Source organism: Nostoc mirabile CHAB5784 (assembly GCF_020829645.1).
In the GTDB taxonomy this organism is placed as follows: Bacteria; Cyanobacteriota; Cyanobacteriia; order Cyanobacteriales; family Nostocaceae; genus Nostoc; species Nostoc mirabile.
In genome coordinates, this window is record NZ_JAIVFS010000063.1 from 1 (window position 1) to 48,394 (window position 48,394).

At 41.1% G+C, this 48,394-nt stretch carries 37 protein-coding genes and 1 pseudogene; 8 read left to right on the forward strand and 30 right to left on the reverse strand.

Going from position 1 to position 48,394, the window contains the following annotated elements; all coding sequences use genetic code 11:
• Positions 1 to 266 precede the first annotated feature (266 nt).
• Complete coding sequence (locus LC653_RS29315; RefSeq protein ID WP_308189160.1) at positions 267 to 641, forward strand: Tn3 family transposase; 375 nt, start codon at positions 267 to 269, stop codon at positions 639 to 641.
• A 70-nt stretch (positions 642 to 711) separates the two neighbouring features.
• On the opposite strand, the gene LC653_RS29320 is transcribed toward LC653_RS29315, so the two are convergent.
• The 10 genes from LC653_RS29320 to LC653_RS29365 form a co-directional block, all read right to left on the reverse strand.
• Positions 712 to 3,099 (reverse strand): DUF6519 domain-containing protein, encoded by a 2,388-nt coding sequence (locus tag LC653_RS29320; RefSeq protein WP_229498166.1) that lies wholly within the window; start codon positions 3,097 to 3,099, stop codon positions 712 to 714.
• 10 nt (positions 3,100 to 3,109) lie between these two features.
• Positions 3,110 to 5,647 (reverse strand): hypothetical protein, encoded by a 2,538-nt coding sequence (locus LC653_RS29325; protein ID WP_229498167.1) that lies wholly within the window; start codon positions 5,645 to 5,647, stop codon positions 3,110 to 3,112.
• Positions 5,644 to 8,550 (reverse strand): putative baseplate assembly protein, encoded by a 2,907-nt coding sequence (locus tag LC653_RS29330; RefSeq protein WP_229498168.1) that lies wholly within the window; start codon positions 8,548 to 8,550, stop codon positions 5,644 to 5,646. The genes LC653_RS29325 and LC653_RS29330 overlap by 4 nt, the downstream gene beginning before the upstream one ends.
• Positions 8,547 to 11,066 carry a putative baseplate assembly protein gene (locus LC653_RS29335; protein WP_229498169.1) on the reverse strand — a complete coding sequence of 840 codons (2,520 nt, stop codon included), beginning with the start codon at positions 11,064 to 11,066 and terminating at the stop codon, positions 8,547 to 8,549. The genes LC653_RS29330 and LC653_RS29335 overlap by 4 nt, the downstream gene beginning before the upstream one ends.
• On the reverse strand, positions 11,063 to 11,467 hold the full coding sequence (locus LC653_RS29340; RefSeq protein ID WP_229498170.1) for a GPW/gp25 family protein: 405 nt from the start codon (positions 11,465 to 11,467) through the stop codon (positions 11,063 to 11,065). Before LC653_RS29340 ends, LC653_RS29335 begins: the two co-directional genes overlap by 4 nt.
• Positions 11,467 to 12,081 carry a phage baseplate assembly protein V gene (locus tag LC653_RS29345; RefSeq protein WP_229498171.1) on the reverse strand — a complete coding sequence of 205 codons (615 nt, stop codon included), beginning with the start codon at positions 12,079 to 12,081 and terminating at the stop codon, positions 11,467 to 11,469. Before LC653_RS29345 ends, LC653_RS29340 begins: the two co-directional genes overlap by 1 nt.
• Entirely contained in the window at positions 12,078 to 13,232 is a 1,155-nt protein-coding gene (locus LC653_RS29350) for a phage late control D family protein (RefSeq protein WP_229498172.1), read from the reverse strand. The genes LC653_RS29345 and LC653_RS29350 overlap by 4 nt, the downstream gene beginning before the upstream one ends.
• Before the next feature lie 12 nt (positions 13,233 to 13,244).
• Complete coding sequence (locus tag LC653_RS29355; RefSeq protein ID WP_229498173.1) at positions 13,245 to 13,529, reverse strand: LysM domain-containing protein; 285 nt, start codon at positions 13,527 to 13,529, stop codon at positions 13,245 to 13,247.
• Positions 13,530 to 13,621: 92 nt separating this feature from the next.
• The gene (locus LC653_RS29360) at positions 13,622 to 14,278 is read right to left on the reverse strand and encodes a hypothetical protein (RefSeq protein WP_229498174.1); all 657 of its coding nucleotides are present in this window, start codon (positions 14,276 to 14,278) and stop codon (positions 13,622 to 13,624) included.
• Between the two features lie 69 nt (positions 14,279 to 14,347).
• On the reverse strand, positions 14,348 to 14,779 hold the full coding sequence (locus tag LC653_RS29365; RefSeq protein WP_229498175.1) for a contractile injection system spike tip protein: 432 nt from the start codon (positions 14,777 to 14,779) through the stop codon (positions 14,348 to 14,350).
• A gap of 117 nt (positions 14,780 to 14,896) precedes the next feature.
• On the opposite strand from LC653_RS29365, the gene LC653_RS29370 reads away from it, so the two are divergent.
• Together LC653_RS29370 and LC653_RS29375 are read left to right on the forward strand one after the other, a co-directional pair.
• Positions 14,897 to 15,196, forward strand: coding sequence for a type II toxin-antitoxin system HigB family toxin (locus LC653_RS29370; RefSeq protein ID WP_229498176.1), 300 nt, complete (start codon positions 14,897 to 14,899; stop codon positions 15,194 to 15,196).
• Positions 15,180 to 15,593 carry a helix-turn-helix domain-containing protein gene (locus LC653_RS29375; RefSeq protein WP_229498177.1) on the forward strand — a complete coding sequence of 138 codons (414 nt, stop codon included), beginning with the start codon at positions 15,180 to 15,182 and terminating at the stop codon, positions 15,591 to 15,593. The genes LC653_RS29370 and LC653_RS29375 overlap by 17 nt, the downstream gene beginning before the upstream one ends.
• A 65-nt stretch (positions 15,594 to 15,658) precedes the next feature.
• Here the strand turns inward: LC653_RS29375 and LC653_RS29380 are convergent, their stop codons facing one another.
• Together LC653_RS29380 and LC653_RS29385 are read right to left on the reverse strand one after the other, a co-directional pair.
• The gene (locus LC653_RS29380; RefSeq protein WP_229498178.1) at positions 15,659 to 15,994 is read right to left on the reverse strand and encodes a XisI protein; all 336 of its coding nucleotides are present in this window, start codon (positions 15,992 to 15,994) and stop codon (positions 15,659 to 15,661) included.
• Positions 15,995 to 16,198: 204 nt separating this feature from the next.
• Positions 16,199 to 16,474: an element excision factor XisH family protein gene (locus LC653_RS29385; protein WP_267923229.1), complete on the reverse strand. Its 276-nt coding sequence runs from the start codon at positions 16,472 to 16,474 to the stop codon at positions 16,199 to 16,201.
• Positions 16,475 to 16,692: 218 nt separating this feature from the next.
• On the opposite strand from LC653_RS29385, the gene LC653_RS29390 reads away from it, so the two are divergent.
• Genes LC653_RS29390 through LC653_RS29400 form a run of 3 tightly spaced genes read left to right on the forward strand, consistent with a single transcriptional unit; the run spans position 16,693 to position 17,344 of the window.
• On the forward strand, positions 16,693 to 16,932 hold the full coding sequence (locus tag LC653_RS29390; protein WP_229498179.1) for a type II toxin-antitoxin system HicB family antitoxin: 240 nt from the start codon (positions 16,693 to 16,695) through the stop codon (positions 16,930 to 16,932).
• Positions 16,929 to 17,159: a type II toxin-antitoxin system HicA family toxin gene (locus LC653_RS29395; protein WP_229498180.1), complete on the forward strand. Its 231-nt coding sequence runs from the start codon at positions 16,929 to 16,931 to the stop codon at positions 17,157 to 17,159. The genes LC653_RS29390 and LC653_RS29395 overlap by 4 nt, the downstream gene beginning before the upstream one ends.
• Before the next feature lie 20 nt (positions 17,160 to 17,179).
• Positions 17,180 to 17,344, forward strand: a complete 165-nt coding sequence (locus LC653_RS29400; RefSeq protein ID WP_229498181.1) for a hypothetical protein — start codon at positions 17,180 to 17,182, stop codon at positions 17,342 to 17,344.
• 283 nt (positions 17,345 to 17,627) lie between these two features.
• Here the strand turns inward: LC653_RS29400 and LC653_RS29405 are convergent, their stop codons facing one another.
• From LC653_RS29405 to LC653_RS29440, 8 genes are read right to left on the reverse strand one after another with little or no spacing between them, the layout of a single operon-like run.
• Positions 17,628 to 18,989, reverse strand: coding sequence for an eCIS core domain-containing protein (locus tag LC653_RS29405; protein ID WP_229498182.1), 1,362 nt, complete (start codon positions 18,987 to 18,989; stop codon positions 17,628 to 17,630).
• On the reverse strand, positions 18,986 to 19,234 hold the full coding sequence (locus LC653_RS29410) for a hypothetical protein (protein ID WP_229498183.1): 249 nt from the start codon (positions 19,232 to 19,234) through the stop codon (positions 18,986 to 18,988). The genes LC653_RS29405 and LC653_RS29410 overlap by 4 nt, the downstream gene beginning before the upstream one ends.
• The gene (locus tag LC653_RS29415; protein ID WP_229498184.1) at positions 19,231 to 21,354 is read right to left on the reverse strand and encodes an ATP-binding protein; all 2,124 of its coding nucleotides are present in this window, start codon (positions 21,352 to 21,354) and stop codon (positions 19,231 to 19,233) included. Before LC653_RS29415 ends, LC653_RS29410 begins: the two co-directional genes overlap by 4 nt.
• A complete protein-coding gene (locus tag LC653_RS29420) occupies positions 21,351 to 22,598 on the reverse strand; it encodes a Pvc16 family protein (protein WP_229498185.1) in 1,248 nt (415 codons plus the stop codon). The genes LC653_RS29415 and LC653_RS29420 overlap by 4 nt, the downstream gene beginning before the upstream one ends.
• Before the next feature lie 3 nt (positions 22,599 to 22,601).
• Positions 22,602 to 26,252 carry a hypothetical protein gene (locus tag LC653_RS29425; protein ID WP_229498186.1) on the reverse strand — a complete coding sequence of 1,217 codons (3,651 nt, stop codon included), beginning with the start codon at positions 26,250 to 26,252 and terminating at the stop codon, positions 22,602 to 22,604.
• The gene (locus tag LC653_RS29430) at positions 26,252 to 26,989 is read right to left on the reverse strand and encodes a T4 family baseplate hub assembly chaperone (protein WP_229498187.1); all 738 of its coding nucleotides are present in this window, start codon (positions 26,987 to 26,989) and stop codon (positions 26,252 to 26,254) included. Before LC653_RS29430 ends, LC653_RS29425 begins: the two co-directional genes overlap by 1 nt.
• Before the next feature lie 54 nt (positions 26,990 to 27,043).
• The gene (locus tag LC653_RS29435) at positions 27,044 to 27,517 is read right to left on the reverse strand and encodes a phage tail protein (protein WP_229498188.1); all 474 of its coding nucleotides are present in this window, start codon (positions 27,515 to 27,517) and stop codon (positions 27,044 to 27,046) included.
• Positions 27,518 to 27,527: 10 nt separating this feature from the next.
• A complete protein-coding gene (locus LC653_RS29440) occupies positions 27,528 to 29,243 on the reverse strand; it encodes a phage tail sheath family protein (protein ID WP_229498189.1) in 1,716 nt (571 codons plus the stop codon).
• Positions 29,244 to 30,393: 1,150 nt separating this feature from the next.
• Between LC653_RS29440 and LC653_RS29445 the strand changes: the two genes are divergently transcribed.
• Entirely contained in the window at positions 30,394 to 31,230 is an 837-nt protein-coding gene (locus LC653_RS29445; RefSeq protein ID WP_229498190.1) for a DUF928 domain-containing protein, read from the forward strand.
• Between the two features lie 36 nt (positions 31,231 to 31,266).
• Here the strand turns inward: LC653_RS29445 and LC653_RS29450 are convergent, their stop codons facing one another.
• The 7 genes and pseudogenes from LC653_RS29450 to LC653_RS29480 all read right to left on the reverse strand — a co-directional run bounded on the left by LC653_RS29450 (position 31,267) and on the right by LC653_RS29480 (position 43,731).
• A complete protein-coding gene (locus tag LC653_RS29450) occupies positions 31,267 to 33,891 on the reverse strand; it encodes a CHAT domain-containing protein (RefSeq protein ID WP_229498191.1) in 2,625 nt (874 codons plus the stop codon).
• A 10-nt stretch (positions 33,892 to 33,901) separates the two neighbouring features.
• Entirely contained in the window at positions 33,902 to 38,011 is a 4,110-nt protein-coding gene (locus LC653_RS29455; RefSeq protein ID WP_229498192.1) for a two-partner secretion domain-containing protein, read from the reverse strand.
• Positions 38,012 to 38,156: 145 nt separating this feature from the next.
• Positions 38,157 to 38,249 (reverse strand): annotated as a pseudogene (locus LC653_RS29460) (IS1 family transposase); the annotation flags it as partial.
• A 42-nt stretch (positions 38,250 to 38,291) separates the two neighbouring features.
• Entirely contained in the window at positions 38,292 to 40,709 is a 2,418-nt protein-coding gene (locus LC653_RS29465; protein ID WP_372478241.1) for a CHASE2 domain-containing protein, read from the reverse strand.
• A gap of 128 nt (positions 40,710 to 40,837) precedes the next feature.
• Entirely contained in the window at positions 40,838 to 42,022 is a 1,185-nt protein-coding gene (locus tag LC653_RS29470) for a DUF1822 family protein (RefSeq protein WP_229498194.1), read from the reverse strand.
• A 19-nt stretch (positions 42,023 to 42,041) separates the two neighbouring features.
• On the reverse strand, positions 42,042 to 43,214 hold the full coding sequence (locus tag LC653_RS29475; RefSeq protein WP_308189159.1) for a sigma-70 family RNA polymerase sigma factor: 1,173 nt from the start codon (positions 43,212 to 43,214) through the stop codon (positions 42,042 to 42,044).
• Between the two features lie 292 nt (positions 43,215 to 43,506).
• Entirely contained in the window at positions 43,507 to 43,731 is a 225-nt protein-coding gene (locus tag LC653_RS29480; RefSeq protein WP_229498196.1) for a YbaK/EbsC family protein, read from the reverse strand.
• A 212-nt stretch (positions 43,732 to 43,943) separates the two neighbouring features.
• On the opposite strand from LC653_RS29480, the gene LC653_RS29485 reads away from it, so the two are divergent.
• Positions 43,944 to 44,579 carry a type I restriction enzyme HsdR N-terminal domain-containing protein gene (locus LC653_RS29485; protein ID WP_229498197.1) on the forward strand — a complete coding sequence of 212 codons (636 nt, stop codon included), beginning with the start codon at positions 43,944 to 43,946 and terminating at the stop codon, positions 44,577 to 44,579.
• A 37-nt stretch (positions 44,580 to 44,616) separates the two neighbouring features.
• Here LC653_RS29485 and LC653_RS29490 read toward each other — a convergent pair whose 3' ends face one another.
• From LC653_RS29490 to LC653_RS29500, 3 genes are all read right to left on the reverse strand, one after another.
• Complete coding sequence (locus LC653_RS29490) at positions 44,617 to 44,898, reverse strand: hypothetical protein (protein WP_229498198.1); 282 nt, start codon at positions 44,896 to 44,898, stop codon at positions 44,617 to 44,619.
• 650 nt (positions 44,899 to 45,548) lie between these two features.
• Positions 45,549 to 46,601: a tannase/feruloyl esterase family alpha/beta hydrolase gene (locus LC653_RS29495; protein WP_229498199.1), complete on the reverse strand. Its 1,053-nt coding sequence runs from the start codon at positions 46,599 to 46,601 to the stop codon at positions 45,549 to 45,551.
• Positions 46,602 to 46,797: 196 nt separating this feature from the next.
• Entirely contained in the window at positions 46,798 to 48,075 is a 1,278-nt protein-coding gene (locus LC653_RS29500; protein ID WP_229498200.1) for a calcium-binding protein, read from the reverse strand.
• Between the last annotated feature and the right edge of the window lie 319 nt (positions 48,076 to 48,394).

Genomic DNA, 48,394 nt, shown 5'->3' on the forward strand with positions numbered 1-48,394 from the left:
AACTGGAGTAGTAGTTGCAGTCATAGTCAAACCAGATATTCCTCTAGCTCAATTTTCACGCAACTCTTTGACAAAATTCTCTGCAATAACAGCATAACCATATTCTGGTGCGAGATTTGCTCTTACTCTTGGCTGATTTATTAGCTTTACTTATATTACGAGGTCAACTAAGTCATTCAATACTAGTATTTAAAACTACAGTTTTTAGGCAAAAATCCACTTATATAGGTATTCATCACAGAGCGATCGCAAGTTTTTAGGCAAAAATCCACTTATATAGGTATTCATCACAGAGCGATCGCAAAACTTTTCGGTCTACTGACAATGCCTTTCTCGACTGGGTGTTCTTCGGTAAACTTGGAGCGATTACTGAAAATGATCCTATTGAGCAGGAAAAGCGGCTGAAGTATCTTGATTTGGTAGCAAGCGCAGTTATTTGGCAGAATACGGTTGATATGTCGTTGGCTATCCAAACGTTAATGTCACAGGGAGAAATGATTCCCATGCGACACCTTGCTGCTTTGAGTCTATACATAACAAGACATATCAAAAGATACGGTGATTATGTGGTGAATTTACATAATATTTCCCAACCATTGTCAGCTGCTATTAATCTTCCACCAGAAATCTTTGAAACATAGATATATCAACGGTTTCCAGACCATCTTGCAGGTTTTTACACGTATCTCGGCTCAATACCTATCTGGCTTGTCAAGTTTTAATATGAATAATACTTACCCAATCTCCTCCTTCAGAGCCATTCCCGCTAAATCGCTCAGGAACACCGGGCCAGATATTATTACCATCCAATGCTTGAATCTTGCTAACTGTTAATTTATTGTTTTCTATTTTAAGAATGTAAATTTTACCTCCATCGACTAAGCGCCATTTAAAGTTTTCTTTCTCCGTAACCAAAATAATATTTTGGGAAAGTGTAATTCCTTTGTCTTGAAACTGCTGGTGTAATTCATCAGGAATAATACCTTTATTTAAATCTCCTAATAAATTAAAATTTGCATTATCAAATAATGGTTCTTCATTAATAATCCAGTCGCCATGCAGCAAAACAGTAAATTGATAAATATTATTTTGGTTGAAGACAGCTTTTTGCGACCAATCATCAGGTGTAATCAATCTAACAGCTTCAGTATAGCTACTATTTCCATTAGTTAAAGGTTCCACTTCTGTAATCAGATTTACATTAGTATCTAATATCTCATTACCAATTGCCCAACGGATAGATTTTATTTCAGTTTTTTTTACTTGAACTGGTTCAACTTTCATTGGTAATATATAAAAAACTTCACCTTTTAATACATTATCAGTGTGAGCTAATACAGAAACGCTAGTCTTATGTAAACTATCAATTCGTACTGGTTTTTCAAACTGAATTACTAGACCTAACTTAGTAAATAAATTCCTTAAAACCTGAGATTTTAAATTAAATAATTCATCCTCTGGAATATTGAAATTTTCCTGTGCTTCTGTAAGAGTAGCTTCCAAAACTTGATCGTGATGCCAACTAGCATTAATTATGCGATTGAATTCTGTTATTGTTTGTGTAGCATTTTTTTTCTGATTAATAGGTGGTACAGAATTTACCTGAGTATTAGCTGGTAGGGTATTATTATTTTTGTTACTTACAGATGTTATATTGCTATCTTGACTAACAATCTTTCTTCGGCAATCATGAACTGTTACATTATCAGGATTACCTAAAAATACTGCTAGAGGTGCATAATAATGAGCTATACCATGTGGTGATTGAGGTTGAGGCTCTAATTTCCCTTCTTTATTTTTTTGTTGGGGCCATTCTACATTGCCTGTAGCTATCCGCACAGGAATTAACCAATAATCACCGACTTGATAGAAGTTATTCTGAGTATCTGCTTGAAATTGAATCTCAATTCCATCCTCAAGGGGAAACCATTTATTATTCACCTCAGATAAATTTACCTTGATTTCTTTAGAGTCCCAACGGCGTAATAGAGGATGCTTTTCTGGAAGCAATGTTTTGTTTTTAGCATCGCCTGAGAGAATTACTTGATTCTCAATACGATCTACTTGTTCAACCTTTATTAGTTGCCGATCGCTATTTCCAAGTACATAATCATCATCGATAATTTCAACCCAATCACCTGCTGATAAGCTGGAATCTTTGTCCTTGCCTAAGTGTTCTAGCGTGAATGCGATCGCGGAAGAATTACTCTCAGCAGATGTCACAATTGGAAAAACAATTGAGCTATTTTCGCGTGACCAGACAAATGATAGTTGATTGTTGTTATTAACAGTGGGAACTGTAAAAATTTCCGCGCGATAAAGATGGTTTTCTGTACCACGAAATTTGGAATAAAAGGGAATAACGCATGGATCATTCATTGGTGTAGAACTAGGCTTTGTAACTCTGGCAATAATTTTGCCTTCTCCAGGCTTCATTGATTCTCGACCTAGCAGACTGTAAAAATAGTTACAATCCTTGGTAATTTGCTTGGCAACCGTTTCAATATCTTTATCGTCTTTTAACTGTTTGAGCTTGACTTGCCAAACTAACTTAGAGCGAGTTGCTGTATCGGCTCCTCCTAAAGCAACTTCACGAATATTAATTTTGCGATTGTCATAATCTTCAATCGGAGTTATATGTCGTTCCCAAACATCAAGATAAGCTAGATATGTTGCTCCTTTTAGTTGGACTTGACAAGGATCTAGAAGTTCTGGCTGAAAATCTGGTTGCTGAAAATAAGATATAAATTCTTCATTTTCACAAAGTATGCCATCTACATAATAATTGCCTTTGCTAATTAAATAGCTTTGGGATTTGAGCAGTTGTTTTAATTTCTGTTTTTCTTCATCATTAAGGTTATTAATATTATTAATCTGTTCCTCAGTGGCAATAAATTCAAAACCACAATTCTGCTCTGGCCCGCCTTGTAGTCCAAATACATCTTTGGCTAAAGTTTGCAACCGATTTAGTAAAATCGATGTTTGTTCGTTGAAATCTGCATCTAATTGCACTCGACCTTGTTGCATCAGTACTCGAAGGAAGTGCTTGCTTTTGTCGTAGGTATCACGAGTAAAATCACCTCTAAATTCTCCTTGCATAACAACCTCGTTAACTAGCGTAAATAATGCCAATTTCAGTATTAGCGGGTGTATATTCATCTAGACGGATGCGTAGGTTAGCCTCTTTTTGAGGCTGATATAAATTGTGAAAAGCACCCATTTCTGATTCATCATCAGCGCCACGTTTGATTTCCTCAGCACAGGTTGACGCTAACTGACAGTAGGTAGGTGTGCCATAGCGTGTACTGTTGAATTGAGGTTGTACGCGGTCTCTAATGATAAGTTGCTCCGCCTCTATCTGTTCTGGCTGTAGTTCAGTTTCTTGCCTAACTATCTGCTCGACTAAATCCGGTTGACAATTATATCGACGTGGTGTGCGTGAGTTAGGCATCACGTAGCAGAAACGGATACAACCTTGTTGGCGACGAGCAACAAATATTATGCCTTTAAAAATGCTGTTTTCTGCTAAATCAATTGCATGTACTTGAATTTTTCCAAAAACTGTGCAACATGCAATAGTTAACCGCGCATGGGCTATAGAGTAACCCACTGCACCGATCGCTTCACTTTCTATACTGGTAGCATCTATAATACTATCGCTAATATCTATAGGCAAAGGATCAGCCTCTACCTCATCTTGGTTAACTTGAATTGAGCCAACGATACTGTGTGCGATCGCTACGCACCCATTGATATTAAATAACTCCAAACTTGGTTCGCTAGAACGTCGAGGTTCGCAGTCACAATGTAATGACCAGCCCGGTACTAATGTAGAATGACGAATAATAACCGTAGTTGGTTTTTGCACGCCAGAGGTAGGATAATCTGCAAATTGAGTGGGATTACCTTCTATATGTACTCCTCGCCCTGTAATCAATAAACCATCGAGAACAAAACAACTTCCTGACTCTACTGTGACATTTAAAGCATCACCTAAAGAAGTTCTCCAATCTAGAATGCGAATTACCGGACGTTTGCGGTTAGCTGCACGTAATTGCAGACTTTGGTTTTTCTCTAGTTCAATACTAATTCGTTCTACATAAACACCACTATCAATAATTTCAATCACAGCATTATGGGGTTTATCTCGTTGCCACTGTGAGATTGCTTCAGTAATAGTTTGAAAATCCGCTTGGGAGGTTTGGCTAACGGTGTAATGAGCATAATGCTTTCTGATTTGAGATGGAAAAGCTTCTTCTAATAGCAAACGATTGCAGCCTATCAGTTGTTTACCGTAGAGATTTTGCTGAACCAATCTTTGAGCTTCTGCACTCAAGGTGATAGCTGCAAAACGTTGTTCGTTATAGAGGTTTTGACCCATAAGTAGTTGATTTAAATCTTTGAGTAAAGCTGTAATTAAAGCTGGTTCAGCAGGAGGGGTGGTGTAAGCATCCAAAAGCCTTTGGGTATCGCTGGAAAGTTGCGATCGCAAAAACTCCGATAATGCAGAAGCATCTTGTTGCGAGATAAAAGTGGCTGGTTCTTCAATATCACCAACATCAAGTAAAAAATTTGCCGCAGAATCTAACAAAGTTCGGTCATATTCGCCACCACCAATATCAGCACTAAAACTGTAATGATAAGAAACCCAAACACCGTTTTTGGGTAATTGGCGTATAGGAAAAATCATCCGTCCTAATTCTGGATCAACTGCTATGTGGTCTTGCTCTGGTTGATAATTCCAATCGCTAAGATCGGCAATAATAATTTGCTCTGGAGAGATTAGATGCGGTTTTGAATCAACACCTTTCCAGATTTGCAAACTTTTAGTAAATTGTTCTGGATTTGGGTTTGAATCAAAATAATCGCTTTTGCGAGATTGCAAAACTTGTCGTTGAATGGGAAGAGGTAAGTTTAATTCACGCTCAATTTGGGTTGCATCTGCTGTAAGTTGAGGACGAGTATAAAGCGGAGTATCGTTACCTGTAATACTAAAGGTGTAGCAGTTAGAGCTAATTTCTTCCAAACAAAAAGCTGGTGTCAGAGTCATGGAATAAGGTTTTAATCGCCAAACAAAAATACCAACATTCGGAGTGTTGTGCTTTCCAGGTTGATACTGTGAACCAATCTGACGGATATCTACTGTATGAGCTAATTCATCGAATGGGTTATTTAACTTGGTAATTGCATCGACCTGATGCAGATTTACTGTTGTTGAGGTTGATGAATGCAGGTGATTAATATGTTGTGTTTTACCAACTAGCTGATAAAATTCTACAACTCGTGCCGGCCAGCCAGCCACTTTATCAGCCAGCGATTCCAATAAAGCTAGCGTCCCCTTGCGCCGTCGGTAGCGAATAGTATTTGCTACTTCACGACGAGGATTTAGAATTTTATTGCCTATTATATTTGTAGCAGAACTGTGAACGCTTTGATAACCAATTAAATCGCCAATGTATGGTACTACCCAATCCTGGCAAGTTTCAATAAACCAATTTTCATAGAGTTGAGTAATATCTGCTTCAACAACATCAATTTGTTCGGCAATGACACGTAATAAATCTCGTAGGGGATAACCTTGTTCGGCATCACGGATGCGGTAAACGGCTGGCAACAGTTCATAAAGGCGGTCTGGAGAATTGCTCATGATTTCAACTCCTTCAGAATTAGTGTATCTGGCACTTGAGGGTTGAGAATAGCTAATTGAGCCGGAAAAAGTTGGTTTGTTGTGGAATCAAAAACAGCTAAGTTTACAGGAATTTGTTGTTTTGGTTGTACTGGTAATTGTTCATCTCTATGAGTAATGCCTAGTTTTGCCAGTTCTTGAAGTTTTTTATTTAAAATGTCTGGATTTTGGGCTTCAGTTTCGGAAACGCTATCTAAAATATCTACGTCCACGTAGTCTACCCCTGGTATTTGTTGAATCGTGCCAATAACTTCACTGAGGACAACATCTTCTCCTATTTCCTGACGTTCAAAGCTAAATTTATCGAACAAAGCAGCCCGAATTTTTAATGCTACAGATGTCCATTGATAATTTGCTAAAATCCGCACATTGGCACTGATAATTAATAGCATGAGTTCCCGCATATCTACTTTTAATGCCTGATAGGGGTCGCCAAACTGGTATAATGCTTGCACAAAGCTGCGGTATAAATCTGAATTTCTATCAATATAGATATCATCAGCCCCAGCGATCGTAATGTGGATAATTTGACGCGAACCATTTGAAAGACGTTGAGCATTTGCTTTGCCAATTCCGGTAAAGGTACGGGCAAAATTGGCATAGTCCTGTACGGAAACTGCGCGGTTAAGAGATGTTACCCCAACAGACGCATTGCGACGAATTTCATAATCGCTTTCTGGGTCTGCGCCTCCTGTTGCTGCTATTGGGTTGAGTACGCCACTCAAACCTAGAGGTTGCATTGCCAGTTGCGTAATTTTTTCTGCTGCAACATTACCACTTTTGCCAATGCCACTGCGGTAAACTGCTTTGACATTTTCAATACCACTAGGTAATCTAGCTCCATGTTCGCCATTGCCAAAGATAATAGTTGTGTTGCCATCACTATCAGTTTGGGTGATATATGCACGGTCTGTTGGACTTAAATCAATCAAACTTTCTACTTCTTGCCAACGGACATCATTAACATATACTTCCAAACTGCTAGCAACGCCACTAGGAATAGATGCTGGTAGATAGGTGAGGGACGGTAGTGATAGGGTAAATTGTTGATTTGCTTTAGTAGCGTCACCACTGCCCAGTATTTCAGTATGAGTCTCGCCATGAGTCGCTTTAACTACGTTGCCATATATAGTAACAGTCTCTCGCTTGTAAGAATAAGTTAAAGGTCTGGCAAATCTTAGGAATGTATGCGGTTTGTCATTGGGCAAATCCTGATTGATATCTTGTCTCACCCCGGCCAACATGACAACTTCGCTAGCCAACACACCGTTAACATCAGATATATCACTGCGTTCGCCGGAGATAATCAACCAACGTCCAGGTTGTAGACCTTCATAGAGATTGTCTAGTTCAATTTCCATCTGATTGGATATATGATGTTCGCTACTTGGTGCATCTTTCAAGTCAACTGGTTTTTCCACCAAATTCAAATCCCCACTCTTGAGATGCACTGTAGTTTTACGCATCACATCTAAAGATGTATCTTGTTCTTTTAACCAAGGTTTATCTAAAGTAAGTTGTGTAATTCTTCCTACTGTGTCATAGGCAATTTTAGTAAGATTTTCCACTTTTATTACTTGATAAATACCGATTTCATTAACATCTACACGCTCAATTGCTAGCCGAGTGCCAGGTGTAATTCCATCATATTGGGCATCTAATGTTAGGATATTTCGTAATTCCTCTGGTAGCGTGCTAGAGGAATTTGATGTTGCCTCATCTACGTCTGCAATTTGCCATTCTTCGTATTTTTCAATTCGCCCTTGCTGGTCAAAAATTGGTTTTAACTGTACGTCATGTCCGAAAGGTGCAGCTTTGATTCCTAGAACCTCAAGTCGGTTTAACTGATTAGCAAAATTAGCGCGATCGCTGGTTAAAATTTGATATATTGCTGTGTTGGAAGTAGGATTTAAAGTATTATTAATTAAGCGGTAATTAATATCAATATTTTGGGGAGCAAAAATTTGTTCTTTTGTCCGCTCAAGTTCTAGAGCATTTGCAGGTTGTATTGATAGCTGTTTGATTAATTGTTTGATTTTTTGTTCTTTTGTACTTGCTGACCCAACTTCACCAGTTGGTTTTTGTGTTGCTTCTGGTGGTAGTTGTAATGTAATTTTTGTGTAGTTTTGCTCTGGTTGAGGCTCAATAATTTGAACTCTGCGAATGACTTGCTCAGTTTCAGCATCACCAAAGGTCAGTAAAAGGGGGTCGTTAGGTTTGACATTTGCACCCATACCATCTAAATAAAGCTTGTCAATTTGTGTAGCGGCTGTTGAATTAACTTGTTGCTGTTGGGTCATCCGAGGCTTAAGCTGATTCAACTGAGCATAAGCTCGCAGTTTTTCTGATGTTTCAAAAAATTCCGGCGATTCATCAGAATCAGGTATACTTTGGCTGCTTAGTCCAGCAGGAATTTCCAAATTGTAACCATCTTCTACGGTAAAAGCTAAATAAACGCTGGCACTGACACCGGGACTATGTGCATAGTCTGTTAATCGAGCTAATTCTACTAAGGAACCTCGCTCAATGGCAGTGCGTAAGTAACTTTCATTGGCTATGCGTTCCTGATAAAATGTCAGAACGTCTGCTATAGTAGCCCAAGCGTCTAACAGAGCAATAGATAAGTCCTGAGAGTCGCGTGTTTTGAGATTTATTAGCTGGGAAAACTTGCTATCACCCAAACGCGCTTTCATTGTCTCATAAAAGCTAGCATGGGTTCCAACTCGGTAAGCTAGGGTATACAAACCAGGTTGATTAGCGACCGATTTGGGAGTGAGAATTTCTACACCTTCACAACAACCACAGCTGGAGCGATCGCTTAATTTATAATTAGAGTGACAGTTACAGCTACAACTTAATTTCATCTCCCACCTCGCAAATCAAGTGTGAATTTCCCGTTTTCAGGAAAGTTGGGGTTGTTGTCGAGTCTGGCAATTTCCCAAGCACCAATAGGTAAAAAACCTGCTTCAATCTCGCGGTTGGAACCTTCAAAAAGACGTTCTAACTTAGTCACAGAGACACTTTCAACGCCTGGAACAGCAGCAGCTTTAGCTACAAGCTGACTTAGAGCAATTCCTTGGCCAAAAGTCAAGTTATCAAGGTGGAAAAAACCATACCGACCATCAGATAAAATGCGATTACTGAAAATATCCAACAAAGCAGCTTTGACATGACCGCGCAAATAATCAAATTTGACATCAACCTTGATGGCGATATCTAAATAAACGTAGACTGCTCCTTGAACGATGACATCATGACCAATGCGGCGATATTTTTTTAGGTCTGTGGCAATATTTTGGAGTAATTTGTCGTCTGCTGCATCTTTGTCGAAGGGATCTACTGTCACCCAGACTTCATACCGACTGCCTGTCCAACGTAAAGCGGCGGCGGCTCGTTGCACTTTTGTCGGGAAATGTTGCATTACCAATTGTGCGTAGTCATCGGCAGTAATGGCACGTTCTAATTTTTTGTCAGATAGGTGCGGTGCATATAATTTCACTTGAGCTATAGGTTCTGGTGCTGTTCCACCTTGAGCGGGGAACGGCTGGTGTGGCTGCAATGTCGAACCATTAATTAGTTCATTGTGAAAAACAATATAAGAAATTACTTCGGCACTAATATTGCCTGCAAGTCCATTACCTACTCGATAGTTTGCCTGGAAGTGAGTATTGGCTGCTGGTTTAATTCCTAATTCACCGTCTCCAAAGCGCAAGTGTGCTTGTCCATCGTTGTCCATTTCCACAACAAAATGTTGGTCTTCGCTGTTGCTGTCTATAAGGTCGTATCGGGGAGTCCAGATAGAGTTATTTCCAGTACTCGTAAGCTGGATTTGGGGTAATGCTTGATGGGGATCTTGAATTAGCAAACTTTTAGCATTTTGAGTCAGATTATTTTTGGGCAGAGGTTGGCTGAAAGTTAAAGGTGTTTTTTGCAAGGTAGGACGGAAGCGATCGCCTACTACTAAAATTTCTATAGGTTCGCCTTCTTCTTGGCACTCCTGGATTATCTCTTTTCCCGGTACAGTTCCCAAATCTTCCGGTTCAATAATAGTGCGTCCATGATCGACTAGAATCACATTGCCTCTGGCAACACTAATATCAGCGAGCTGACAGTCTGGTGGTACTATTGCTGAAATACAAAGGGGAAAAGGTAATGCATCTTCTGTTACCCACTCGATTTCTACAATTGGCTGATTGTAAAGTTCGTCTACACTTGCCTTGACATTTGTCAGGCGGACTGCATGGCGATGCTTCATGTCTGCATCTTCTGGGATGCCTGTTTTCGGATTTCTAATTTCTTCAAAAATTAGGATGTCACCAATTTTCAGGTGCAATTTTCGCTGAGAGGAATTAGCCTCCTCTGGTTGTGTGGGTATAAATTCATCCACTAATGTAGCGGTTGTGGAACCAGGAGGAAGACAACAAGAGCGATCGCCCCAAGTATAGAATAATATCTGGTTGTGAGCTTTGTAGAGATGAATCGGTAATGGTGTTAGCGATTCAAAGACTTCATAACTGTTAGGAGGAACATGATTTAGGTGAAGACTATCTTCCAAAATAGTGCCAAGAGAAGGCGCACTTTTATAACTAGTAATAAAGTGGAAATTTTTTGTTTCCAGGGGAGTATCAATACTTGTCTCTAGCCACAACCAAGTACGTGCATTACAGCCCTCATGCATGGGATAATCGATTAGACGGGCATGACGGCGAACAGAAATCCGTTGGCGGGCAGTTTCTAAATAAGCTTCGGTGGCTACAGCGTCCTGATAATAACTCAGATAATCGCCAACATAAGCGAGAACTTCCACTAGAGTAATACCTAAATCCGGGACATGACGTTCTTCCCAATCCGGCATCACTAGTGACAAACGGTCTAAAATCAACTGGCGAAAACTAGCATAATCTTTAGCTAAATAGTTAATATTTGGTTCGACTAGTTGTGGTGGCAAAGATGTTTGCTGTTGCAAGCAATCCATGTCAGTGTTACAGATACCATCCCGGAATTTGAATTGTACTTGAGAGTAGCGCAAGTCAAAATTGGTATATGGTTGGTTTGTGGGTTTGCCCTCTTCATCTAATGACACCAAGCGCAAAGTATACGTAGAGAAATCGCCTGGTTGGTCAAGATTAACTGCTAAGTAACTCTCACAATTTTGGGAATTTTCTACTTGTAAATCAGTCACATGAAGATTGCGGATGCGCTGGCCGCCTTCAATCAGGAGATTTTCTTTTTTCAAATCTTCTGGTACTGAACCTAAAAAGTAAACGTATAGCGATCGCAAATCATCGCTAACTTCTACATAATCTAGCCCGTTTTTTCTTTGCCTGCGGATTTCTTGGCGGCGCTGTTCGTTTTGGAAAGTAAGGGTATGGCTGTTCATGGTACGGTTGTCCTAAAAGTAGCTGTTTGTGCCTCACCAGAACTTTGCACCACATACTCCACCACTATGTAAAGGTCGGCATCAACGCTTGTTACTTCCAAAGTTTGCAGATCGATTAAATCGCCCAACCATTGCTCAATAGATGCTTGAATAGTAATTTCCATAGCTGTTGCTAGTTCCGCACTATTGGGTGCAAAAATTAAAGACAACACACCACTACCGAAATCTGGGCGGTTGACTCGTTCGCCGGGAGTAGTAAACAGTAGTTGCTCAATTAAGTCGCGGATGTGGCTATCTTCATCGCTGGTGCTGGCGGTGCGATGGTATCTGTCAAAGTTGAAGGGAAAATCGATGTTGATGACATTCCTCTGCCTGGGCAGATTTAGGAGATATTCTGGCATCAAATCACCTCCAAATCAAAGTTGTTAATCGATACTTTATTAAGCTTCAGTTCTACAGTCGCACTTTTTCCATTATTGATTTCAATCTCTGAGTCATTCAGTTTCACAAACGCACCCTTTGCATTTCCACACTTGATTTCAATTCCCGAACTATTCATCACTAGATTCATAGTTTGTCTACCGATTTTGGCTTCAATGGTGATGCTTGGCTTACGTGAACTATCGTTAATTTCAATCTTGCCAATATCGGTTTTAAGTATCTTGATATCTGGGTTATAAGGCTTGGCTGGTACTATATTTGAAGCCTTTTCATCTGCCCAAAAGCAGCCACTCCAAATAGGGTAATCTGGATCTCCGTTTTCAAATTCAATCCAAACTAAAGCATCTTTGGGTGGAATGAGGAATAACCCAACTCCTTTACCTGCATAAGGAACGCAAGGTAATGCCCAACCGCTAGGATCTTTGCCAAAAATTTCTTCCACTTTTGCCTGGATGCGTCCAAGCTGCCACGGGTCATTATTATCAAAAACTACGCCTCGGAATTTGCCGTAAAAATAACGTTTTTCTTTTTGTGGCTCGACACTTCCACAAGGATCGAGTTTTGGTAGGTTCATACTTTTAACCTCGGAATTATTGCACCTTGTCCCTCACGTTTCAACGTGAAACTTTGTTTATATTCACCACGCTTGATGCGATGCGTTACTTGTTTGACATAGTAATAACCGCCGTAAGTGTTTCCCACACCTCGTACTCCCACTAATTGACGCACTCGCAAGATATGACCATAGCGAACAGTATCTACTTCTCCAGTAGCAGTAACAGCATTTTCCAGCGAACGACTAGCAAATGATTCGGTTTCGTTTTGGGCTTGGATTTTTTCGAGTTTGTTGGTGCAGCGTAGGATTTGTTTCCGTAAGAATTTAGCAGTCTTCTTGACTAAACGTTTTCCCGGTGATTTTGGAACCTTAATCGAAATTGATTTCCCAGTTTTTTCATTGCTAATTGATGCTTGAGGTTCAATAGCTGCTAGAGCATTAAAGTTGAAACTTATAGACGAATCTACATTGGTAAATGCCCCCATATTCATTGACAATGCTGGTTGAATAGGAGTAATTTTCTTTTTTTCCTCACCCCAATAAGCAATATTTTTTCCAGGGATTTTACCAGGTCTAATTTCAAAAATATAACTATTACGTAGAGCCAGTTCTTGAATAAACTGTAAGTCTGTACCTTGCTGAGTGGGAATCATTTCTTCTTTTTTTGGTACATAATTAGACTTATGTACATCAAATGTCAGCCCATATTTGATTTGATAAGACCTTAATATTTGTTTGACAATTTTAGTATCAGATAAGTTTGGGTAAGTTTCATTTTTATCTTTAAGATCGAGCATTACACTAATATCTTCACCAGTAACTATTAGCTTTGATTCTCCTGGTTGATTGCTGGGTGCAATTTGATGATCGGTAATAATGCCATCAATTAATACAGGGGTTTGAAGTCTGCGCTTGACACCAACTTTTACATTAACTATGACCTGAATGATTATCCGATTGGGAGGATCTAAAATGCCTTTTCGGAGTAACCAATAATCTGAAAATTTTTTTAATTCTTTACTCAGGCTAAAGGTCATTTGAAAGCCACTGCGATCGCGGTCTTGCTGAGTCACTTCTAAATCTATCAGCGCGTCTATTACTTCATAAGGTGCAGGTTTCGGTATGTTCTTACCAATCATGAGTCTTACAAGAATATCTGAGTTAAGCATAAGTTAACTTTTCTAGATGAGAGAAATACGTAGTTGCCGACCAATTTGGGCAGTCAATTCATCAGGGTGCATAGCGTTGTTAATATCGCATAAATGCCAGAAAAGTTCCGGGTCATTAAGATAATTTGCAGTGATATTATCTAGGCGATCGCCCTCGCTAACTTGATGTTCTTCAAAAATTTCCAATCTTTGTGATGATGGTAAAAATCTGCGCCGGAGGTAAACGATAGTTTGATTTGATGTTGTTTGCCACTTGGCAGTTTCTATATCGTAGTAACGACTGCTTTCAGTAAACATTGACTCTTTCTTATCTGATAAAAAAACTATTTGACTAAGAGATGAGTGAGTAAGTTGCAGTTTAAACAATTAACGTTCGTCAATAGCCAAATTCATAATAAAGGAGCAACTTTCTTGATAACACTTGCAGCCATGTTCAGCTTACCCAAAATCTCTTTTTGCTTGTGATAAACTTGGAATAATTTGCTACCTTTATGGTTATATCTCAAATCATTTGTACTTAAGACTTGCATACCTAAACTGACTTTAGCACGAATTGGATTTAGTCTGGGATCGAATGCTTCTTCGGTAATACTGAACTCAGAGAGGCGAACTGGCATTACACGATTTAAGCTCCATATAAATACACTGAGATCGGCCTCAATTGGTAGAATTTCTAAAACACCTGTGCGGGCGAGTCGATTGTTTGTTTTGATTTGCCTGCTTTTAGGATAGATGAGGTTTTCTAAGGCTGCTAATTGGGGGTATATGCCAAACATCACTGTATCAGGATTTTTTTTGGGAAACTCCAGTTGGTCTGTAGCATCAATTTCTGCCTCTAGTTGAATTGTCTCTTGCGGTGGTGCAACCAGACGCAAGGCTTCTAGACGATCGCTTCCTTCAGAACCCGCACCTCGTACCTGTAAAGTGCGTCTGAGTGTTTCAGGATTGTATTGCAGTATAATCAATCCTTTGGGCAACAAGGTAACAGCATTAAGGATAGCGATCGTTCCTTTTAATGTCTTTGGCGCACCGGGAAATTTGGACATAAATTTATTCCTGAATCATTTATGATAATTTTTTTGCGTTCTTACCCAATCCCTAATCCCCAGTCTCCTTTACCTACCTTTTACTTTCATATTTGTAGTAGTAAAATATCCCGTGCCAAAATATTGCAGAATGAGGTCTGGTTTAGGTGGTATTGTTGGTGTCTGAGCTGGCTTCGTAACTTGGAATTTCGCTATGAAGGTAGTACCTTTGAGCAATACTGCTGTTCGTTTAGATTGAACTTTTATGGCTTTTTGATTGATAGCTAAAGATTCAATAAAAAGTGTTCCTATACCGGGGGTGATATTTGGCGCACTCGTGTAAGGACAACGAGGGACAATAACTCGTTTCTCGTCGCCAACAAGGCAAATCTGCTTGTTATTAATTTTTGGTATACCAGTACCAGTTAAGACCACACCAGCAGCAGGGACTATAACTGTTGCTTTGCCAAAGATGGGGTTGAACATGGCGCGATCGCCAGAAGTGAGAATAGAGTTTAACATCAGCTTTTTGGTGAGAGATAAAAGATTAATTAGATTAGTTCAAGTTTGCTATGGGAGCGATCGCACGCTCTTACCCTCAATCAATGCTATGATTATCACAAATTTCTAACTTTAGGGATGCACGTAATCAGCAAAGTGAAATTGCGGGAATTCTGGGTTCAACACGCTGATTCTGAAGATGCTCTTAATGATTGGTACAAGTTTACGTCTAAAGCAAACTGGTCTAATTTAATGGATGTTCAGAAAAGATATCCAAAGGCAGAAGCGGTTGGTAACTTTACAGTGTTTAACATCAAAGGTAATAACTATCGTTTGATTGTAGACATTAGATATTCCAGCCAGACAGTTTTTATTAAATACGTTCTTACCCATCCTGAATACGATAAAGAAAGGTGGAAAGATGACCCCTACTTCTAGTCAACAAACCTATACTGACTTACTGATTCAGTATCAGCCTAAACTAATTAAAACAGAACAGGAGTATAACAGAGTCTTAAAAGTAGTAGAAGGGATGATGTCTGGTGAATTGACAGAGGCTGAAACTGCGCTTTTTGAGTTGTTGGTTCTTCTGATTGAGAATTACGAATCATGTCATTATCCTATGGGTGAATCAAAACCTGTGGCTACTTTGGAATCCCTGATGCATGAATTTGATGTGGAGCCAACTTCTTTAGTCCGGGTTTTTGGCTCTGTTGAGATTGTTAGGGAAGTAGTTAATGGTGAACGGAAAATTAGTCAATCTGAAGCTGAGTCTCTGGCCAAGTTTTTTAATGAGCATTATTCTGGACTTTCCCTCACATCTGTTGACTTTTAAACTTTTAAGAATGTCGCTACTAGATCGGGCGATCGCACTCTCAAGTTAAGAAGAAACCCGGTTTTTCACTCAACAGCGTAAGAAGTAAATTGACGTTTAAACGGGGAATAAAAACCGATAACTACATCTGAGGGAGGTACACCTAACTCAACTAGCGTCTCACCAACAAGTTCTTCTGTACCGTTATATTGAATCCATATCTTTTCATTTTGGATATCAAAATGCATTATGGGGCCAAATACCCGTTTATCATCTTGCCAACCTACATAAGCTAGTTGATAGTGGTCGTTTTCATTGTCAAAGATTAGTTCTGACTTAATAGTATCGGTATTAGAACTGATTTGTGCATGTTCGGTTAAGATTTGTTTGATGATTTGTCGATAGCGTTCTATTTTATCCATTGCCGAATCTCCTCTTTTTTGGGGTCGTAAGTTACTATTTTAACTAGTTCCGTGGGTTTAAGTCCCCCGGTTCTATAATCGGCAAGTTTTGTGTTGGGGTTAAATCCCCATTACAAAACTTAATTACGAATTACGAATTACGAATTATTTAACTTGATGACGTTGAAGCGTGCGTTGGACAAAAGCAAGTTGAAAAAAATCTAACTAGGTTTCATGTGGAACTGCTAAATAAACAATTCGTTCTGGTTGATTTTCCTCCAATGCTAGGCAGTAATTAAGGTATTGGCCAAGGGCTGTGTGAAATTCATTGATATCAGAACCTGCAATAAAACTTTTAATTTCAACCGCTATTTTTTCGGTATCGCGTTCTGCTGCGATCGCATTTTCTGCGGCTAAATCTATCTCATACTCATTGAGTTTGTTACCATCGTCGAAATCAAGGAATTGCTTAAAGGTTAGTGGTAATGGGGTTGAGATCATGGCGATCACTCCTGATTGATTAGCATCTGGCTTCTCATAACCTTTTGATCTTCAAGTCTATATCTATTTGCCTTTAAGTTTTAGCTTGTTGGGTCTCATGCTTCGACCTAACCTACAAGATCCGCGATCGCACTGCTTTCACCAACATAACCTAAAAGCCTTTATTATGGAATCAGTCTAAGTTAAAAGTAGGTAGATCACAAACAGGTTGAAAACATATGGACAACAACAATAAACAAATTTACAATTACACAGTTCTTCTGGAAAAAGAATCAGATGGAGGTTATCACGCTTTTTGTCCTATCCTAAAAGGTTGTCATTCTCAAGGAGATTCTTTTGAAGAAGCCATTGAGAATATTACAGAAGCTATTGAATTATATCTTGAAAGTTTAAGGGCTGATAATCAGTCAATTCCTAGAGAAGATTTAATTGTTAAGTCATTAAGTATCTTGGCATGAGTAATTTTCCCTGTGTCAAAGCTAAAGAATTTATCAAAGTCATCGAAAATTTAGGTTTTTATCTTGACCGTCAAAAGGGGAGTCATGCTATTTACAAGGATAGTCATGGACAAAGGGTTGTTGTTCCTATTCATTCGGGAAAAGACCTTAAACAAGGGACTCTAATGGGCATGATTCAGGATATTGGTATTGACAAGGAAACTTTCTTTGAGTTATTGGGAAAATAAATTAGGTGTAATTTTATTGTTTGGTGTCGGTACTCAACCCAACCTACAAGATCGGCAATCGCACTGTTAATTGTGATAGTGGCGGTGCTTTAAGCTATCACTTGCGTTCCCTACAAGATATGCGATCGCACGCTCATCAACCTTCATACATGGGCGATCGCTTTGAGGTCAGGTTGAATCAGTAAATAATGGTGCGATCGCCGAAGGCGGGGCGAAGCCCATCGCACGTTCATCAACTTTCATATATGGGCGATCGCTTTGAGGTCAGGTTGAATCAGTAAATAATGGCGCGATCGCACGTTTATCAACTTTCATATATGAGCAATCGCTCTTTATTTAAAGGTGTTCTATCAATGTTAATTTCTTGTTTTATAGAGTGACTGCGATCGCACTCTCCTTCTTTTTTTCCGACTTATCAAAACTTTGCGGCCCTTTTTCCTTACCTTTTTTTTCTCTCTCTACCTTTCTTCATACTTGTCTCTTCTGCCGAGCTGCCGGCCACACATCTCCGCTTACATCTATCCCTGCATTCTTCATCTCGTCTATCGCTTCCCGACCTGCTTGTTCTACTTGTGCTTGTGACTTCCCTGGAATGGCTGGCGCGTACATTCCTTTGCATATCACTATTAAGTGGAAGCTTTTCGTCTCTTTATTATGCGTGATGCCCCGTGTTTCCACTCCTATCAAAACTTCCGCACATCCTGCTCTCTGTGTCTTTGAAGACGTAGCCGGTAAGCCATTCCTCTGTACCGACGTACACGGTGACTTTGTAAGTGTCAGTGCTACTCGATTCACCCCACGCTTACTGAACCTATTCCAATTTTCTATTATCTTTCTTATCGCCACGTCTTCCGCATGTTCCTCTCCATGAGTCTGTGTCGTGCTAGGCTTTGTCTTTCCTAAGTATTGCCATTCCTGGTTCGGCTTCGCATTGTAGGGATCTAAGAAGTGGATAGCTGCGTATGTCTGAAACCGATCTGCGTACTCCTCTGATTCCAATTCTCCTTCTGAAAAACCCATTGTCCAAGGCATCCTTTGGACTATTGGGGTTTCAGTGGCGAGGTGTTGCGGTAACTTCGACGTTGGCAAAACTGTTTTTGCCATTTTTTGCTGCACCACTTCCAACATTTTCACTCTCGTTGAGGGATTATAATTTTCTATTTCTCTCCTCTGCATAAACTTCAATGCCATTGCATCCGCTTCCTTCTCTAACCCCAGATCGTCATTAATCGCCATTCCCTTTGCTTGTATGGTCGGCTTCACTCGTCCCTGCTTTTGCTGGATCACATGCCCTACTTCATGTCTAAGATCTCTTTCCCGACCAGGTGCTACATAGATATTCGTACCTTGTGCATAAGCATACGCCTGCAACTGGGCGGGCTTGGGGGAATTATAGTGGACTTTCACATCATCCAATGAATAACCGGAGTAGTTTTCAGCCGCCGTTTTCAGGTGATTGGGCAAACCTGTTTTGTTTTCCTTATGTTTCTCAGATGCACCAATGCTCTCGTTGGATACCCCTGACATCTTGTGTCGTTGAATCGGCTCACCTTCTCCTGATTGCACAGATGCTAGCGTGTTCTTCTGCTGCACTAGTGGACTTACCATCTGCTTCACCATAATCTGCTGTGGTTTAGTTGTGCTGATAGGCACTCGGCTAAAGTCTTTAGAAAAAGCTGAATTACTTAATGGTTGTGCTTCTTTATCATCTGTTGATTGCGCCTCTGCCTTTGAAACAGAACGAACGGCGGCACGCTGTAAAATTCCGCTTTCTTGTGATTTTTCACCATTTTGGTGCTGATTAGTTTGGGCAATTCTTTTACTAGTCATGGTTTCATTCCTCGATATATTTCTTGTGCTATTTGTCGCCCTATTTGGGTGGTATTAGTTCCAGGCTTTACTTGAATCGCACCACCAGGCACTACCCCACCTGAGAGCAAGTTGTCTGGTAAACCTTCATTAGCTAGCAATCTCGCCAATTCACTCTCTACCTCTGCTTGCAACAACCGCGCCTGACTACGAGAAATCGGCATTCCCTCTAAAATCAGTTTCTCTATATCAATATTGATATTCATACTCTTACCCCCGTAGGTGCTAAAACCCGAAAATCTGCCTCATTGACTGGTCTATCCAACTTGCGAAACTCAGCCCGCGCTGCCGCTAACACCAACTGCATCGTCACAGGCGTACCAGCCCCAGCAGCCAGAAACGCCGCATTTAAAGCAATATTGTGGATACTGCCCCCCGTCATATTCAGACGTGCCAAACGATTAAAATCTAATTCCTGTACTGGTGTCTCTGGTGGAAACACCTTTTGCCACATCACCTGACGTTCAGCCACACCCGGAAAGGGAAAATTCACAATAAACCGCAAGCGACGCATAAAGGCATAATCTAACGAACTCTTGAGATTCGTTGCTAGAATAGCCAAACCGTGATAAGCCTCCAATCGCTGCAACAGATAATTCACCTCAATATTGGCGTACCGATCATGGCTATCCTTCACCTCAGAACGTTTCCCAAACAAAGCATCCGCTTCATCAAAAAACAGAATTGCCCCGCCATCTTCCGCCGCATCAAACAAACGCCGCAGATTTTTCTCCGTTTCTCCAATGTATTTGTTGACCACAGATGAAAGGTCAATCCGGTAAAGATTTAGCTGCAAATCATTGGCTATCACCTCCGCCGCCATTGTCTTCCCTGTGCCGCTTTCTCCGGCAAACAAGGCGCTGATGCCCATGCCCCGATTCATGCGGTTGTGAAAACCCCACTGTTGATAAACTAGGCTGCGCTGCCGGATTTGGTCAGCAATTTGATGCAGCAAGTTTGTCTCCTCTGCTGGTAGGACAATATTATCCCAAGTCGCTTTGGGGTCAAGGCGTTGAGCTAAAGTATCCAACTGCGGACGAGTACTAACAAGACAAGCTGACCAAAGCTTACCACGCAAGGTTTTTCTCCAAGCCGATTCGTTGAACCTCTCCCCCAATCCCTCTCCTTGTAGGAGAGGGGAGTCCTCCTCTTCCTCCCCCCTTCCCGCACTTCGTGCCGCTTCGCTAACGCAGGGAAGGGAGGCTGGGGGGGTTAAGTCTTCTTCCTGCGACGGCATTTCCCCCAACACTTGCTGGGCAATCTGCTCAATCTTGACTAAATTGAGGTTAAACTGAGTCGCCAGAACCTGCGGACTACTATCTGCCACTGCTGCTAATGCCTCAGTCCAAGTTGTTTTTTGTTCCCTGGCTGTTGGCTTTTCAACATCTACGACAATTGTGGGCAGACCCAATTGCCTAACCTCACGAGTGCTAAGGAAAAGTAGACCACCACTGCGGGTAATAAATCGCTGCAAGGGAAGTGCTTGTCCTTCTGTAGTCGGTTTAGCGTCAACCTCTTGGGCATCTAGATATAGAGCAAGCGGCAATAGCAAGCTTTCCCGATGCCATAAACGAGCAATTGTCTCTAACTCTCCTGCCTGGGTGGGCAATAATTCTACTGCCAAACGATAGACATATTTATCTAGTTGGGCTGCTACATGTTGGGCTATTAGTTGCTTGCTGAGGGCATCTGCCCCCACTAGCTGAATAATTGGTAAGCGTTGTCCTTTATGGGTTTGGTGCAGTTGCAGAATAATTGTTTCGACAACAGCATTTTGAGATGGGGGTAATTTTACAGCCCATTCTTCTGTTTGCAGTGGCATCAATAATGATACCAAGCGATCGTCTAAAGAATTTAATCCTTTGATATAACTTAATATACGTTCATCTACCCGTAAACCACTCGTAGTCAGAGGTTGAACTCCTGACTGATGAATTTCAATTAATCGCCAGTAACGCAAAGGTCGTTCCCAAGAAAGGGCGTCCCAAGTGGGTTGCTCGAATAGTGATAAAGCCAACGCAAAGGTAGGATAAGGCTGATGAGAATTATCTAAAGCTCTGGCGCAAAGACGCGCTATACCTGGATCTAATTCCATTGCCACGCATAACAGTAAAACCTGTTGTTCAAAGTCAGATAAATCTAATTTTTGACTTAAGAGAAGCAGCGCTGGGGGTGGATTCATCCCTTCCGCCATTGCCATTTCTGTTACTTTAGGCTTCTCAATATCAGGTAACTGTGCAAGCTCACATAAACGCCAGCGTAACCAAGCCATTGCATTTGCTAGGTATTCTTCATTGTTTGCTATCCAACAATCGAGGTTATTCATAAAATCACCACCTTCTGATTCTGGTCGAAAACAGGCGGTGTCACTGTGCGATCTACCAGTAAACTATCTACTCCATCAATCCGCACCCGCACAAAATACTCACCCGGTGTAACACCTGCAATCCGAAACTCCAGCCTGTCTGTTTGATTTGGATGTGGTTGAGCCAATACTTCGCGATCGCCTAACAATAATGCCACCCTCTGTCTTGGTCGCACTTGGGGGCTTAAAATCAGGGTGAGCGTTACTTCGCCATTAGCGTCTGCTGTTGCCTGTCGTGGTATGATATCCAAAATTTTTGGTGCTAAGGCAAAAGATAATTCATTGGTAGTGCGACTTGGTTCGCCAGTCGGCGTTACTTTGACTACCACAGAATAAAAACCCACTGCCCAGTTTTCAGGCTCATCAGGTAATTGGACTTTTATATATGTTGCCGTTCTCTCTGCTAAAGATGGCACTTCTAGAGAAATTTCTAAACGGATATTTGTAAAAGATATAACTATATTTTCACTATCTAAGTGGAAACCATTAAGAATGAGAATATCACCCAATCTCGCACTAGCTTGTTGGTTAGGCAATTGCAGAGAAACTAGTGTGGGCAAGGGAGACAATAGGTTTGATTGCAGAATTGGGCCGCGATCATCAGATTGAAGTCTAATAATTGGTAGCGGAGTTTTTGCAGGCAAGCTACTCTCAATCAGCACTACTGACACTTCATAAGCAGCTGAAACTCGATAAGGTACTTGAAAAGTTGACCACAGGTTAAACGCCTCTTCCACAGATAGCGGTTGATAAACAATTCGCAACTGCTCTTCTTGTAAGTCAAGGTCGTACTCTGAAGAATCGGTTGTAGGCAAGGCTGCCCTAATATCCGCAGAAGTAATCTTCGGATGGTCATTAAAAACACTCATCGCCACACCTAACAGACGATGACTCGTAGGTTCTGGAAAGTCATCATTTTGAGCGTAAGCAGTCAGCAAGTAGTAGAGGTTCAACGGCAAAAGCTGCCCTCCTGTTTCACCAGGCTTTACTTGAGAAGGAATATCCATATTCCGCCAAGTTGGGTTGATTTGAGTGTCGTAGAGAAATAGATTAACTTGGTCACCACTACTAACAGTACTATCTCGCACCTTATCCAATGGTCGTGTCGTCACAGTGATTCCCCCCGAACTCTCAACGTCAAACCTTTCCTGGAGCAAGTGACGCAATGTAATTGTGACAGCCGCAATAGCTAAAGCGTTGCTCATCGCTTACCCCCTTCTAGCACGTCGTTGCAAGTACTCATTCAAACTCATCACAGATGGTGCTGGACGGGGCTTTGGTCGAGGCGGAGGTGGTGCTGGGGCTGCACTACGAATTTCTAACCGACCAATTGTGACTTGAATCGCAGGTGGTGTTTCATATTCTGTTAGCGATCGCTTTTGGAGTTTTTTGCTACTACGTGCAATAACTGACAAATTTTTCACAGTGAGGTCATTGATAGGATCAGAGAGAGGTCTTAAATCAGATTCTTCTAATTGCCTAAAGTAAGAAGACTCTACCCTATCTCTGCCTCTATCCGCAGACATAGATAGGTTAGGGGATACGTTCTGAGGCAATATTACGTTTTCAACTGGGTTGGTCAATATACCTTCATTAGGATTAATTTGCTGCCGTTGCATATTTGCAGGATGATGGGCATAATTAATGTTCATCTCTTCCCCAGCTTGCCCCAATTCATCCCACTGTTCGACAACGCCAACTTTCTGGGTAGCAATATGTTTGCGATTTTTGAATCTATCCGCAGACATAAAAAGGTTAGGAGATGCGTTCTCAGGTAATATTAAGTTTTGGCGTTGCATAAATGCGGAATGATTTAATGGATTTTCCTTTGCGTCTTTGCGCCTTTGCGTGAGATATTCATCCCTATATTCAGCAACGCCTAAGTTTTCAACTGGGCTGGTCAATATACCTTCATGAGGATCAATTTGCTGGTGTTGCATATTTACGGGATGATGGGCGTAATTAACGTTCATCTCTTCCCCAACTTGCCCCAATTCATCCCACTGTTCGACAACGCCAACTTTCTGGATAGCAATATGTTTGCGATCGCTCCTATTATAGTTTTGTGAGCAGACTTCCTGAGCAGAAGCTTTTTCCCTATGGAAATCAGACAAGTGAGAGTCAGAAAAGTTTATTTGCGATTGTATGTCAGTTCGTGAAGTTAAAGGATATAAAGCAGGAGTTGGTATTATATCTGAATTAATTGCAGTTAGCTGAGTTGTCGGTTGTGAAGTAACAGACGATGATAGATTATCTACGAATTGTGTAGTAGAACTGTTTGTCTGAAGTGAAGATAGTTTAGCAGAGCCATTTGACAGAAGTGGCTGCATTGATGAAACATTTTTGTGAACAAATATCTGCTGAATTCCTGGCACATTAGACGTAAGTTTTTCCTGTGGTTCAGCAATTGTTTCTGTAGCAATTGTAGGTGTTAAGCTCTGTTTGTGTGAATTCGATAACGTCCTATCAATAATAGATGCTATTGCCACTGGTGCAATCTCTGGTTGAATTACAGGACTTAAGGCAGGAGTGCTAGTGTCCACCGTCAGCACAGGTGTTAAAGGCAAAACTTGATTAATAGCAGGTGCGTTAGCGGAGCTTACCAAAGGTATCGCTGTTGGTTGTTCTACAATCTGGCTGGATAATATTTCTGAAGTTAAGATATTCTCTGTTTTTAGCGAACGCTTTTGTGGTAATTCACTTGCAAGTTGTTGCTGTGGTTGAATTAAAGTAAAACTGGGAGTATTAGTTTCTATCGTGATTGTAGGTATTAAAGGCGACTCTTGAGTAATAGCAGATGCGTTAGCAAAGCTTGGCGTTCCTCGTTCGCGTAGCGTCTCGTAGAGAAGAGGTTCCCGCAGGGTAGGTATCGCTGTTGGTTGTTCTATAATTTGACTTGATAATACTTCTGAAGTTGAGATATTCTCTGTTTTTAGCGAACGCTTTTGTGGTAATTCACTTGCAAGTTGTTGCTGTGGTTGAATTAAAGTAAAACTGGGAGTATTAGTTTCTATCGTGATTGTAGGTATTAAAGGCGACTCTTGAGTAATAGCAGATGCGTTAGTAAAGCTTGGCGTTCCTCGTTCGCGTAGCGTCTCGTAGAGAAGAGGTTCCCGCAGGGTAGGTATCGCTGTTGGTTGTTCTATAATTTGACTTGATAATACTTCTGAAGTTGAGATATTCTCTGTTTTTAGCGAACGCTTTTGTGGTAATTCACTTGCAAGTTGTTGCTGTGGTTGAATTAAAGTAGAAGCATGAGTGTTAGTTTCAACTGCAATCACAGGTGTTAAAGGTGACAATTGAGTAATAGCAGATGCGTTAGCAAAGCTTACCAAAGGTATCGCTGTTAGTTCTAATTGAAGTTGAGCGAGAAATGCCTCAGAACTTTCGGACTGTGGTAACTGAGAACGGATAAAGACTGGATTAATTTCTGTAGGTTGCTTATATAAGTTTTCAGTTGCAGATTTTCCCGGTTGTAGAACGCTAGGGATTGATAAGATAGTGCTAGTTTCTGGTTGTATTTGCGAAAGAGATTGTTTGAGATCCAATACCTTTGCTAAGGGATAAAGAGAAGCTGAGCGATTAATTTCAATCGATTGGTTATTTAATAATTGAGTTGTCAGTTCTTCTGATTTTTCTCCAACTAACTTTGAGACAGGAGCATTATTTTCCTTTGTGATCGCAGTCTTTAAAATTGTAGTATTTAGACTTGGCTGCGAAAATGTTTTCTCTTGGTGAGCAAATGTAAATATTACTGACTTTGTTGGGTTTTTGTTGAAAGGTATTTGTAAATCTGACTTTCTAGGTAATTGTAAAGATAAACTTAGACGATTAATGCCAATTGGTTGCTGGGGTAAAAATTTAGGTGTAAGCTGGCTCTCTTTAAAGATTAGGTTAGAGAGAGAAGTATTTGATTCTGGAGTCTGTACAGGAATGAGACGATTCGATAGAAAAGTCTTTGTTTGTGATACAAGTGCAGACTTCAATACGTCTGTCTTGGGATAAGGTATTATTTGATTTACAGTCGTTGAAAGTATTTCTGATTCTAGAAAAGGGTGAGTGAGAAATGATTCCCAATTGGCTACATTTGAAGGTTTGACAGAAAAAACAATAGGATTAATTTTAGTTAATTGCTTCTGTGATAATTGAGCAGGAGAAAAATTGAGTGGAGTAGTGCTTTTTTTTCCCTCTGTGCTTGAAGTTACTTGCTGATTATCAATATCTGAAGTTTCAACAGAATAAACAATAGGATTAATTGAATTTACTTGCTTTTGTGATAATTGAGCAAGAGGAAAATTGAGTAGAGTAGTGCTTATTTTTTGCTCTGTGTTTGAAGCTAATTGCTGATGATTATCAATATTTGAAGATAGGACAAAATCAACAGCATAATTAATTGGATTTGCTTGTTTATGTGATATAACAGGAGCAAAAGTTGGTGGAGTAGTGCTGGTTTTTTGCTCTGTATTTAAAGTCAATTGCTGATTATTAGTACTGATTTGAGTCAGTACCGACTCTGAAAAAGGCCAATTAGAGGATAATTCTAAATCAGGCTTGTATGCTATATGTTGGGAAGCTTGAACAGGTGTTGAAGAAAAATTAGTTAAAAACGGGTTAGTTATCTCTTCAGATATTTGCAAATTTGTTGCAGGCGATCGCTCCTCCAACGATTGCAAAATCTCAAAATTAGAAAATCTATCCGTTTGTGATATTGTTTCTAACTCAGTTGATTCTGTGGTAATCGATGGCTCCCAGTCAAGGTTAGCCTCCGGTAACGGTTCAAAGACTGATAATACAAGAGGTTGAACTGTATCGATTAAGTTAAAGCTTTTAGCTATCAAATCAAAGAGATAATTGCTCATCAGTTCGTCACCATCTCTAAATACAATTGTCGCCGTCTGGGACTCATAGCCAAAATATCAGCTTCACGCCAACCGTAAGCAGCAGCCAAAGTATGTACTTCTCGCAAAACTCGAAACGCCCAAGGGTTAATCTCAGCCCAGAAGAACGACACAATGTCAAATAACGATCGCCATTGGTGGTTGCAAGCGCAACAGGAAATATCAATTGGTACATTTGCTTGAGGATCTGCTTGAGCCATTTGGGCAATAATTGCATCTCTCACATGAGATGGTAATTGCTGAAACGGTAGATATTCACCATTACACACTGCTTGCAAAATACAGCGTTCTAATAAAATCTCTTGGGCAATCTCTGGCTGTTTGTGTTCAGCGATCGCTATCATATCTAAACTGTTTGGGAGACGAAAACTCACCTGATAATCAGCAAGCTCAAGACAATATTTCTTAACTGGTTCAAGTGACAGTGATGCTACACGCATATCTGCAACATCAAAATTAAGTTCCAAGACTTCACCACAGCTTGGACAGGTCACTTGACTAACCAGTTGCGAACCAAATGTCCACTCTCGCAATGTCAGCAGCATAGCATCACGCTGACCGAGACTGAGTTGAGTAAGCGTATCTATGGAGGTATCAGGACAAGCACTAGCTAGTAGCTTGATTGCTTTAGACCAAGATGGCTGATTACGTCCCCATTCCCAGATATTTAACAGTTCTGAGGTTGATAGCGATCGCATAGTCTATTTCCCTGCTGGTTGAACAATTAAATCTGATTAACTAAGCCTAGTTAATCATGAAGCTTTTTCCCAACCTTCGTTTTCTATCTTTATGTACTCGATAGCGACAGCATTAGCACTAGCATCAAGGTCTGGTAAAGCTTGATATTCCGAAACCCAGCAACTAAAAACTGTATATGAAGCCGCTTTCTCACCAGCTTCGTCACGAACCTCAATAGTGATATTTTTACGGAAATCTGCCAGAGACATTTCTGGTTTACTACCAAGCTTCCAGACCTTATTTGCCCATTCTTCAAAATCAGAATTTTTGCTACTAACACCTCGTTCTAAGGTGATGGGATCGTACTTGCTTTGTCCTGGAGACTTATAAACGGTACTAAAGTCGCCACCTGAGCGGTGTTCTATAACCTCAGTAGTTCGCTTCAGACCACTGACTTTACTTACCCCAGCTACTTCTGTACTACCGAATTTCACAACAAATTTAAAGTTTTTGTAGTAGTCAATACGTTTACTGTCAATAGAAGGCATATATTTCTCCTTAAACTGCTATTTGTCCGGCTATTTGCTGAATCTTGAGAATGACAAATTCAGCTGGTTTGAGGGGAGCAAAACCAACAATGATATTGACAATTCCTAAGTTAATATCATTTTGGATTGTTGTTTCTTTATCGCACTTTATAAAGTAAGCATCTTCCGGCTTACCACCTTGAAAAGCTCCTTGAAGGAAGAGACCATGCATAAAAGCCCCAAGATTCAAGCGAATTTGCGCCCACAACGGCTCGTCATTTGGCTCAAAGACAACCCATTGCGTACCACGATAAAGACTTTCTTCCAAGAAAAGCGCCAAACGGCGAACTGGAATATATTTCCATTCATCGGTAAGACGGTCATCTCCCTTGCGCGTCCGCGATCCCCAAATCACCCGACCAAAAGCTGGTAGAGTTCGCAAACAATTAATTCCCAGAGGATTCAATTCCCCATTTTCTGCGTCTGTTAAAGGTACGCTCAATTGGGGTACACCCGTCAGTGTTGCTTCTGTACCTGCTGGAGCTTTCCACACACCGCGTTCAACATCAGTACGAGCAAATACACCCGCGATCGCACCACAGGGAACAAATTCTTCTATTTGATTTTCCCGTAAAGGATTTGGCTGCTTGATTCGAGGAAAGAAAACAGCAGCATAACTAGTCGGTTCGCCAAAGTTCTGAATACCATTCTTGGCCTTATCCTTATCAGTCCAACTAGTAGGCGGATCGATGATGAAAAATGCGCGACGGTCTTTACAAAATTCTGCTGCTGGATCGACTAAAGAGTCATAATCTATATTGCCATCATTTTTATAAGGCGGAATACAAAGCATATTAAACAGGTCAGCTTTATATAAAGCGTAAAGACCCTGTTTATTTGCTTCTTTGTTTAACCCTGTGAAATCATTCACATCTAGATCGTCACCATCCGCACCACTGTTTTCTTCTGCTTTGGTGTTGGTATCGTTATCATCCCACAATCTTTTATCCGGTGTTGGATCGGCATGAGCAGCTGGTCTATCTGTTGGCACAGATTCATCTCTAAATCGAACTAAATAAGACTCATTCAACAAAACTTTATCTACTCGTCTGGGATGATTTGGCAGCACCGATACGTTGCGAAATAATTCTAGTTGATTTGTATTTTTATCAAAAACTTTAATGTTGAATAGTTTTTGTGACTCTGCATCTCGTACTACATTAACATCTAGATATTCAATCCGCACTCTTAAGAGATTTCCCCAGCTGCCTTCATTTGCTGCTTCTAAGTTGAGACCATTAACATTTAGTTGTGCTTTCTTAGCTGTGGGTTCGGTTTGTCCTGGAGTTTGACCTTCTGGTGGAGCCTGACCTTCTGGTGGAGCCTGACCTTCTGGTGGAGCTTGACCTTCTGGTGGAGCCTGACCTTCTGGTGGAGCCTGACCTTCTGGTGGAGCTTGGCCTTCTGCCTGTTTCAGCTTAGAGTGAGTGAGTCGGACAATAATTGCTTGGCTACCACCGTTGAGGTAAAAGTCTCGTAGAGCATAGCCAAGGGTACTATTCAGCCACAATCCTCCAAAAATGCGTTCAAAGTCGCCATAATTGTTGATAGTAATTGGCTCGTCTATAGGGCCTCGTAAGGTACGACCAATAAAGGCAGTAATAGAGGTAGATACGCCTGTAATCGTGCGTACTCCACTCTTGATTTCTTCTACGTAAACGCCTGGATAGGTTGGTTGTATAGGCATTGTTCAATCTCTAGTTAAGTATTTAGAAGTTACAAATTGACAAATTTAGTTTGAGACTTCAAACGATCGCGTCTAAGACGAATAGCGATCGCACTCAATAAACCCCTTGCAAAAATATTTTTGCACTCTTGGGGAAGGGAAAAAGGTTAAAAGGAAATAGTTGTTTCTTCACCCTTTTGCCGACTTCTGCAAGAAGTCTAATCAATTACCTTTGACCAGACTTGTCGCTCAATTGCAACACCATATTGTTTACTGACTTGAGGAGTTTTTTTACTAATCTCAGAAGGTTGGGCAATTTTGAACATAAAATCTTTTACCTTAACGAGAATTTTGTCAATCAGCAAGCTTAGAAAATGTGTTTCTACCCTTTACTTCATGCTCACAGGAGGTTGACATTGTTTATCAAACATAATTTTTCCTCCAAAATCGTTTGTACATAATTAGTCGGGTGTCCAACTGCCAGTCATGACGGTGTGACAAGAAGGTTTGGTAAAAAATAGGTACTCTTTCCTCTAAGTAGGTCGATGTGAATATTTATCGTTGGGATAAGGCAGGAGGCAAGAGGAAAGAGGGTTTGAGTTTCTTTAATTTTTGTTAACATAGCTTTGTTTTTCCACACCGTTTTACTTAATTTTTAACTTGGTAGCAGTGAGATGAGTTTATTCACTGTGGGTCTTTTAATTCTTAATTGGTAGCAGTGAGACAAGTTTATTCCCTGTGGAAAATCAGAGGCTTTTAGCTGAACCTTCTAATTCTTAATTGGTAGCAGTGAGATGAGTTTATTCACTATCTGGAGCCGCCATGAGGACTCCAAATAGTCGCAAAGCAATGCTGAGTCTTGATTAGCGGTGAAAATTACGTATAAGTCTTGAGCTTTCAATAACAGTTAGCTTAATATTTTTTAACCTAATTTCAATCACACACAGTATACTTGACAACAATACGTGCTATAGCTGAAGAATATCATTTTTTTTGCAAGTCATACCAGTAGCTAGAAATTTTTTGATATCTTTGCTTGTGCATAAGTTGATCGTACTGATACGTATAGTTAATAGAGGATTCCAAGCTAAATTTCTTTTATTAATAGGAGAGTGAAATGTCTAGGGGTATCTATGCGTTTGTACGGGTAGCATCTAGGAATATGAAATGGATGCTAACAATTGCTCTGATCTTGAGCAGCGTCACCTATTATCCAACAAAGGTAACAGGCCAAACTAAACAACCAGCAACGACCAAGCAGCCTGTGCAACCAGCCAAAGGTAGGACTTCACCTCAACAACCTACCTCTCGACCAGTTTTTATTTTGCCAAAAGCACCTGCTTCATTAAGTCCTGTATCTGGGCGTAGAGCAGGAATGGGTAGTCGAGATAATTGCCCTGCGGTTCCAACCCCCCTCACTGCCTTAGTACCATTTCGAGAGGAACAAAAGGTTGGGGAACAGAAAAACAAGTCAATTATCGGGATTGTAGAGGGACTAACCACTTCAGAACGGCCTACGTTTTGGTTTTATATCCCTTATATTAAGGATTTGTCTAACTCAAGCGCTGAATTTAGCTTACAGGATAGCGCCGAAAATGATGTTTATAGAAATGCGATCGCCCTACCTTCAAAGCCAAGTGTCATTGGTATTTCTCTCCCTAGTACTGCTGCTTCGTTAGAAGTAGATAAGACATATCGCTGGTATTTAAAAGTACATTGTAACAAAGAGGCAGCAAGTATTCCTGTATATGTAGAAGGGGACATTAAAAGAATTAATTTAGATTCTCGTGTTATCCAACAAATAGAAGCCGCAAATGAGCCTCGACAAAAGATTATAATCTATGCTGAAAAAGGGATTTGGTTTGACGCTTTAAATATGCTAGCACAAATACGCATTTCTAATTATAGAAATACATTTGTTGAGGAAGATTGGCAAAGTTTATTGCAATCCATCAATCTGGATGATATTGCTACGATGCCTCTAATGAAATTACCAAACCGCGAATAATTTCATATACAGTAAAATATCTATAAGCCTAGATTTCTACAACCAATTACCAACTATAATGTAGGGTGCCCAGTACATCGGACGGTTATATTCAGGAGCTTCAAGTAATTTTAATTGAGCAAAGCGTAAGGCCTCTGCTGTAGTTTTACCAGTCACTAACTGGTGGTAAAATTCCTCAATAAATAAAGCTGTGGAGTTATCGCCAATTTGCCATAGGGAGGCTAAAGTACTCCGCGCACCTGCACGCAGGGCAACTCCTGCTAATCCCAAGGCAGCTCGGTTATCTCCTGCTGCTGTTTCGCAAGCACTTAAAACAAGTAATTCAACTGGCTCTGTTCGTTTTTGCTCTCTACTTTTGAGCAAGCTATCTAATTCACTCACATTGATGCGTCCATCAGCTGCTAATATAAAAGTGTCTTTTGCTTTAGAGCTAAATTGCCCGTGAGTTGCAAAATGAACAACTCTAAAAGGTTGAGCGTTGATAGTTTTTGCTAAATTTGTACTGGTAAAATTTTTATCCAATAATGTAGTTGTCGATACGCCTGATTCCTGAATTAATTTCAGTTCCACCAAAACGTTGGGAAGTGGTGCAAACTTTTCATTTTTGGGTGGTTGTGATAGTCCTCCAACCAGGGCATTTAATTTTTTGTGTGCTAAAGGTTTGGGAGTAAATAGTTGCAGTCCGGGGCTAATAGCTACAGAGTATTTTTGGACTAAATACTCTTTGCCATCATACAATGCAGACATTGGTATATTTCGCAGCAACCCATCTGGAATAAAGACTAGAGTATTAACTTTACTATTTTTAAGGTCTGTTTCAACTGGTTTGATTAACCAATTATAAAGCTGTTGAGAAGCTGCTTTAAATTTCTGATTAGCATCGGGTTCGACTATTGTCTTTCGTATTTTTGTAATAACTTGCTCTACCTGCTGACGATTGACTTTAGAAGTTTTATGCATCAATGTTTGATTGGGAAGTTTGATAATAATTTCTAAATGGTTATCTAGAATAATCGGGTAGAAAATAGCAGTATACGGGTTGTCGCGGTCTACTAATTTGTCTAATACCACAAATTGATTGCTCAAGCAAGCTTCTCGGAAAAAGTTGTCGAGTTCTGCAACTTGCAAGGCTTCAATTCGCTGTCGTGCCTTATCTAAATCTGGTTTTCCTTGTCCAATCTCTTGTAAAATCAGCTCTACAGACTGCCGATAAAGAGGTTCTATGCGATCGCGAAAATTGAACTGCACGTCTCGATTAACTGCAACTAAATCTCTGCGAAGAGACTGAATATCTGTTATAGCAGCATCATAAGCAGATATGGCGGCTGGGATATTTCCCTGTGCTTTGAGTAAGCGTCCTAACTGCCACTCAAGGCGATAAGCTATATCTGAGGCATCGATTTTTTCAGCCAGAAATAAGGCTTGCTGCGTCAAATCCTGTGCTTCTTGCAATTGTTGGTTATGCTCGTAAACTTCTCCCAAGCTGCCCAGTGCATAGGATTCGGCACGTTCATCGCCGATTATTTTAGCTTCGTGAGCGCTACTTGCCAGAATCTCTACAATGTCTTTTTTATTACCAATTGTGGTCAAAGTCTGAGCAAAATTGATCCGTGCATAAATACCAGCTTGATTGGTAGGCAGATTGGGGACTTGAGATTGGATTGTGGGTATTAATGACTTTGCTTCAGTGATGCGTTCGTTTTCGACAAGCAAACTCAGCTGATTAATCAGGGATTGAACTTTGGTTAGAGGGTTTGGTGCAATTTTGGCAGCATTTTCATAATGAGCGATCGCCTCTTTAATATTACTTAACGACCTAGCAGTGTTACCGAGGCTAAATTCCGTCAAACTAATTTCTAGAGGCAGTTGTAGACGTTGAGCGATTTCTAAGCTTTGTTGTAAGTTTTTCTGGGATGACTCAAGTTCGCCTAATTGTTGTAACACATTGCCAAGCGATCGCAAAGCTGTTACTTTTACAATTGAGTCAGGTTGGGAAATTAATTGTTGGGATACTTCATTCAATATATTTAAGCTACGGCGGTAAAAACCAGCAACTCGTAAGGCTTGTGCTTGGTTAATACGGCTGCGCGTTACTCCAGCATTGTCACCTAATTTCTTCCAGATTTGCTCTGCTTGTTGTGATGTTTTTATAGATGCATCAGTTTGTCCCTGTTCTAGTTGCAATTCGCCCTGAATATTTAGAGTTTGTGCAAGAATTTCTAACAATTCAGATTTTGGATTGTTGACATTTAACTTTTGATTTATCTCATCCCAGCCAAGTAATTTTAAACTATTGTCAATAGTTGCATAAGCTTCTTTCCAGGAACCGAGTTGCTGGTATACAAGACAGAGGTTAGTGTGCGCTGCGGCTTGTGCAAGGTTATTGCTTTGTTGTTGATAGATACGGACAGCTTGTTGTAGAATAGTTACCGCTTCAGCAAAGCGTCCAGCTTGATAAAGTACTTCTCCTTGAGAGACAAGTTGCTGTGGGATTATGGCTGAGGGTTTGGTATTTTGGGTGTAGAATCCGGCGGGTGAATTTGTCTGGGGTTGTTTGGCGAATGTGCTGGGGATAATAGTTAGGGAAAAAGCAAGGGTAAATAGGACTACATTTGTTAGCGCAAATCTAAGGAGTCGCTTGGTTAGTGCAAATGGATGCATATTTCACACCTTAGCGAGATGCAGGACAAGAAGCAGGAGTTTGCCAAGAACTGTGAGGGGTGACACCAGGTACTTGTGCCACGAGTTCTACATTTCCATTGCGATTAACTACCCAACCAGTAGCTTCCACAATTGTCGTCACAGTAACTTTAGTAGTATTTGAGACTGCTATTGGTTGTGGGGAAATTGTTGTTTTAGCATTTGCTGGTTTTGGTCTTAATCTCACCCACGCAGATAGAGTACTTGTATCTTGTAATGGTTCAGTGGGACTCATGGGGAGTCCGCCGCGTCCAGCAATCACAAATCGGTTTTGGGCATAATCTGGACTATAGCAGCCTTGAGCTACTTGGGTGTCAACTGGTATTGTTGGCAATTGCACTAACCCATTGTTAGGGCCAATATATGGGGTGTTAAGTTCTACAGTGCCTTGTCTACCAAATTCTGAACTAGCAGTGATGTCACTCAAAGGAGTTGGACTTTCACGGAACTCAATACCATAAATGCCATTGGCTTGAATCTCTACTATACCACCTTTGCCTTTATAAGCATTAGCAGTGATGTCACTATTTTCACTGGGGACGGCGAGGATGAAACCATTGAGGGCATTGATGGTAATGTTGCCACCATCACCACCAAACTGCTCAACGCCTGCATTGGTAGTGATTTGACTGCGATCGCGTAATGATAATAACTCTTGCACGTTAAGAGTGATATTACCACCAGTGTTACTGCGAGTTGCAGCGGAGATTGTGCCTCGCTCTAGTTTAAGGAAGCCTGCGGCCAGTTGGATATTACCGCCAGTACCTTCTCCTTGACTATCAACGGCAATTACAGCACCATCTCGAATTGTCATGATTCTGGGGTCGATGATGATATTACCACCATTACCAATAGAACCTTCACTGGTACTGGCAAATAGACCAGTTTTTAAACCAGAGAGGGTAATATTGTCTTTGACCTGGAATGTAATATTACCAGCGTTGGATTTACCAGAAGTGATGGTGGATACTTGACCACCATTGCTAGCTTCAAAAGTGTTAGCAAAAATGCTGACACTGCCTGCATCCCCTTTTCCTTCAGTACTGGCATCAAGTCGGGCACCATTGGTAACTTCTAGCGAGCCAGTGGTAATCGATACACCTCCGGCTTTGCCCTCTGCTCCAGGGTAGACTCGGCTGTATGCCCCACTGTCAGATCCATCCTTGCCTTCACCATCAAACTTGATAGCATCTGTAGCAGTAATGGTAACACTGCCTGCATCCCCTTTTCCAAGCGTACTGGCATCAAGTCGGGCACCATTGGTAATTTCTAGTGAGCCAGTGGTAATCGATACACCTCCGGCTTTGCCCTCTGCTCCAGGCTTGACTTCGCTGAATGCCCCACTGTCAAATTCATACTTACTACCTTCACCATCAAACTTGATAGCATCTGTGGCAGTAATGGTGACACTGCCTGCATCCCCTTTTCCAAACGTATTGGCATCAAGTTGGGCACCATTGGTAACTTCTAGTGAGCCTGTTCTAATCGATACACCTCCGGCATTGCCCTCTGCTCCATAGAAGACTCGGCTGTATGCACCACTGTTAAATCTATCCTTACTACCTTCACCATCAAACTTGATAGTATCTCTAGCAGTAATGCTGACACTGCCTGCATCCCCTTTTCCAAAGGTACTGGCACTCAGTAGAGCACCATTGGTAACTTCTAGTGAGCCAGTGGTAATCGATACACCTCCGGCGTTGCCCTCTGCTCCAGAGTAGACTCGGCTGTATGCTCCACTGTCAAATCCATCTTTGTTCTTGCCTTCACCATCAAACTTGATAGCATCTGTGGCAGTAATGATGACACTGCCTGCATCCCCTTTTCCAACCGTACTGGCACTCAGTACCGCACCATTGGTTACTTCTAGTGAGCCAGTGGTAATCAATACACCTCCGGCTTTGCCCTCTGCTCCAGGCTTGACTTCGCTGAATGCCCCACTGTCTAATCCATGCTTATCTTCACCATCAAACTTGATAGTATCTGTGGCAGAAATGGTGACACTGCCTGCATCCCCTTTTCCAAACGTATCAGCACTCAGTAGAGCACCATTGGTAACTTCTAGTGAGCCTGTTCTAATCGATACACCTCCGGCGTTGCCCTCTGCTCCAAAGATGACTCGGCTGTATGCACCACTGTTAAGGGACCTGCCTTCACCATCAAACTTGATAGTATCAGCAGTAATGTTGACACTGCCTGCATTGCCTTTTCCAAAAGTACTGGCACTCAGTAGGGCACCATTGGTTACTTCTAGTGAGCTAGTGTTAATCAATACACCTCCGGCTTTCCCCTCTGCTCCAGAGTAGACTCGGCTGTATGCCCCACTGTCAAATCCATCGTTAGCTTCACCGTCAAACTTGATCGCATCTCTAGCAAAAATGCTAACACTGCCTGCATCCCCTTTTCCCAACGTACTGGCACTCAGTTGGGCACCATTGGTTACTTCTAGTGAGCTTGTGGTAATCGATACACCTCCGGCTTTGCCCTCTGCTCCAAAGATGACTTCGCTGTACGCCGCACTGTAAGATCCATCGTTAGCTTCACCATCAAACTTGATCGCATCTCTAGCAAAAATGCTAACACTGCCTGCATCCCCTTTTCCCAACGTACTGGCACTCAGTTGGGCACCATTGGTTACTTCTAGTGAGCCAGTGGTAATCGATACACCTCCGGCATTGCCCTCTGCTCCAGGTCTGACTTGGCTGTATGCCCCACTGTAATATCCATCCTGACCTTTACCTTTACCATCAAATTTGATAGTATCACTAGCAGAAATGGTGACACTGCCTGCATTCCCTTTTCCACCAAAGTTACTGGCACTCAGTAGGGCACCGTTGGTTACTTCTAGTGAGCCTGTTGTAATCGATACACCTCCGGCATTGCCCTCTGCTCCAGAGTAGACTCGGCTGTATGCCCCAGTTTCAGATCTATTTTTTTTAGCTTCACCATCAAACTTGATAGTATCTCTAGCAGAAATGGTGACACTGCCTGCATCCCCTTTTCCAAAGGTACTGGCACTCAGTAAGGCACCATTGGTCACTTCTAGTGAACCTGTGGTAATCGATACACCTCCAGCTTTGCCCTCCCCGTTTTTTTCTACTGTGCTATTAACTAAACTGTTATCCAAAAAGACAGTATCGGTAGCATTAATTTTAATATCTCCTGCCGTAGCCGTTGCTGTACCCAAACCTGACTTAATGCCAGCAACAAGTTGACTTTGTTGTTTTAAATCTAAATTCCGGGCATTGACTGTAATTGAGCCTTCCCCACCGGCACGCACATCCACTACTGCGCCATTACTCAAAGAGATATCGGCTCTTGGTACATCATCAGGGACGCTCAAACTCAGGTCTTGACTATCAACATTTAATCCCACAGTCCCATTACCAGAAACTCCTGCCAATTCTACTAGCCCACCTAAAGCATTCAAGGAGCCACCATCAAGGACGATATCTCCACCTACTAACAACAAACTTCGCCCATCTGGGACTCTCAACCCTTTGAGATTATTTCCCGCATTGGTGGTTGACCTATTCTCAATTTTGGCAGCTTGCAGTTGATTAAAAAACAGTGCAGAAGGATTAATTGCTAGTAATTTAGAGGGAGGTTGGGGATTGGTAGCGCTGAAGGTGCTACCATCGCTCCATTTGAAACTGCTGGCTGTGGTTGCTAAAAATGAACCACCAATATCTAATCGTGCATTCGCTCCAAAGATAATGCCATTGGGATTAAGCAGAAATAGATTAGCGGTGCCGTTAGCGCGAATTAATCCATCAATATTAGAAATGGAACCACCTGTGACTCTAGTAATGATATTTTGAATATCTCCTGCATTATTAAAAGAAGCAGTGCCACCATTAGGAACAGAAAACTCTCTAAAGCTGTGAAACAAATTACTTCCTGCTTGCGTTCCTCCAGTGATATTAAAGGTGTTTCCATCCCTGGCGACGCTAGAGTTCTTGGGTAAGGTGTTATCTGGGGTAATTTGAGCAAAAACCCTATCCTGTAAAGAAGCAATTAACACACTTGCTACCATCAAACTACTATACCAATACCACCAATCTTGAGTTATCCCTGACATAGCATCCCTCAAAAATCAGTAACTGCATCGTGTGACTAATGTTATTAAAACAGAATTCAGGAGTTAGGACTCCCGATTCGCTCATTTTTTCAGGAGTTAAAAGAAAGGCTACTTAGGAGTCGGCGTTACATAAATGCGGGATGAATCAGCTAAGTACAGGTATTTCTCTATATTTTAAATAGTGAAGTAATAATCGAATTGAGTATTTAAGCATATCTACAGATTTGGAATAAGATAATCTCAGTAGACTCACAGTATGGACAATACACAGTAGAACACCTTAATTCATCCTTTTATTATGCAACGCCAATATAACTACAACACCACTTGCAACCACAGCAAAGGCTGAGGGAATAAATGGCAACCATACCCCTTGTTTTAAAACAGCGATGCTTCCAAAAGGAGCCGCGCACAGCGCGATCGCACAAGCTCCATATAAAATGATAATTATCACAAATATAGCGCATCTTTTACTGAGTAGTGAACGACATACGCACCCAACAATCAGACCAGACACACTCGACCATGCCCATATCCAAACAATATCGCACCAGAAAGGCAAAACCCCAAGAATTGGACGTCTGTCTAAAACTGCACTCACAATTTGGCTGACCATTTGCGCTTGTATAAATATGCCTGGTATTTCCTGGTAAGGTTGCTGTGCAGCAGAGTCGGGAGTTGACCAAGTATCGCTGATAGTGTTAGCTGTCACTCCAATGAGAACTACCCTATCTTTGAGCAAATCAAAGTTAACTCGATCGCTCAGTACATCTGCTAAAGAAACTCTTGCGTAATCTGCATTACGGTAATTAACAAGTATTTGAATTCCGCCTAAATCAACTCTTTGTTGATAGCCACCACTGCGGCCTGGTTTTAAGCGTTTAAATACTTTAGAACCAAATTGTACATAATCCTCATTTAGATCGGGTTGAATATTTTCGTAAGATAAATAACGAGCAGCTAATTGCAACGAAAGTGAGTAAGGCGTTGTACAAGCAGACGAAGGCTCTTGTGCCATCATCATAATTTGGCGACGCACGATACCATCTATATCTTGAATTGCATCAGTAAAACCCTGACGTTCTACAGGGACTTTAAGAGGTGGTTTAACACCTTCGGGGTCGTGTTTACGATCTCTGCCTTTACAGACAACTACTATATTTTCTTTGCTCAGTTCAGTAGCAAGTTGTATCGGCTTTGATTCATTTCGGGGGTCAGCAAAATCTCTATAAATATCCAGTCCAATGACTCGTGGTTGATACTTTTGTAATTTGTTGAGTAATTGAGCTAACGTACTATCCGAAATAGATTTCACTCCTGTGGTCGTCTCTTGTCGGGATTGAATATCTTTTTCGGTAACTTCAACAACGAGCAATCTTGGATCTAAATCTTCCTTTGGTCGCAGGACGAAGATTTGGTTAAAAGTTTGCAGTTCAGCCTTTTCAAAAAACCCCAAGTATCTCAGACCTATCGTTGAAAGAGTCACAATAGCAGTACTCAGCAGTACAGTCCAAAGTTTGCACTTTCGAGTTGCAATTGTGCTTTTCGTCTTTGGGGTCGAAATTATGCTCTGAGTCGAAACTTCGCCGCGAGTCTCGGTGTCACCCCAACCACCGCGCAGTTCTTGCCAAGTTATCGGAACAGTTGTAGGATTCTGACAAATCACTGGCAACCAACTAGCACAAGGGAAGTCATTTTCCAATCCCTGAAGTCTTTCCCGCGCTTCTCGCACAGCCAGATAAAATGGCTTTCCACCCGCAAAAGCGACAAGAAAGTTTTTCAAAAACTCCTGTGCTACTAAATCTGGTACCCCTTCCCGCATCACAATCATTTGGGGAATGTTCAAATCAGCTAAATTTCGTGCCAAACCAATGCCATCACAGGAGTTGAAAATTGCCAATTTTAAACCGCGTGTAATTGCTGTCTTAAGTGCATTCTTAAATTGGTAAATTATTAAACTCTCTGTCTGATTGATGTAAATTTCCCCTATTTCTCCATCTGCAATACTAGCGCTATGCCCGGCAAAAAACAGAATATCCCAATTCTGATTCCACAATTGCTCATCAAGCTCTTTTCGTGTAGGTTCGACAAGGAATGTAGTTTGAGTATCTGTTAAACCTTGCAACCAAGAACGGTCTTTATCAATATCAATACCAAAACTGTTACCGAGAATTGCTAAAATGTTGACTTTAACTGTGGTAGATTTTTGCACTACCTGAGGAGATGCATACTCATGATTGCTCAAACCTAATTCAGCTTTAGGGTAATGCTCAAAAAAATCCCATAGATGCCAAGGTAGCCGATGCAGTAAAGTTATATTTGTTTCAACAATAACTCTAATTTCATCATCTCGGCTGAGTAGAGTTCTTAACTGTCGTTCAATATTTTGGAAGGGTTCAGATTTCAACCAAGTATTTATATGTATTTGTAACTGATGACACACTTCATCGAAATCATTCACAGAAATATTGGTAATATCTTGTGAATGCACTTTTATACGTTGATTGCTGCCCAAACGTTGATGGACAGCTTCGTAGAGTAACTTCCATCTTCTGTATATCTCGGAAAGTTCTGGTACTGCTGGCAGACTCCCTGTTATTTTAAATAATTGGTTATTGTGCCAAAGTTGAGCCGTGACAACAGGAAATCCTTGATTTAAGTCTCCTCCCAACAAGCTGAAGATAACTAGCTTACTCATTTGTCCTTTGTTGTTTGTCATTTGTCCTTTGTCCTTTGTCAGTTGTCCTTTGTCAGTTGTCCTTTGTCATTTATTTAAATTGATGACCAATGACTAATGACTAATGACCAATGACTAATGACTAATAACTAAATAACAAAATTTTCTGTAATCTGGTAACTATCAAAAGCAACTTGGATGCTAAAACATTCTCCTACTTCTCCATCAAAGCGTTTCAATTGTATGTAGTTATCTTGTTCTCTTGCTTGCACTTCCTGAATGATTTCCTCCGATTCTAAAAGTAAAGCTAACTTGATATTAACAGGTAGATAGAATTCTCCATTGGCAGGATGTAGTTGCACGCGAATACTAACTTGTTGGTTATCCTCTGGTATTAAGGCAACTAATAGCACCACTTTTTGAGACTCCATTTCCATTCCCAAATCAATCAGCTTGGCTCGTTTGATACTACCAACACCGAACCCGGAGCTACTCCTGAAATTAAAAGCTAGACTGTTGGAATTGAAAAGCAAAAATGTTTCTATTGCTTCCCAAGCATTATCGTATATACCTTCTAGCCAAAAACTGAGATTCACTCGCACTTGGGAAGATTGTGGCTGCTGCCGTTGTTGGTACAAGCGTTGCCGCCATTGCTCATTCTCTAGTAGCGCTCCCCAAGTTTTAAATGGTACTGCTAATCTAGAGAAACGAAAAGAGGCATTGCCTAACCGTTGCACAAGATTTTCTGCTTGCTCGGTGGATAATTGTGGTAATGGAGCTACAGCAGCTTTCATCTCTTCTCCTCTGCAAAATTGGTAACTCAAAGAGAAAGCATTGAGGTCTTTTGTCAAATGCCGTGCATCTATACAATAAGTCCTATCCACTGAATCATAGTGAGCCAGAGATTTTAGTTCTTCATGGGTTGTGTAACCCCAAATTCTTACCCACTCGCTATCCGGTTTGACTTGCACTGCTAAATAGTAGTCTGCTGCCCAACTAAGAATATCTACCCATTCCTGAGGGACTTCTAACTCGCTATCATCAATTGCTTCACTGGGGATTAGCACGACTCGCTTCCCCTCTAACAAAATTGCTGTGCCATTGACAAATTCCCAGAAAGCTGGCGTACCAGGGAAACTGTACCAAACACTTGCTTTAGGAAAATCTTCAGTTGAGATCCAATCCAAGAAGGTATGGAGACAAATTAGATTTATGTAAGCGCACCAGCGACTACTAGGAGTGGCATAAACTTGGCTTTGCTGCCAGGATTGCGCCTGAATTGCTGGTGATATTTCTGACAACCATTCTCTTGGATCTGCAGACGCGCAAGTCATTTTTACTACTTTGTGAAAACTACGGATTTATGTTGTACTCACCATACTGGTTTCTCAACCATTCTTCTAAAGCAAAACTCATATCTTTAATTTGGTTGGAACTAACAGAAATATTCAAATCCTGGCTCCACTTAATTAGGACTGCAAGTATTGATTCCCTACCTTTAACCAGCCTGCGAGACACTGTAGGCTGACTCATCTGCAACTGTTGCATAATCTGCTGCTGAGTAAGTCCCTGTTGGTAGTAAAGCTTAAGTACTTCTTGGGTTTTTACATCCACGTTCTGTAAAGCTTTTAACAATACAGCAGACATCTGAGATATTTGGTTTTGTCGATTTTGGACATCCTCTTCGGCTATCATATCAGCCATTGGTGAGTCAGAGGATGGGTCCGGCAGCTCAAACATTACTGTCGTGTCATCATTTTGCTTGAAAGCATTTAGAGATTTCACAGGTGGAAACAAATAAGCTCGCACGTAGACAGCTGTCTGAGTTAACCACTGTTCAATTGTCTGTGCGTTGCGTTGCCCAGTAGGTTGAGTGATTTGGTTTTGGCATTGATGGTTGTATAAGTTGGCAATGGCTTCCCAAAGTTGACGATTCGGTTCTGGTAACTGACTGGTATTTCCTGGTTGATTTTGGATGTACAGTTCGTTGAAACAAGTCCAAGCCAAGCGATATTGAGCAATTGTACTTTGTGATAATCCAGCTTCAGTAAGAGCTTCACTAAGCAGCTTTTTGCTCACTTTGCGTAACAATGCCCAATTGGTACAAATATCAGCTTCCTTACGTTGACGTAAAATATCTTTCAACCGACTAGGCATTGCCATGATGGCATAAGCTTTTAAGCTAGAAGATTTTTCTGGGTTGAAGTCTTTAAGAATTGTTTCAACTTCTGCGATCGCCATTTGGAAGTAATCAGCGAGCAGGTATTGGTTGAGAGTAAAAAATTTAGCAACTGTTTTTGAAGCCGCCCAATAACAAGGTTCTTGTAAATAAGCTAACAAATGCATTCTAGCAAGATTATTGCAGCCAAAACGCCACTGCTTCTGCCAGTAAAGCGCCCAAAAGTTTTCTGATTTAAGTGCTAATGACGAATGCTCTAAGTGATTTAGAATATTTCTATACAGTTTCGGATCGGTCAACCATTTGCTGAATCTGCCTTTTTCCATCTGTACGAATGTTGAAAACATATCCGTAATTTCTTGGCGGGGAAGCATGAGCAATTAAAAATATAAATTGACAGAACTGAAGCAACTAAGTAGGTGAGTACAAATAAAAATAACTATGTAAATAAAACTAAAACGCCTAAAAGTCTCTTACCTTTGGCATAGCTGCCTTGTCTCAAGGATAAATATCCACGCATACCTACTTATCACCTAACGATAAGATGATATCCTACATAGGGTAGCGACTGATAACCCCACTCAATTTCTGGACATTCCACCAGAAACAGTAATCTGCTCAAAAAGGGTTGCCGTTTCATCAAACACCGCCACGGATATATCCTGTTAGTGGCTGAACTTCCTTGAGAGCAACTGTCTCAACTTTGCGGTTTCCTGAAATCCGCGCCAAGGCTTTTAAATCTAACTGAGCATTTCCTGGCACAACAGCAAAACAGATACCTGTTGTGTCACCTCTGACTACTAACCCAAGTTGCGTGTTACCCGGCTCTGGGTGCGAAGCACCCAGAGAGTCATGCGATCGCACAAAAACTCTTCGGTTACGTCACCCCATAATCGAGAAATAGATTTTTAATTTATAGTATAAAATCTTACTGACTATAACAATGCTTTTTTGAAAGTAAAAGCAAAGATAAATGCTTTGATTCTTTTTTGGCATCTTGGTAAGCCCTCTTTTGTAGTAACTGTTATAGGTTCAATTCAATTATCCTAATATTAGGCAAGTAGGTAAATTTAATCATGACCATAAGCATAGCCATCGCAGAAAAAATTACCACCCTTCGCCAAGTCGAGGAAAAACTGGGGTTAAGACTAAGTGGTGATAGTCAATTTTTTACCGAATGGATGGCAGATTTACCAGCTTTAAGTGAAGCAGAGCAGACAAGATTAGAGCAAGTTAGACAAAACTATCTGTACCAAATCTCAGATGGAAGTCTTTTAGAAGAAACTGTCAAAATGGTCGTGCTGTCTCCATTACTTGAACTTGCAGGTTTCTATCAAGCACCCTACAGATTTAAAACCGAGGTATCCGTTGATATTGTTGCACAAGGAGATAATGATGAGATTTTACGGGGCAGAATTGATGTTTTAGTTTTGCAAGGTAAATTATGGATTGTGCTAATTGAGTCAAAAAAGACGACTTTTGATTTAGAATTAGCGATTCCCCAGACATTAGCTTACATGGCGATTCATCCCAACCCAGAACAACCTCTGTATGGCATGATCGCCAATGGTAGCAGCTATTTGTTTGTCAAAACCTTGGGTAAACAGTATGGTATTTCCGATCTCTTTGCAACCCGATCGCAATATCTTAACAATTTATCTGGAGTTTTAAGAATCATAATGCATTTGGGTAGAATTATTACAGAATCTTAAGTTACTGACAGCACTGTTGCATTGTTTCTTTGTTGTATTATTCTCTGATTTGCAACTCCAAAACCGTCAGTAGTTTCTCTTCCAAATCCGTCAAGTAAGATCGGTTCAGCTTCCCCAGCATCTCCAAAAACTTTTGCACCGACTCCTCCAACGCACTGGAATATACCCGACTGATGCGTAGGCGTAGCCCGCCGCAGGCATCGCTGATTAACTGCATCTGCTCACACTCTTGCGACAAGTAGTTAAAGGACTTCAGGTGCTGTAACCCAACGGCGTACTCGCCATCCCACATTCTCACGGTGCAACTGAACTCATTCACTGCGCTGACAATCGCCCAGCACCCACCCTTGCCCCTGATACCAATTCACGAAAATCCTGATAGATATAAATTTATCGTAAGGGCATGGCATTGCCCATTGGTGTCTACTTTTGCCTTGGCTCAGGGAATTCGCGGCACTCTCGCTCTCGTCCACCTCCGTGGACTAATACAAAATCTTTGATTGCTTAACCCACGGAGGCAGGTTTTGTCTCGTGTAGACAAGCCAGTGCGTTGGGCGGCGAGCCACTCTTGTTGCAACTGGCGTGCGGTTTATAACCGCCCTTTTAACGTTAAGTTGACACGCATGGGCAAAGACAAGCCCCTACCAGCATATTGGTATCATTATTAAAGTGAAATGGTATGAGTTCGGGATTGTCTTTAACAAGGATTTGGCACACTTCGCCGATTTGGTAGGTATTGGGTACTTTTGATAAAAGAATTCAATATTAGTTTAAAATCGTCACACTTAGACTCGTAGAGCTAATCATTTGCTGCGTTCGATTCGACTTTGCGGTGGTTGTGTGCCTCTGCACCGTCTTCAATTCCAATTCTCTGATTCAGTCATTCACGGCTTTGGGTCGGCGAGTATGAATGTAGGTTGCAGGAATAGGTCGCGATCGCTCTCACCATAACATTAAAACTTTCTAAGATTACTGAGGCTGAAACAAATCATTTCCGATCCAATCAATACGATCATTTGGGGTTTGGGAAGGCATTACCCCGACAAAGTTTGCGGCATCGTCAATGCTTCCCTTACCGTTATACCTAGCTTGCATCGGGTAAGGAAATATCGGTCTTGTTCTGATAATGGTTGCATTGCTGCTCGTTGCTCTTTCTGTCGGATTGCTGAACCCACCACTTGCTGAGTTGGCAGCCGTTTGAGATGCAATGATTTTAGTGGGGGGAGTGCCTTGTTCAACCCACGCCACAATCGGTGTGAGCCAATCCACGCGACTGGGATTGGTTCCGCCCTGACAGTGATACACTCCAGGCAGCATAAACAATCTGGCAAACGATTGCACCTTGGTAAGACCGCCCATTGTATCTTGAACAGCCTGATAGTAAGCGAGCGTGCCTTGAGGGGGAATCGCTCGATCAGACCACCCATGATAGAGAATAAGTTTCCCACCGCGCCCGCCAGAGGCGATCGCGGGAGCGCCATCGCGGAAGGCTTTGAGGTTAGGATTGGTGGCATTGTACACTTTGCCTAGAGGACGCAGCCGATCAAAACCCTTAGCTGTAAATTGCCAGTCTTTGTAAGAGAAGGATGCAGGGGGACTCTTGGGAAAGGCGAGATATTTCAGATAGCTGTTGGAAATCTGGGCTGCAAAGGGCGGCATTCCAGATGTGTCGATGCTAGAACCTGCCCATGCAAGTTCTGATCCAATCGTTTGACTGCCTGGATAAAGTAACCTCCCCTGGCGATCCCTCACACCCCCATACAATTTATTGACGACTGCAATCTGAGCCGTCGTTAAACAGTTTGCTTGTTCGCTATTGCCAGAACAACGGAGCGATTCAGGTTTAAAAGTGCAAACTCTGGGATCGGTAATTTGCCCATCGGATAGACCATCCTGACGATCGCAAATTGCGTAGGCGTAGCCCGTCGTAGACATCGCTGCTTGATGAATCAGCGGGAGTTTATCGGGGGGCAGAATGATCGAGCGATCGCGGAACAATGATTGCAGCCTTCGACATCTCACAACAAATCCCCTCTGATTGTTTGCAGTCTAAATTCCCAATATTCCGCATCTGCAAAGCGCAAAAATCAATTCAGATGCTTCAAATTGGCGGACAATTTGATACTTTTTTAGTAGACAGTTCTAAAACTTTCCTCTCTCTACAGGACTAAGTTTAAACATAGATTTAAACTAATTGCTTTTAAAATTTATGAGCTATTTACTGATGATAATAGACGCAACTAAGAAATAAAAGTAAGAAAAATTTATTTAGCAAGCTAAAAGGCTTGATTGATAATAGTTTTAAAACCCGGTTAAAGAAGGAATAGTTACTTCTGTTACCGGCTAGTTGAATTTTGTCTTCACCAGAGACAAAATCTTTGATGATAGCTAAGTCCTCGAAACCAGAATTGCGATAAAGAACATTGCCCTTTTCTCCCAAAACAAATGTATCCTGAGCAGCACCTCCGGATAAAGTGTCTCGACCGCCGAAACCATTGATTATGTTATTTAACTTGTTACCAATAATTGTGTCGTTTTGTTTTGTACCAATGACATTGACAAAATTTTTGACAGTGCCAACGCTATTAACAACCCCTGAAATACTAACGCCAGTCAAAGATTCTTTAGATAAGTCAACATTTACAGAAACAGGACTTTCTAGACTTGAAGCATTAATGGTATTGGCGAAACCAACATCTCCTATAACTATCTCAATTACAGTCGGAACGACTTCCCGATCAGTGCCGAGATTTCCTTTTTCGATGCGATCAGGGAAAAAAGTAATTGCTTGACCCAAACCAGTGTAATCAAGTGTATCAATGCCATCTCCTCCATCATAGATGTCATTGCCAGCGCTACCGCCTAAGAAATCATTACCACTGCCACCGATGAGTATGTTATTTAGTTCGTTACCAATAATTGTGTCATTTTGATTGCTGCCAATGACATTGACAAAGTTTTTAATGGTAATTGCCTCAGGAACATTAAAAATATCAAATCTTTCTGCACCCAAGTCGATTAAAGATGCTAAATCTGTACCAGAAATATCGATAACATTTATAAAACCTGGATCAGCAATGATGATCTCTGTACTAGGAGGCTCTGAAGGTCGATCGCTACCAAGACCACCACCCTTTTCTGTACGATCGGCAAAAAGAGTAATTACTTGACCTAAACCAGTGTAATCAAGCGTGTCAATGCCATCCCCACCACTGATAATGTCATTACCAGCACTGCCAAATATTACGTCGTCTCCCTTTTCTCCAAACAGGTTATCATTTCCACTGCCACCAAACAGGTTATCGTTTCCACTGCCGCCAAACAGGTTATCGTTTCCACTGCCGCCAAACAGGTTATCGTTTCCACTGCCGCCAAACAGGTTATCATTTCCTTCGTCACCGAACAGATTATCATCGCCCTTGCGACCAAGCAGATTATCATTTCCACTACCGCCCAACAGGTTGTCAGAAAAAGGAGTACCAATTTGTGTGCTCATGATTTATTTTCTCGTTTGATTTACTCAAAATTTAATTTAGCTACGATTAACTTGCGTTGGCAAAGACCCAATCCAACTCCCACAGTTCCCAATACGGTTCTGTTAAGGTTTAAGCAGTGCTGATACTATAAGGTTTTCGATGTCATTTATACAACCAACCAAATCACAAAAATCGTAGTTTACAATAGCAAACAGGATGCTGCAAAAGTTGGAGTAATTTTAGCTACCATGACCAAATAATTACTAATTCGTAATTCGTAATTCGTAATTAAGGAGAGTACAACCCCCACCAATTCTTTGATTTGGTGGTCAACAAGAG

Bases quoted from the DNA above. Each gene is read 5' to 3' on its own strand.
- LC653_RS29335 (WP_229498169.1), bottom strand. From the start codon at position 11,066: ATGAACAGCCATACCCTTACTTTCCAAAACGAACAGCGCCGCCAAGAA.
- LC653_RS29470 (WP_229498194.1), bottom strand. From the start codon at position 42,022: ATGACTTGCGCGTCTGCAGATCCAAGAGAATGGTTGTCAGAAATATCA.
- LC653_RS29405 (WP_229498182.1), bottom strand. From the start codon at position 18,989: ATGACTAGTAAAAGAATTGCCCAAACTAATCAGCACCAAAATGGTGAA.
- LC653_RS29485 (WP_229498197.1), top strand. From the start codon at position 43,944: ATGACCATAAGCATAGCCATCGCAGAAAAAATTACCACCCTTCGCCAA.
- LC653_RS29325 (WP_229498167.1), bottom strand. From the start codon at position 5,647: ATGAGCAATTCTCCAGACCGCCTTTATGAACTGTTGCCAGCCGTTTAC.
- LC653_RS29475 (WP_308189159.1), bottom strand. From the start codon at position 43,214: ATGTTTTCAACATTCGTACAGATGGAAAAAGGCAGATTCAGCAAATGG.
- LC653_RS29370 (WP_229498176.1), top strand. From the start codon at position 14,897: ATGCACGTAATCAGCAAAGTGAAATTGCGGGAATTCTGGGTTCAACAC.
- LC653_RS29455 (WP_229498192.1), bottom strand. From the start codon at position 38,011: ATGTCAGGGATAACTCAAGATTGGTGGTATTGGTATAGTAGTTTGATG.
- LC653_RS29440 (WP_229498189.1), bottom strand. From the start codon at position 29,243: ATGCCTATACAACCAACCTATCCAGGCGTTTACGTAGAAGAAATCAAG.
- LC653_RS29420 (WP_229498185.1), bottom strand. From the start codon at position 22,598: ATGAGCAACGCTTTAGCTATTGCGGCTGTCACAATTACATTGCGTCAC.
- LC653_RS29355 (WP_229498173.1), bottom strand. From the start codon at position 13,529: ATGTTTACTGAAAGCAGTCGTTACTACGATATAGAAACTGCCAAGTGG.
- LC653_RS29410 (WP_229498183.1), bottom strand. From the start codon at position 19,234: ATGAATATCAATATTGATATAGAGAAACTGATTTTAGAGGGAATGCCG.
- LC653_RS29365 (WP_229498175.1), bottom strand. From the start codon at position 14,779: ATGTTAAACTCTATTCTCACTTCTGGCGATCGCGCCATGTTCAACCCC.
- LC653_RS29450 (WP_229498191.1), bottom strand. From the start codon at position 33,891: ATGCATCCATTTGCACTAACCAAGCGACTCCTTAGATTTGCGCTAACA.
- LC653_RS29385 (WP_267923229.1), bottom strand. From the start codon at position 16,474: ATGATCTCAACCCCATTACCACTAACCTTTAAGCAATTCCTTGATTTC.
- LC653_RS29390 (WP_229498179.1), top strand. From the start codon at position 16,693: ATGGACAACAACAATAAACAAATTTACAATTACACAGTTCTTCTGGAA.
- LC653_RS29465 (WP_372478241.1), bottom strand. From the start codon at position 40,709: ATGAGTAAGCTAGTTATCTTCAGCTTGTTGGGAGGAGACTTAAATCAA.
- LC653_RS29320 (WP_229498166.1), bottom strand. From the start codon at position 3,099: ATGCAAGGAGAATTTAGAGGTGATTTTACTCGTGATACCTACGACAAA.
- LC653_RS29500 (WP_229498200.1), bottom strand. From the start codon at position 48,075: ATGAGCACACAAATTGGTACTCCTTTTTCTGACAACCTGTTGGGCGGT.
- LC653_RS29330 (WP_229498168.1), bottom strand. From the start codon at position 8,550: ATGAAATTAAGTTGTAGCTGTAACTGTCACTCTAATTATAAATTAAGC.
- LC653_RS29360 (WP_229498174.1), bottom strand. From the start codon at position 14,278: ATGTCCAAATTTCCCGGTGCGCCAAAGACATTAAAAGGAACGATCGCT.
- LC653_RS29340 (WP_229498170.1), bottom strand. From the start codon at position 11,467: ATGCCAGAATATCTCCTAAATCTGCCCAGGCAGAGGAATGTCATCAAC.
- LC653_RS29345 (WP_229498171.1), bottom strand. From the start codon at position 12,081: ATGAACCTACCAAAACTCGATCCTTGTGGAAGTGTCGAGCCACAAAAA.
- LC653_RS29445 (WP_229498190.1), top strand. From the start codon at position 30,394: ATGCTAACAATTGCTCTGATCTTGAGCAGCGTCACCTATTATCCAACA.
- LC653_RS29395 (WP_229498180.1), top strand. From the start codon at position 16,929: ATGAGTAATTTTCCCTGTGTCAAAGCTAAAGAATTTATCAAAGTCATC.
- LC653_RS29425 (WP_229498186.1), bottom strand. From the start codon at position 26,252: ATGAGCAATTATCTCTTTGATTTGATAGCTAAAAGCTTTAACTTAATC.
- LC653_RS29380 (WP_229498178.1), bottom strand. From the start codon at position 15,994: ATGGATAAAATAGAACGCTATCGACAAATCATCAAACAAATCTTAACC.
- LC653_RS29350 (WP_229498172.1), bottom strand. From the start codon at position 13,232: ATGCTTAACTCAGATATTCTTGTAAGACTCATGATTGGTAAGAACATA.
- LC653_RS29415 (WP_229498184.1), bottom strand. From the start codon at position 21,354: ATGAATAACCTCGATTGTTGGATAGCAAACAATGAAGAATACCTAGCA.
- LC653_RS29375 (WP_229498177.1), top strand. From the start codon at position 15,180: ATGACCCCTACTTCTAGTCAACAAACCTATACTGACTTACTGATTCAG.
- LC653_RS29435 (WP_229498188.1), bottom strand. From the start codon at position 27,517: ATGCCTTCTATTGACAGTAAACGTATTGACTACTACAAAAACTTTAAA.
- LC653_RS29430 (WP_229498187.1), bottom strand. From the start codon at position 26,989: ATGCGATCGCTATCAACCTCAGAACTGTTAAATATCTGGGAATGGGGA.